The organism is Bacillus sp. EKM208B (assembly GCF_011800725.1).
Taxonomy (GTDB): domain Bacteria; phylum Bacillota; class Bacilli; order Bacillales; family Bacillaceae; genus Bacillus; species Bacillus velezensis.
The window spans coordinates 1-54,466 of the sequence record NZ_JAANHO010000015.1; the positions used below are offsets into that span (position 1 = coordinate 1).

Here is a 54,466-nt window from a genome sequence, read left to right on the forward strand (position 1 = left end):
ACACGGAAGTTAAGCTCTTCAGCGCCGATGGTAGTCGGGGGTTTCCCCCTGTGAGAGTAGGACGCCGCCAAGCTATCATTACGGTAAAGGCAGCTCATCATGAGCTGCCTTTTTTGTGTTTTTTTGCATACGTTATATAATATGAGAAACGTAACGATATGCCTTTTTGCAAAAGCAGGTTTTATGCTTGTGCAAAGTGGAAATAATAGAGATAGAGCGATACAGTTGAAAAATTTTGCGAAACACCTTATAGTAAGATTAAAGTCAAATATAGTCAAAGTCAATAAAGGAGGGGGTTGAGTGGGACATAATATTTCTGACATCATTGAACAGTACTTGAAACAAGTATTAGATCAAAATGGCAAAGAAATTTTAGAGATCAAACGCAGTGAAATCGCTGATAAATTTCAATGTGTTCCTTCCCAAATAAATTATGTCATCAACACCAGATTTACAAGTGAAAGAGGATATATTGTTGAAAGTAAACGGGGAGGCGGCGGTTATATTCGTATTATCAAAATTAAAATGAATAACGAAGTCGTCCTCATCAATAATATTATTTCGCAGATTCATACCCACTTGTCCCAGGCAGCCTCTGATGACATTATTCTCAGACTGTTAGAGGACGGAGTTATTTCGGAAAGAGAAGCTAAAATGATGGTGAGTGTAATGGATCGTTCAGTTCTATATATTGATTTGCCCGAACGGGATGAGCTAAGAGCCAGAATGATGAAAGCAATGCTCACATCTTTAAAACTAAAGTAAGCGGGTGAAAAGATTGATTTGTCAAGAATGCAATGAGAGACCGGCCACTTTTCACTTTACGAAAGTTGTTAATGGAGAAAAACAAGAAGTTCATATTTGTGAACAATGTGCAAAAGAAAATAGCGATTCATACAGTATAAGTGGAAACCAAGGGTTCTCGATTCATAATTTATTATCAGGGCTGCTGAATATGGAGTCTTCATTTCAAAACACCGGTTCTCAAATGTTCGGCTATTCAGAGCAAGGGACAGCTTGTAAGAAATGCGGTATGACGTTTCAGCAGCTGAGAAAAACAGGGCGTTTCGGCTGTGCGGAATGTTACGATACGTTCTACAGCCAAATTACGCCGATCTTGCGAAAAGTTCACAGCGGGAATACGGTGCATGCCGGGAAAATTCCAAAACGAATAGGCGGAAACCTGCATGTAAGACGGCAAATGGAAATGTTAAAAAAAGAACTTGAATCTTTAATACACCACGAAGAGTTTGAAAGAGCAGCGGAGGTCAGGGATCAGATCCGATCGTTAGAGCAAAAATTAAAAAGTAAAGACAGTGAGGGGGAACAAGGGTAATGTCGCTCAAGCATTTTATTCAGGACGCACTAAGCAATTGGATGAAGCAAAAGGGACCTGAAAGTGACATTGTACTCAGCAGCCGTATACGGTTGGCCCGAAACTTTGAAAATATAAAGTTTCCCGCCCGGTATACGAATGAAGAAGCCTCATCCATCATTCAGCAATTCGAAGATCATTTTTCAGGAAAAGAACTGCCTGATATCGGTCAATTTCATTTAATCAGAATGAGTGAAGCTCAGCCTTTGGAAAAACGGGTTCTGATGGAGAAACATCTGATCAGCCCGAATTTAACTGAATCCCCTTTTGGCGGCTGTCTGCTTTCTGAAAATGAAGAAGTCAGCATTATGTTAAATGAAGAAGATCATATCAGAATTCAATGCCTCTTCCCCGGCTTCCAGCTTCTCAACGCCATAAAAGCGGCAAACCAGGTTGATGACTGGATTGAGGAGAAAGTGGATTACGCCTTTGGAGAGAAGAGAGGTTACTTAACAAGCTGTCCTACAAATGTAGGGACGGGACTAAGGGCTTCAGTCATGATGCATTTGCCGGGCCTTGTATTAACTAGGCAAATGAATCGAATTATACCGGCAATTAACCAATTAGGTTTAGTTGTTAGAGGAATTTACGGTGAAGGCAGCGAAGCATTAGGAAATATCTTTCAAATTTCAAATCAAATCACACTCGGAAAATCAGAACAGGACATTGTAGATGATTTAAACAGTGTGGCTGCCCAGCTGATTGAGCAGGAACGTTCAGCCCGAGAAGCGCTTTACCAAACCTCGAAAATTGAATTGGAGGACCGGGTATTCAGATCTTACGGTGTTTTATCCAACTGCCGTATGATTGAATCAAAGGAAACGGCGAAATGCCTTTCTGACGTTCGGCTGGGGATAGACCTTGGAATCATCAAAGGGCTATCAAGCAATATACTTAATGAACTGATGATTTTGACACAGCCGGGTTTTCTCCAGCAATATTCGGGCGGTGCATTACGGCCGAACGAAAGAGACGCGAGAAGAGCGGCTCTTATCAGGGAAAGGCTGCATTTAGAAATGAGTGCAAATAGACAGGAGGATGATTCGATATGATGTTTGGAAGGTTTACAGAGCGAGCTCAAAAGGTATTGGCACTGGCACAGGAAGAAGCACTGCGCTTAGGCCATAACAATATTGGAACTGAACATATCTTATTAGGTCTGGTTCGTGAAGGAGAAGGGATTGCAGCTAAAGCACTCCAAGCACTCGGACTCGGTTCGGATAAAATTCAGAAAGAAGTGGAGAGCTTAATCGGACGGGGACAGGAAATGTCTCAAACGATTCATTATACGCCAAGAGCAAAAAAAGTCATTGAGCTCAGCATGGATGAAGCCAGAAAGCTAGGACATTCTTATGTGGGAACAGAACACATACTTCTCGGACTGATTCGTGAAGGAGAAGGCGTGGCGGCGAGAGTTCTGAATAATCTCGGTGTCAGCTTGAATAAGGCGAGACAGCAGGTGCTGCAGCTTCTGGGAAGCAATGAGACGGGATCTTCTGCATCTGGTACGAACAGCAATGCAAACACGCCGACGCTGGACAGTCTGGCGCGTGATTTAACTGCGATTGCGAAGGAAGACAGTCTTGATCCGGTTATCGGCCGAAGCAAAGAAATTCAGCGTGTTATTGAGGTATTAAGCCGCAGAACGAAAAATAATCCCGTTCTTATCGGAGAACCGGGTGTCGGTAAAACTGCGATTGCTGAAGGCCTCGCACAGCAGATCATCAATAATGAAGTGCCGGAAATTTTACGTGATAAACGTGTAATGACATTAGACATGGGTACGGTTGTAGCCGGTACGAAATACCGCGGAGAATTTGAAGACCGCTTGAAAAAAGTAATGGATGAAATACGTCAGGCCGGCAATATTATTTTATTCATTGACGAACTGCATACACTGATCGGAGCGGGGGGAGCAGAAGGTGCGATTGACGCATCGAATATCTTAAAACCTTCACTGGCCCGCGGAGAGCTTCAATGCATCGGTGCGACAACGCTTGATGAATACCGTAAATATATCGAAAAAGACGCGGCTCTGGAGCGCCGTTTCCAGCCGATTCAGGTGGATCAGCCGTCAGCCGATGAAAGCATTCAAATTTTAAAGGGGCTCCGTGACCGCTATGAAGCGCATCACCGCGTATCCATTACCGATGAAGCGATTGAAGCGGCGGTAAAATTGTCCGACCGTTATATTTCTGACCGCTTCCTTCCGGATAAAGCGATCGATTTAATTGATGAAGCCGGTTCAAAAGTGCGTCTCCGTTCTTTCACAACGCCTCCGAACTTAAAAGAGCTTGAGCAGAAACTCGATGAAGTTCGCAAGGAAAAAGACGCTGCCGTTCAGAGCCAGGAGTTTGAAAAAGCGGCTTCCCTTCGTGATACGGAGCAGCGCCTGAGAGAACAGGTGGAAGACACGAAAAAAACGTGGAAAGAAAAACAAGGCCAGGAGAACTCCGAAGTTTCTGTAGAGGATATTGCGATGGTTGTATCCAGCTGGACCGGGGTGCCCGTATCTAAAATTGCCCAAACGGAGACAGATAAGCTTCTCAATATGGAAAGCATTCTGCACTCCCGCGTCATCGGCCAGGATGAAGCTGTTGTAGCCGTTGCAAAGGCTGTCAGACGTGCAAGAGCCGGTCTGAAGGACCCGAAACGCCCGATTGGTTCATTCATCTTCTTAGGCCCTACAGGCGTTGGGAAGACAGAGCTGGCACGAGCGCTGGCGGAATCCATTTTCGGTGATGAGGAAGCGATGATCAGAGTGGATATGTCCGAATACATGGAGAAACACTCGACTTCACGTCTTGTCGGTTCTCCTCCGGGATATGTCGGCTATGATGAAGGCGGCCAGCTGACAGAAAAAGTGAGAAGAAAACCTTACTCTGTCGTATTGCTTGATGAAATTGAAAAAGCGCACCCTGATGTGTTTAACATTCTCCTGCAAGTGCTTGAAGACGGACGCTTAACTGATTCAAAAGGACGCACTGTGGATTTCCGCAACACGATCCTGATTATGACGTCAAACGTCGGAGCGAGCGAGCTGAAACGCAACAAATATGTGGGCTTCAATGTGCAGGATGAATCACAAAACCATAAAGACATGAAAGACAAAGTCATGGGAGAGCTGAAGCGTGCCTTCAGACCTGAGTTTATCAACCGGATTGACGAAATTATCGTCTTCCACTCCCTTGAGAAAAAACATCTTACAGACATCGTGTCGCTTATGTCTGATCAGTTAACAAAACGTCTGAAAGAACAAGATCTCTCTATCGAGCTGACGGATGCTGCAAAAGCAAAAGTAGCAGAAGAGGGCGTCGATTTGGAATACGGCGCACGTCCGTTAAGAAGAGCGATTCAAAAGCATGTGGAGGACCGGTTATCAGAAGAACTCCTCAGAGGCAATATTGATAAAGGCCAGCACATTGTTCTTGATGTTGAGGACGGCGAATTTGTCGTAAAAACAACTGCTAAAACGAACTAATATAGTGACAAACATGAGGCATACGTAAGCGAGTGTATGCCTCACTTTGTTATATAGAGAAATATTCGATAAGGAAGAGGTCTTACAACATATATGGTTAAATCAAAAACAAAATTCATCTGCCACTCATGCGGTTATGAATCCGCAAAATGGATGGGAAAGTGCCCGGGCTGCGGGGCTTGGAATACAATGGTGGAAGAAACCATAAAAAAAGCGCCGGCGAATCGGCGGGCGGCTTTCTCCCACTCCGTTCAAACCGTCCAGAAACCATCACCCATTACATCAATTGAAACATCGGAAGAACCCCGCGTTCACACAAAGCTCGAAGAATTCAACAGAGTGCTTGGCGGCGGCGTTGTGAAGGGCTCGTTAGTATTAATCGGCGGCGATCCCGGCATCGGAAAATCAACGCTCCTTCTCCAAGTATCCGCACAATTAGCAGATACGGCCGGCAGCGTGCTTTACATTTCAGGGGAAGAATCCGTGAAGCAAACGAAGCTGCGTGCCGACAGACTTGGAATCAACAGCCAAATGTTACATGTTTTATCTGAAACCGATATGGAGTATATTTCGTCTGCTATACAAGAGATGAAACCCGCATTTGTTGTCGTAGACTCCATTCAGACCGTGTACCAAAGTGATATCACCTCGGCTCCCGGCAGTGTATCACAAGTAAGAGAGTGTACGGCCGAATTGATGAAAATCGCGAAAACAAACGGCATACCTATTTTTATCGTCGGACACGTCACAAAAGAAGGATCGATCGCAGGGCCGAGATTGCTTGAGCACATGGTCGATACCGTTCTATACTTTGAAGGAGAGCGGCACCATACATTCCGTATTTTGCGGGCCGTAAAAAACCGTTTCGGCTCCACAAATGAAATGGGCATCTTTGAAATGCGGGAAGAGGGGCTTACGGAGGTGCTGAACCCTTCTGAAATATTCTTGGAAGAGCGTTCTGCCGGGGCATCAGGTTCGAGTATCGTTGCGTCAATGGAAGGAACGAGACCGATCCTGGTTGAAATTCAGGCGCTCATATCACCGACCAGTTTTGGAAACCCGCGCCGCATGGCTACAGGCATTGACCACAACAGGGTGTCGTTAATTATGGCTGTGCTTGAGAAGCGGGTGGGTCTTTTGCTTCAAAATCAAGATGCGTATTTAAAGGTCGCCGGCGGGGTCAAACTGGATGAACCGGCGATTGATTTGGCAGTAGCCGTCAGCATTGCCTCAAGCTTCAGAGATACACCGCCGAATCCCGCAGATTGCTTTATCGGTGAAGTGGGTCTGACAGGAGAAGTCCGCAGGGTGTCAAGAATCGAACAGCGCGTAAAAGAAGCGGCGAAACTCGGCTTCAAGCGCATGATCATACCTGAGGCGAATGCAGACGGGTGGACAATACCAAAAGGGATTGAGGTTGTCGGAGTAGCAAATGTTGCAGAAGCGCTTCGTACTTCATTAGGAGGATCATAATAGATGGAAAAAGAGAAAAAAGGGGCGAAACAAGAGCTTGACCTGTCTGCAATTCTGCAGTTCGTTGCACCGGGCACCCCGCTCAGAGCCGGGATAGAGAATGTACTTCGGGCAAATACAGGCGGCCTGATTGTTGTCGGATACAATGATAAGGTAAAGCAAGTCGTCGATGGCGGTTTTCATATTAATACATCATTTGCGCCCGCTCACTTATACGAGCTGGCCAAAATGGACGGTGCCATTATTTTAAGTGATTCCGGCCAGAAAATTCTTTATGCGAATACGCAGCTTATGCCGGAGGCGACCATTTCTTCTTCAGAAACGGGAATGAGGCACCGTACGGCGGAACGGGTGGCGAAGCAGACCGGCTGTCTCGTCATTGCCATTTCTGAGCGCAGAAATGTCATTACGTTATATCAGGACAGCATGAAGTACACACTAAAGGACATAGGATTTATTTTAACAAAGGCAAATCAGGCCATTCAAACGCTTGAGAAGTATAAAACCATTTTAGACAAAACGATTACGGCTTTAAACGCATTAGAGTTTGAGGAGCTTGTGACATTCAGTGACGTGCTGTCCGTCATGCATCGGTATGAAATGGTGCTCCGAATAAAAAATGAAATCAATATGTATATTAAAGAACTCGGAACGGAAGGCCACTTAATCCGTCTGCAGGTGATTGAACTGATTACGGACATGGAAGAAGAGGCGGCACTTTTCATCAAAGACTATGTCAAAGAAAAAATCAAAGATCCGTTCGTGCTGTTAAAAGAGCTTCAGGATATGTCCAGCTATGATCTGCTTGATGATTCCATTCTGTTTAAGCTGCTTGGATATCCGGCTTCTACGAATCTTGATGATTATGTGCTCCCGAGAGGATACAGGCTGCTGAACAAAATTCCGCGTCTGCCGATGCCGATTGTTGAAAATGTGGTTGAGGCGTTCGGATTTTTGCCAAGCATAACGGAAGCCACTGTGGAAGAGCTTGATGATGTCGAGGGTATCGGAGAAGTGCGCGCCCAAAAAATCAAAAAAGGCTTAAAACGCCTTCAGGAAAAACACTATATAGATAGACAGCTTTAAGAATCGCTTAAACCTGTCGGAATCCGGGTATATTATTGTTAGTTTTTGTTTATTCTGAATTTGTAGGCTCTGACAGTCTGCTGAAAAAATGCTACTTAAAAGGAGGTGGAGGTATGTTAAAACGAATAGTTCAGGCGTTCTTCATTATTGTGGGCGGCGTTGTCGGTATCTTTTTAATACCTGAATTGTTTGTGCTGTCAAATATACAGGACATACCTTTAATAACAAACGCATATACGTCTGCTGCAATTGGTGCTATTATCTTTTTTCTCATCAGTATATGGACGACAGAATATGTGATTAATTGGGTAAAATGGATTGAAGATTCTTTGCTGAGAGCTCCGGTGCCGGATCTGTTATTCGGGAGTCTCGGATTGGTTTTTGGACTTATCATCGCATATCTCATTGTAAACGTGATTCCGCTGGACAATATTCCGTACCGTATATTCAGCACCATCATTCCGGTCTTTCTGGCTTTCTTTCTCGGTTACCTGGGCTTCCAAGTCGGATTTAAGAAAAAGGATGAACTGATCAGTCTTTTCTCCATTTCTGCAAGAATGCAGAAGAAAAAGGGGAGTGCTGATGAGGAGCAGGAGGAACAGGATAAAAGGCTGAAAATCTTGGATACAAGTGTTATTATTGATGGGAGAATTGCAGATATTTGTCAGACGGGCTTTTTAGAAGGCGTCATTGTCATTCCTCAATTTGTGCTGGAGGAATTACAGCATATCGCTGATTCTTCAGATGTTTTAAAACGTAACAGAGGACGCCGCGGACTGGATATCTTGAACCGCATTCAAAAGGAACTGGATATTACGGTTGAAATTTATGAAGGCGACTTCGAGGACATTCAGGAGGTTGACAGCAAGCTTGTCAAACTTGCGAAGCTGACATCCGGTGTCGTTGTGACGAATGATTTTAATTTAAATAAAGTATGTGAGCTTCAGAAGGTTGCGGTACTGAATATTAATGACCTTGCAAACGCGGTGAAGCCGGTTGTGCTTCCGGGCGAAGAGATGAATGTGCAGGTGATTAAGGACGGGAAAGAGCATAATCAAGGTGTGGCTTACTTGGATGACGGGACGATGATTGTTGTGGAAGAAGGCCGCAATTATATAGGGAAGCATATTGATGTGCTCGTAACCAGCGTACTGCAGACAGCGGCGGGACGAATGATTTTTGCCAAGCCCAAGCTGCTTGAGAAAGCTCTTTAAGAGGGAGTTAATATGGAGTATGTTGTCGTTATTCCGGCTGCCGGACAAGGAAAACGGATGAAGGCCGGGAAAAATAAGCTGTTCATCAGCTTAAAAGGTGCGCCTGTTATTATACACACACTGCGGGTTTTTGAAAGCCACGCACCCTGTCAGAAAATAATCCTGGTGATAAACGAGAGTGAACAGGAAGATTTTCGCCAGCTGCTGGCCCAATTTCCGATTCAGACGGAAATTGAGCTTGTTACCGGAGGTGCGGAGCGTCAGCACAGTGTATACGAAGGACTGAAAGTGATTGATAAGGAATCGGTCGTCCTTGTTCATGACGGAGCGCGCCCGTTTGTCACACATCAGCATATCGATAAGCTCGTTGAAACAGCAGAGGAGGCGGGAGCGGCTGTCCTGGCTGTTCCTGTGAAAGACACGATAAAACGGGCGGAAGGCTCCCGGGTTGCGGAGACCTTTGATCGTTCAAGCTTGTGGGCCGTTCAAACGCCGCAGGCTTTTCGTCTTTCTTTATTGAAAAAGGCGCATACGGAAGCGGAAAACAAAGGCTTCTTAGGGACGGATGACGCCAGCCTCGTCGAGCGTCTTGATGGATATCAGGTGAGTATCGTTGAAGGCAGCTATACCAATATTAAGCTGACAACGCCGGATGATCTGATATCCGCGGAAGCAATCATGAAAGCGGAAAGTGGGAATCATAATGTTTAGAATCGGACAAGGATTTGATGTGCATCAATTAACGGAAGGCCGTCCTCTCATCATCGGCGGAATTGAAATTCCTTATGAAAAAGGGCTGCTCGGACATTCAGATGCTGATGTATTGCTGCATACAGTCGCAGACGCGTGTCTCGGAGCGGCAGGTGAAGGAGATATCGGCAAGCATTTCCCGGATACTGATCCGGAATTCAAAGATGCGGATTCTTTTAAGCTGCTTCAGCATGTCTGGAACATTGTAAAAGAAAAAGGATACGTACTCGGAAATATAGACTGCACGATTATTGCGCAAAAGCCGAAAATGGCGCCGCATATTGATGCTATGAGAAAACGGATAGCGGAAGGCCTTGAGGCGGACGTTTCTCAAGTAAACGTAAAAGCAACGACGACAGAAAAGCTCGGGTTTACCGGAAGAGCCGAAGGAATTGCCGCTCAGGCAACCGTTCTGATCCAAAAAGCCTGATCATTGTTTTGATGCCCGGTCTATTTGGTGGTAGAATAGATACATATATTCGGCTAGAGGCTACAGACGAGATGAAAGGAAGTATTTGAACATGGGAAATGAAGTACGCGTTCGTTATGCACCGAGTCCGACCGGACATTTGCATATCGGTAACGCCAGAACGGCGCTTTTTAACTATTTATTTGCCCGCAGCCAAGGCGGAAAGTTTATTATCCGGATTGAGGATACGGACAAAAAGCGAAATATTGAAGGCGGAGAGCAAAGCCAGCTCAACTATTTGAAATGGCTCGGCATGGACTGGGATGAAAGTGTGGATGTCGGCGGAGAATACGGCCCGTACCGCCAGTCTGAGCGTAACGACATTTACAAAGAGTACTATGAAGAGCTTCTTGAAAAAGGGCTAGCTTATAAATGTTTCTGTACGGAAGAAGAACTTGAGAAAGAACGTGAAGAGCAAATCGCCCGCGGGGAAATGCCGCGCTATTCCGGCAAACACAGAAACCTGACTCAAAAAGAGCAGGAGCAGTTTTTAGCCGAAGGCAGACAGCCGAGCATCCGTTTCCGCGTGCCGGAAGGGAAAATCATCGCATTTAACGATATCGTAAAAGGCGAGATTTCTTTTGAATCAGACGGCATCGGCGACTTTGTCATCGTCAAAAAAGACGGAACACCGACGTATAACTTTGCCGTCGCGATTGACGATTACTTAATGAAAATGACGCACGTGCTCCGCGGTGAGGATCACATTTCAAATACACCGAAACAGATCATGATTTTCCAGGCATTCGGCTGGGATGTTCCTGTCTTCGGACATATGACGCTTATCGTGAACGAAAGCCGCAAAAAATTAAGTAAACGTGATGAATCAATTATCCAGTTTATTGAGCAGTATGATGAGCTGGGTTACCTGCCTGAAGCGCTGTTTAACTTTATCGGACTTCTCGGCTGGTCTCCCGTCGGTGAAGAAGAGCTTTTCACAAGAGAACAATTCATTGACATTTTTGATGTAAATCGTTTGTCTAAGTCACCGGCTCTGTTTGATATGCATAAACTGAAATGGGTCAACAACCAATACGTCAAAGCGCTGGATCTTGATCAAGTTGTTGAGCTGACCCTGCCGCACCTGCAAAAAGCAGGTAAAGTCGGCACTGAGCTTTCTGCCGAAGAGCAGGAATGGGTTCGTAAATTAATCTCTCTTTACCATGAGCAATTGAGCTACGGCGCTGAAATTGTCGAGCTGACTGATTTGTTCTTTAAAGATGAGATCGAGTATAATCAAGAGGCAAAAGCCGTTCTGGAAGAAGAACAGGTGCCTGAAGTGCTCAGCGTATTTGCTGCGAAGCTTGAAGAGCTTGAAGAATTTACGCCTGAGCTGATCAAAGCCTCAATCAAGGCTGTTCAGAAAGAAACAGGCCATAAAGGCAAAAAGCTGTTCATGCCGATTCGTGTAGCGGTTACCGGTCAGACACACGGTCCGGAGCTTCCGCAGGCCATTGAGCTGATCGGCAGAGAAACAGCCGTAAGACGCCTGAAAAGCATTTAAATATACGATTGTTGACAGGGAAGAGTATAAAACAATGACCATTACAGAAAGAATCTTCATCGGCTGAGAGAGATTCATGCGTCATGTTTTAGAAGTGCGCCCTTAAGACCTTTGAAGAACATTTCTGCGGAAATCAGTATTTAAAGGCGGCCGCCGCCGTTACCGGCTTTTAAGTTGGGAAAACAGTGACTTGTTTTTCAAACAGAGTGGAACCGCGCGGTAAAAGCGTCTCTGTCATGTTTACATGCAGAGGCGCTTTTTTTATAGGCGGAAAAACAGACTGGAGCGGGGAGAGAATGGGGGGAAGCATGTGTTTTTTAAAATGCTAAAAGAAGACATAGATACAGTGTTCGATCAAGATCCGGCAGCAAGAAGCTATTTCGAAGTTGTTTTAACTTATTCTGGTTTACATGCTATATGGGCGCATCGGATTGCACATGCTTTATATAAACGGAGATTTTTCTTCCTGGCGCGCCTGATATCACAGATTGCCCGTTTCTTTACCGGAATTGAAATCCATCCCGGCGCGACCATCGGGAGAAGGTTTTTCATTGACCACGGTATGGGGGTCGTCATAGGGGAAACATGTGAAATCGGCAATAACGTGACGGTATTCCAAGGTGTCACTCTCGGGGGAACGGGAAAAGAAAAGGGGAAGCGGCATCCGACCATAAAAGATGATGCTTTAATTGCAACCGGAGCGAAGGTGCTCGGCTCTATTACGGTCGGGCAGGGTTCTAAAGTAGGGGCCGGCTCCGTTGTGCTTCGTGATGTTCCCGACTTTTCGACCGTTGTCGGCATACCGGGGAAAGTCGTCATTCGGAACGGAAGAAAAATCAAACGCGATCTCAATCACCAAGACTTGCCCGATCCGGTTGCTGACCGGTTTAGAGCATTGGAGCAGCAGATTTTTGAACTGCAGGCTGAACTGGAAGATAAAAAAGAAAGGATCAACCAAAAATGACCATTACACTTTATAATACATTGACACGGAAAAAGGAAACATTCGTTCCTCTTGAGGAAGGCAAAGTAAAAATGTACGTGTGCGGACCGACTGTATACAACTATATTCATATCGGAAACGCCCGTCCGGCGATTGTGTATGATACCGTACGCAACTATTTGGAGTATAAAGGATACGATGTTCAATACGTATCGAATTTCACCGATGTTGACGACAAACTGATTAAGGCGGCCAACGAGCTCGGCGAGGACGTCCCGACCGTTTCTGAGCGGTTCATTAAAGCGTATTTTGAAGACGTGGGCGCCCTCGGATGCCGGAAAGCGGATCTTCATCCCCGGGTCATGGAAAACATGGACGCCATTATTGAATTTGTCAGCGAGCTGATTAAAAAAGGCTACGCTTATGAATCAGAAGGCGACGTCTATTTCAAAACAAGGGCCTTCGAAGGCTACGGCAAGCTATCTCAGCAATCAATTGATGAACTCAGATCAGGCGCGCGTATCCGTGTCGGCGAGAAGAAAGAGGATGCGCTGGACTTTGCTCTTTGGAAAGCTGCTAAGGACGGAGAAATTTCATGGGATAGCCCTTGGGGAAAAGGCCGCCCGGGCTGGCATATTGAATGCTCCGCAATGGTGAAAAAGTATTTGGGTGACGAAATCGATATTCATGCCGGCGGTCAGGACCTGACATTCCCGCACCATGAAAACGAAATCGCCCAATCTGAAGCATTAACAGGCAAGACATTCGCAAAATACTGGCTTCACAACGGATATATCAATATCGATAATGAGAAAATGTCAAAATCTCTCGGCAACTTTGTTTTGGTGCACGATATCATTAAGCAATATGACCCGCAGCTTTTGAGATTTTTCATGCTGTCCGTTCATTACCGCCACCCGATCAACTATTCGGAAGAGCTGCTTGAGAAAACAAAAAACGCGTTTAACCGCCTGAAGACGGCCTACAGTAATTTAAACCATCGTTTGATTAGCAGCACGAATCTGACTGACAATGATGAGGAATGGCTCGCTAAAATTGAAGAGCACCGCACTGCGTTTGAAGAAGCAATGGATGATGATTTTAATACGGCGAATGCGATTTCCGTTTGGTTTGATCTGGCGAAGCTCGCCAATTACTACATGCAGGAAGACAATACGGCGGATCACGTCATTAAAGCCTTTATCAGCATGTTTGACAGAATCGGATCTGTTCTCGGACTTACGCTCGGCGAAGAAGAGCTTGTCGACGAAGAGATTGAAGAGTTGATTGAGAAGAGAAATGAAGCCCGCCGCAATCGCGATTTTGCTTTGTCAGACCAGATTCGCGATCAGCTGAAAAGCATGAATATCATTCTTGAAGATACGGCCCAGGGAACTCGCTGGAAGCGGGGAGAGTAAGCGGATGCTTCAATTTGAACAAATCAAAGATTCAAAGCAGTTAAACGGTCTTGCGCTTGCTTATATGGGTGATGCCATTTTTGAAATATACGTCCGGCATCACCTGCTTAAGCAGGGCTTTACGAAACCGAATGACCTTCATAAGAAGGCGAGCCGGATTGTATCGGCAAAATCACAGGCAGACATATTGTTCCGCCTTCAGGACGAATCCTTTTTCACGGAGGAAGAGGAAGCCGTGCTGAGAAGAGGCAGAAACGCAAAATCAGGGACGACGCCTAAAAACACAGATGTACAGACGTACCGCCATAGTACAGCTTTTGAGGCTTTACTCGGATACCTTTTTCTTGAGAAAAGAGAAGAAAGACTGAATCAGCTGATTGCTGAGGCTATACAAGTCGGGACGTCAGGGAGGAAAACAAATGAGTCAGCAACATGATTACGTCATAGGAAAAAACGCTGTGATTGAGACGTTAAAGTCAGATCGCAAGCTGTATAAGTTATGGATGGCGGAAAACACAGTAAAAGGACAGGCGCAGCAAGTTATGGAGCTTGCTAAAAAGCGCGGTGTCACCATTCAATTTGTACCGAGGAAAAAACTCGATCAGATGGTGGAGGGGCAGCATCAGGGTGTTGTCGCCCAGGTGGCGGCATATGAATATGCACAATTAGACGAATTATATAAAAGAGCGGAAGAGAGAAACGAACAGCCTTTCTTTCTCATATTGGACGAGCTGGAAGACCCTCATAATCTCGGTTCCATCATGAGAACGGCTGACGCTGTCGGTGCACACGGCATCGTGATTCCGAAACGCAGAGCGGTCGGACTGACTTCGACGGTCGCAAAAGCTTCGACCGGTGCGATTGAACACATTCCCGTCGTGAAGGTGACCAACCTTGCCCGGACACTTGATGAAATGAAGGAGCGGGGGATTTGGGTCGTCGGAACGGATGCATCCGCCCGGGAAGACTACCGCTCTATGGACGGCAAGATGCCTTTGGCGCTCGTTATCGGAAGCGAAGGCAGAGGAATGGGGCGGCTTGTGAAAGAGAAATGTGATTTTCTCATTAAGCTTCCGATGGCCGGAAAAGTCACGTCTCTGAATGCGTCGGTAGCGGCCGGCCTTCTCATGTATGAAGTCTACCGGAAGCGCAATCCTTTAGGGGAATGAAGACAGATGGACATCCTGTTAGTAGACGGATACAACATGATTGGAGCTTGGCCGCAGCTAAAGGATTTAAAAGCGAACAGTTTTGAAGAAGCGAGAGATGTACTGATCCAGAAGATGGCGGAATATCAGTCCTACACGGGAATCAGAGTCATTGTGGTGTTTGACGCACACCTGGTAAAAGGCATAGAGAAAAAACAAACGAATCACAGAGTCGAAGTGATTTTCACACGGGAGAATGAGACGGCGGATGAGCGGATCGAGAAGCTTGCCCAGGCGCTAAACAATATTGCGACACAGATTCATGTCGCAACTTCCGATTATACGGAGCAGTGGGCGATTTTCGGACAAGGGGCTCTCCGCAAATCCGCCCGGGAGCTCCTGAGGGAAGTGGATACGATAGAACGCCGGATTCAAAGGCGGGTTTCAAAGATCACTTCTGAAAAACCACCGGGTAAAATCGAGCTGTCCGAAGAGGTTTTGAAAACGTTTGAAAAGTGGCGCCGAGGCGGTCTGGATTAGGTTGACGCTTTTTCGCCCATTAATGTATAATATTTCTATCTACGTGCGCCGGGGGGATCGCAGTGAATCTACAGAACAGCAAGGGAAAGTTCAACAAAGTGCAATTTTGCCAGTTGGAGGACGAGCAGGTCATTGAAAAGGTTCATGTTGGGGATAGTGATGCGTTAGATTACTTGATTACGAAGTACCGTAATTTTGTACGGGCGAAAGCAAGGTCTTATTTTTTAATAGGGGCCGACAGAGAAGATATTGTACAGGAAGGGATGATAGGCTTATATAAGTCTATCCGAGACTTTAGAGAGGACAAGCTCACTTCATTTAAAGCTTTTGCAGAATTATGCATTACCCGCCAGATTATTACCGCAATAAAGACAGCTACCCGTCAGAAACACATTCCTTTAAATTCCTATGTTTCTTTAGACAAACCTATTTTTGATGAAGAATCTGACAGAACACTGCTTGATGTCATTTCAGGCGCTAAAACGTTAAATCCTGAAGAGATGATTATTAATCAGGAAGAATTTGATGATATCGAAATGAAAATGGGAGAACTGCTGAGCGATCTGGAGAGAAAGGTGCTTGTTCTGTACTTGGACGGAAGAAGTTACCAAGAGATTTCAGATGACTTAAACCGACACGTAAAATCAATCGATAATGCCCTGCAGCGCGTGAAGCGCAAGCTTGAAAAGTATTTAGAAATAAGAGAGATCAGCCTGTAGCAGGTTTCTGTGTCATATTGACAGAATTTTTCTGACTGTGCTATTTTATTAAGATAAATGAATGTTTAGGAAAAGGTGTAACGACATGAGAAAAAAGATTACGCTGGCATGCAAAACATGCGGAAATCGTAATTATACGACAATGAAAAGCTCTGCATCAGCGGCTGAGCGGTTAGAAGTTAAGAAGTACTGCAGCACTTGCAATTCACATACAGCTCATTTAGAAACAAAATAGTGTTCGCTTTTTAAATTGTGGAGGTCTTTTACATGCGCATGATGAGTTTCTTTAAAGATGTTGGGAAAGAAATGAAAAAGGTTAGCTGGCCTAAAGGCAAAGAGTTAACGCGCTATACGATCACGGTGATTTCAACGGTTATCTTTTTTGTTATCTTTTTTGCCCTCCTTGATACAGGAATTTCTCAATTAATTCGTTTAATAGTTGAATAATGATCAGCAATACGTGCTATAATAGATCATAATATCGTTTGCCAAAACCCGTTCAGCGGGTTTTTTATTGTGTTGTTGAAAAAAGGATTCATAGGCCCTGAGCCTATTTTTTGTTTTACACTTCATTTTTAAATGCGGGGAGGGAAGGACTGCAGAGTCCTGATAGAATGGAAAAGAATTGGTATGTTGTTCATACGTATTCCGGTTATGAAAACAAAGTAAAAGCGAACCTTGAAAAACGTGTGGAATCAATGGGAATGCAGGATAAAATTTTCCGCGTTGTCGTCCCTGAAGAAGAAGAGACTGATATTAAGAACGGCAAGAAAAAAGTAGTCAAAAAGAAAGTGTTCCCGGGTTATGTGCTTGTTGAAATCGTCATGACTGATGATTCCTGGTATGTGGTCCGCAACACGCCGGGCGTTACCGGATTCGTCGGATCAGCCGGTTCAGGCTCAAAGCCGACTCCGCTTCTTCCTGGCGAAGCGGAAACCATCTTAAAACGCATGGGCATGGATGAGCGGAAAACCGACATTGATTTTGAATTGAATGAGACAGTCAAAGTCATAGACGGACCTTTCGCCAACTTTACAGGATCAATTGAAGAGATTGATTATGATAAGAGCAAAGTGAAAGTATTCGTTAACATGTTCGGCCGTGAAACGCCGGTTGAACTGGAATTTACCCAGATCGACAAATTGTAATGTGAAAAAACTTGAAATTGCTATATATTAATGATAATATAGCAAAGGTACGTCTTGGACTAATCCAAGGCAGCTAGCTTGATATTTCGTCATTCATATAAAGAATGAAACCTTGAGTGGGAGGGTTTACCCTATTACCACATCACGGACTTAAGGAGGTGTGTCTCGTGGCTAAAAAAGTAGTAAAAGTTGTAAAATTGCAAATTCCTGCTGGAAAAGCTAACCCAGCGCCGCCAGTTGGACCTGCACTAGGTCAAGCCGGTGTAAATATCATGGGATTCTGTAAGGAGTTTAATGCTCGTACAGCTGACCAAGCTGGTTTAATCATTCCTGTTGAAATTTCGGTTTACGAAGACCGTTCATTTACATTTATTACAAAAACTCCGCCTGCTGCAGTATTGCTTAAAAAAGCAGCTGGAATTGAGTCTGGTTCTGGTGAACCAAACCGTAATAAAGTGGCAACCGTTAAGCGCGATAAGGTTCGCGAAATCGCTGAAACGAAAATGCCTGACTTAAACGCAGCAGACGTTGAAGCGGCAATGCGCATGGTTGAAGGTACTGCCCGCAGTATGGGTATCGTTATCGAGGATTAATTTGTTTCTTGTCGGGTTGCGAGTTTTCACAAGTTCGCAACCCTTATTCGTGGGAGGTTATTCCGCTATAACCACATAAGGAGGAAATTTTAAAATGGCTAAAAAAGGTAAAAAGTACGTTGAAGCTGCGAAGCTTGTAGACCGTGCGAAAGCTTACGACGTCGCTGAAGCAGTGGCGCTTACTAAAAAAACAAACACAGCTAAATTCGACGCTACAGTTGAAGTTGCTTTTCGTTTAGGGGTTGACCCTCGTAAAAACGATCAGCAAATCCGCGGTGCAGTTGTACTTCCTAACGGAACTGGTAAAACTCAGCGCGTGCTTGTATTCGCTAAAGGCGAAAAAGCAAAAGAAGCTGAAGCTGCCGGTGCAGACTACGTTGGCGATTCTGATTACATCGCGAAAATCCAGCAAGGCTGGTTCGAATTCGATGTAATCGTTGCGACTCCTGACATGATGGGTGAAGTCGGTAAAATCGGCCGTGTGCTTGGACCAAAAGGTCTTATGCCAAACCCTAAAACAGGAACTGTTACATTCGAAGTAGAAAAAGCAATCGGCGAAATCAAAGCTGGTAAAGTAGAATACCGCGTTGACAAAGCTGGTAACATCCATGTTCCGATCGGAAAAGTTTCTTTCGAGGATGAAAAACTTGTTGAGAACTTCACAACAATGTATGATACAATCCTGAAAGCAAAACCGGCTGCGGCTAAAGGTGTTTACGTGAAAAACGTTGCCGTTACTTCTACTATGGGCCCTGGTGTCAAAGTAGACGCTTCTACTTTCAACGTAAAATAATATTTGACTTTAGATCAGCATTCTGATATGATTCAAAATGTTGTAAAATATAATATGTCATTTATACCGTAGACAGCAGGGGCCGTTGAGGCTTAATATCCTGCCGAGGTGTATATATATCACAGCTATTACGTTACGTATGCTTGTATATACAGCCTCCATGTCCACATGGAGGCTTTTTATATGAAATCGTCGTCACAGTCGTGATCACCTAGCGGTATAAGTGTTACACAAAATCTACAGGAGGTGTAACCATGAGCAGCGCAATTGATACAAAAAAAGTTGTTGTTGAAGAGATTGCTTCTAAACTGAAAGAAAGCAAATCAACGATCATCGTTGACTACCGCGGACTTAACGTTTCTGAAGTAACTGAACTCCGTAAACAGCTTCGCGAAGCTAACGTAGAGTTCAAAGTGTACAAAAACACAATGACTCGCCGTGCGGTTGAACAAGCTGAACTTGATGGTTTGAATGATGTCTTAACTGGACCGAATGCGATCGCATTCAGTACTGAAGATGTTGTCGCTCCGGCAAAAGTTCTTAACGAGTTCGCGAAGAATCACGAAGCTCTGGAAATCAAAGCGGGCGTTATCGAAGGAAAAGTATCTTCTGTTGAAGAAGTGAAAGCTCTTGCTGAACTTCCTTCACGCGATGGCTTACTTTCTATGTTGCTTAGCGTACTTCAAGCTCCAGTTCGCAACCTTGCACTTGCAGCTAAAGCAGTTGCAGAACAAAAGGAAGAACAAGGCGCTTAATCTGATTTTACCCTAAAATAAAACAAATGGAGGAATTTCAAATGGCTTTAAATATCGAAGAAATCATTGCTTCCGTTAAAGAAGCAACTGTACTTGAATTGAACGACCTAGTAAAAGCAATCGAAGAAGAATTTGGCGTAACTGCTGCTGCTCCTGTAGCTGTAGCTGGCGGAGCTGCTGCTGGCGGAGCTGCTGAAGAGCAAAGCGAATTCGACCTTATCCTTGCTGGTGCAGGTTCTCAGAAAATCAAAGTTATCAAAGTTGTTCGTGAAATCACTGGTCTTGGCTTGAAAGAAGCTAAAGAACTTGTTGACAACACTCCAAAACCACTTAAAGAAGGTATTGCGAAAGAAGAAGCTGAAGAGCTTAAAGCTAAACTTGAAGAAGTTGGCGCTTCTGTAGAAGTTAAGTAATCTTCACTTGCCTGTAGGGGAAGCTCGCTTTTATGAGGCGGGCTTTTTCTTTGCTTTTCTTTAAGTGCCATTATAAAAGGAGGTTCTAATAATGAGTGAACACTATTATTCAGAAAAACCTTCAGTTAAAAGCGATAAACAGACATGGTCATTTACACTGCGGAACAGATCTTATACATTCACAAGTGACAGCGGCGTTTTCTCGAAAAAGGAAGTTGATTTCGGTTCGCGTGTCTTAATTGAAGCGTTTGAAGAGCCGGAGATCGATGGTGACTTCCTGGATGCAGGCTGCGGTTACGGCCCGATCGGTTTGTCACTCGCCGGTGCATTTACAGACCGCACCGTGCACATGATTGACGTGAATGAAAGAGCCGTAGAGCTGTCAAATGAAAATGCAGAAAAAAACGGAATAAAAAACGTTCGGATTTATCAGAGTGATTTATTTTCAAATATTGATTCTGCTCAAACATTTGCTTCTATTATTACAAACCCCCCAATCCGCGCCGGAAAAAAAGTTGTCCATGCCATTTTTGAAAAAAGCGCTGAGCATTTAAGGGCTTCAGGTGAATTGTGGATCGTTATACAGAAAAAACAGGGCGGGCCTTCTGCCATTGAAAAACTGAAGGAGCTTTTTGACGAAGTTTCTGTGGTTCAAAAAAAGAAAGGCTATTATATCATAAAAGCAAAAAAAGTTTGACTTGAATTTTCAGCTATGTTAATATTGTAAAATGCCAATGTATATATTTTGCATGATATGCTGAAATAATCATAGTGCATGTATAAATTATACAAACATGGAAATGCTAATAAAATCGGTATTTGTTTTTGGATGTGGTTTTCTTAATTAGAAACCCTTTTTTCTTTTGTCTTGTAAAAGTATTTCTTTATCGTAAGAGATGCTTATTACACATATAATACGCATGATTTGAGGGGTGAATCAGTTGACAGGTCAACTAGTTCAGTATGGACGACACCGCCAGCGCAGAAGCTATGCTCGCATTAGCGAAGTGTTAGAATTACCAAATCTCATTGAAATTCAAACCTCTTCTTATCAGTGGTTTCTTGATGAGGGTCTTAGAGAGATGTTTCAAGACATATCACCAATTGAGGATTTCACTGGTAACCTCTCTCTTGAGTTCATTGACTACAGTTTAGGAGATCCTAAGTATCCCGTTGAAGAGTCAAAAGAACGTGATGTGACTTACTCAGCTCCGCTGAGAGTGAAGGTTCGTTTAATTAACAAAGAAACTGGAGAGGTAAAAGACCAGGATGTCTTCATGGGTGATTTCCCTATTATGACAGATACCGGTACTTTTATCATCAACGGTGCAGAACGTGTTATCGTATCTCAGCTTGTTCGGTCTCCAAGTGTATATTTCAGTGGTAAAGTAGACAAAAACGGTAAAAAAGGTTTTACCGCGACTGTCATTCCAAACCGTGGCGCATGGTTAGAATACGAAACTGATGCGAAAGATGTTGTGTATGTCCGCATTGATCGCACACGTAAGTTGCCGGTTACGGTTCTTTTGCGTGCTCTCGGCTTCGGTTCCGACCAAGAGATTCTCGATCTCATTGGTGAGAACGAATATCTCCGCAATACACTGGATAAGGACAACACTGAAAACAGTGACAAAGCGCTTCTTGAAATCTATGAGCGCCTTCGTCCCGGAGAGCCGCCTACAGTAGAAAACGCAAAAAGCTTGCTGGATTCCCGTTTCTTCGATCCGAAGCGATACGACCTTGCGAATGTAGGACGCTATAAAATTAATAAAAAGCTTCATATCAAGAACCGCCTGTTTAACCAGCGACTTGCAGAAACACTGGTGAATCCGGAAACCGGTGAAATTCTCGCTGAAAAAGGGCAGATTCTTGACAGAAGAACACTTGATAAAGTACTGCCATACTTAGAAAATGGAATCGGCTTCAGAAAACTTTATCCTAACGGCGGCGTCGTCGAGGATGAAGTGATGCTTCAATCCATTAAAATCTATGCTCCTACCGATGCAGAAGGAGAGCAGACGATCAATGTGATCGGCAATGCTTACATCGAAGAGGCGATTAAAAACATTACGCCTGCTGATATTATTTCTTCTATCAGCTACTTCTTCAACCTCCTGCACGGAGTGGGCGACACTGATGATATCGACCATCTCGGAAACCGCCGTCTGCGTTCTGTAGGTGAGCTCCTGCAAAACCAATTCCGTATCGGTTTAAGCCGGATGGAACGTGTCGTACGTGAAAGAATGTCTATTCAAGACACAAATACAATCACGCCGCAGCAGCTGATTAACATCAGACCTGTTATTGCGTCTATTAAAGAGTTCTTCGGAAGCTCACAGCTTTCTCAATTCATGGATCAGACGAACCCGCTTGCTGAATTGACGCACAAACGCCGTCTGTCAGCTCTCGGACCGGGCGGTTTGACACGTGAGCGCGCAGGTATGGAAGTACGTGACGTTCACTACTCTCACTATGGCCGTATGTGTCCGATTGAAACGCCTGAGGGCCCGAACATCGGTTTGATCAACTCATTGTCATCATTTGCGAAAGTAAACCGCTTTGGTTTCATTGAGACGCCATACCGCCGCGTTGATCCTGAAACAGGAAAAGTAACGCCTAGAATCGACTACCTGACTGCTGATGAAGAGGATAACTATGTCGTAGCCCAAGCGAATGCTAAGCTGAGCGATGACGGTTCTTTCTTGGATGACAGCATCGTAGCGCGTTTCAGAGGGGAAAACACCGTTGTAGCCCGCAACCGCGTGGATTACATGGACGTATCTCCTAAACAGGTTGTTTCTGCTGCGACAGCATGTATTCCGTTCTTGGAAAACGATGACTCGAACCGCGCCCTCATGGGAGCGAACATGCAGCGTCAGGCTGTGCCTTTGATGCAGCCGGAAGCTCCGATCGTCGGAACGGGTATGGAATATGTATCCGGTAAAGACTCCGGTGCAGCCGTTATTTGTAAACACCCTGGTATCGTTGAACGGGTCGAAGCGAAAAACGTATGGGTGCGCCGCTATGAAGAAATTGACGGCCAAAAAGTAAAAGGCAACCTGGATAAGTACAGCTTGCTGAAATTTGTCCGCTCCAACCAAGGTACGTGCTACAACCAGCGTCCGATCGTCAGTGTAGGCGATGAAGTAGTCAAAGGAGAAATCCTTGCTGACGGACCTTCAATGGAGCTTGGTGAACTTGCTCTCGGCCGCAACGTAATGGTCGGCTTCATGACATGGGATGGTTACAACTATGAGGATGCCATCATCATGAGTGAACGCCTTGTGAAAGATGATGTATACACATCTATTCACATTGAAGAATATGAATCAGAAGCACGTGATACAAAGCTTGGGCCGGAAGAGATCACCCGCGATATTCCAAACGTAGGGGAAGACGCGCTTCGCAATCTTGATGACCGCGGAATTATCCGTATCGGTGCGGAAGTCAACGACGGAGACCTTCTCGTAGGTAAAGTAACGCCTAAAGGTGTAACTGAGCTTACGGCTGAAGAACGCCTTCTGCATGCGATCTTTGGAGAAAAAGCGCGTGAAGTCCGTGATACTTCTCTCCGTGTGCCTCACGGCGGCGGCGGAATTATCCACGATGTAAAAGTCTTCAACCGTGAAGACGGCGACGAACTTCCTCCGGGAGTGAACCAGCTTGTACGCGTATATATCGTTCAGAAACGTAAGATTTCTGAAGGTGATAAAATGGCCGGACGTCACGGAAACAAAGGGGTTATCTCGAAGATTCTTCCTGAAGAAGATATGCCTTACCTTCCTGACGGCACGCCGATCGATATCATGCTTAACCCGCTGGGTGTACCATCACGTATGAATATCGGTCAGGTATTAGAACTTCACATGGGTATGGCTGCCCGCTACCTCGGCATTCACATCGCGTCACCTGTATTTGACGGCGCGCGTGAAGAAGATGTGTGGGAAACACTTGAAGAAGCAGGCATGTCAAGAGACGCTAAAACAGTTCTTTATGACGGCCGTACGGGAGAACCGTTCGACAACCGTGTATCAGTCGGAATCATGTACATGATCAAACTGGCGCACATGGTTGATGATAAACTTCATGCCCGTTCTACAGGTCCTTACTCACTTGTTACGCAGCAGCCTCTCGGCGGTAAAGCCCAATTCGGCGGACAGCGTTTCGGTGAGATGGAGGTTTGGGCGCTTGAAGCTTACGGCGCAGCTTACACGCTTCAAGAAATCCTGACTGTGAAGTCCGATGACGTGGTCGGACGTGTGAAAACATATGAAGCCATCGTCAAAGGCGACAATGTTCCAGAGCCTGGTGTTCCGGAATCATTCAAAGTATTGATCAAAGAGCTTCAAAGCTTAGGTATGGACGTAAAAATCCTTTCAGGCGATGAAGAAGAAATAGAAATGAGAGATCTAGAAGACGAGGAAGATGCGAAACAGGCTGACGGCCTTGCATTATCAGGTGATGAAGCGCCGGAAGAAACAGCATCTCCAGACGTTGAACGTGACGCAGTAACGAAAGAATAGTCTCTGATTGATAAAGGCAAGTGACATCGGTTAATCCGAAGATAAAAAGGGAGGTAGGCCCCTTGCTAGATGTGAACAATTTTGAGTATATGAACATCGGTCTTGCTTCACCGGATAAAATCCGTTCATGGTCTTTTGGTGAAGTGAAAAAGCCTGAAACGATAAACTATCGTACATTGAAACCTGAAAAGGACGGCCTGTTCTGCGAACGCATTTTCGGACCGACTAAGGACTGGGAATGTCATTGCGGCAAGTACAAGCGGGTTCGTTATAAAGGCGTAGTTTGTGACCGTTGCGGAGTTGAAGTAACGCGGGCTAAAGTCCGTCGTGAGAGAATGGGGCATATTGAACTGGCTGCCCCGGTTTCTCACATTTGGTATTTCAAAGGTATTCCGAGCCGTATGGGTCTTGTATTGGATATGTCACCGCGTGCGCTGGAAGAAGTTATTTACTTTGCTTCTTACGTCGTAACTGACCCGGCCAATACACCGCTCGAAAAGAAACAGCTTTTATCTGAAAAGGAATACCGTGCGTATCTGGATAAGTACGGAAACAAATTCCAAGCCTCTATGGGTGCGGAAGCCATTAATAAACTTCTGCAGGACATCGACCTTGTCAAAGAAGTTGATATGTTAAAAGAAGAGCTGAAGACTTCTCAAGGACAGCGCCGTACACGTGCGATCAAACGCCTTGAAGTGCTTGAAGCCTTCCGTAATTCAGGAAACAAGCCGTCTTGGATGATCCTCGACGTGCTTCCGGTTATTCCGCCTGAATTAAGACCGATGGTTCAGCTTGACGGCGGACGTTTCGCAACGTCTGACCTGAACGACCTTTACCGTCGTGTCATCAACCGTAATAACCGTTTAAAACGTCTGTTAGACCTCGGCGCGCCAAGCATCATCGTTCAGAACGAAAAACGTATGCTTCAGGAAGCAGTCGATGCTCTGATTGACAACGGACGCCGCGGCCGTCCGGTTACCGGACCGGGTAACCGTCCGCTTAAATCTCTTTCTCACATGCTGAAAGGGAAACAAGGGCGTTTCCGTCAGAACCTTCTCGGTAAACGTGTAGACTACTCAGGACGTTCCGTTATCGTCGTAGGTCCGCATCTGAAAATGTATCAGTGCGGTTTGCCGAAGGAAATGGCGCTTGAGCTCTTCAAGCCTTTCGTCATGAAAGAGCTTGTTGAAAAAGGCCTTGCTCACAATATCAAGAGCGCAAAACGCAAAATCGAACGCGTGCAGCCTGAAGTATGGGATGTGCTTGAATCTGTCATTAAGGAGCATCCGGTCTTACTGAACCGTGCCCCTACTCTTCACAGATTAGGTATCCAGGCTTTCGAACCGACGCTTGTTGAAGGACGCGCCATCCGTCTTCACCCGTTAGTATGTACAGCTTATAACGCTGACTTTGACGGTGACCAAATGGCGGTTCACGTACCTTTATCAGCTGAGGCTCAAGCTGAAGCACGTATTCTGATGCTTGCAGCCCAAAACATCTTGAACCCTAAAGATGGTAAACCGGTTGTTACGCCGTCTCAGGATATGGTATTAGGAAACTACTACCTGACGCTTGAGCGCGCCGGAGCAGTCGGCGAGGGTATGGTCTTCAAGAATACGGACGAAGCGCTTCTTGCTTATCAAAACGGTTATGTTCACCTTCATACGAGAGTAGCTGTTGCAGCGAACTCCCTTAAGAATGTGACATTTACTGAAGAACAGCGTTCAAAATTGTTAATTACAACTGTCGGTAAGCTCGTCTTCAATGAAATTCTTCCGGAATCATTCCCTTACATGAATGAACCAACGAAGAGCAACATTGAAGAGAAGACACCTGACCGTTTCTTCTTAGATAAAGGTGCTGACGTAAAAGCTGTGATTGCTGAGCAGCCGATCAACGCACCGTTTAAAAAAGGTATTCTCGGTAAAATCATCGCGGAAATCTTTAAACGATTCCATATCACGGAAACGTCTAAAATGCTTGACCGCATGAAAAACCTCGGTTTCAGATATTCAACGAAAGCCGGCATCACAGTAGGGGTTTCTGATATCGTCGTTCTCGATGACAAACAGGAAATCCTTGAAGAAGCACAAAGCAAAGTTGATAATGTCCTGAAACAGTTCAGACGCGGTTTAATCACCGAAGAAGAACGTTATGAAAGAGTCATTTCAATTTGGAGTTCAGCGAAAGATGTTATCCAAGGCAAACTGATGAAATCATTAGACGAAGTCAACCCGATCTACATGATGAGTGACTCAGGAGCCCGTGGTAACGCATCTAACTTTACACAGCTTGCGGGTATGCGCGGTCTGATGGCCAACCCGGCTGGACGAATCATTGAATTGCCGATTAAATCAAGTTTCCGTGAAGGTCTGACAGTATTGGAGTACTTTATCTCCACTCACGGTGCGCGTAAAGGTCTTGCCGATACCGCCCTGAAAACAGCTGACTCAGGTTACCTTACACGCCGTCTTGTTGATGTTGCGCAGGATGTTATCATTCGTGAAACAGATTGCGGAACAGACCGCGGTATTCTTGCAAAACCGCTCAAAGAAGGCACGGAAATCATCGAGCGTCTGGAAGAGCGTCTGATCGGACGTTTCGCCAGAAAACAGATCAAACATCCTGAAACGGGTGCTGTGCTCATTAACGAAAATGAATTGATCGATGAAGATAAAGCGCTGGAAATCGTTGAATCCGGAATCGAAGAAGTGTGGATCCGTTCCGCGTTCACATGTAACACTCCTCATGGTGTATGTAAACGATGCTACGGACGTAACCTTGCAACCGGAACTGATGTTGAAGTCGGCGAAGCAGTAGGTATTATCGCCGCTCAATCTATCGGTGAGCCTGGAACACAGTTAACGATGCGTACGTTCCACACAGGCGGGGTTGCCGGAGACGATATCACACAAGGTCTTCCGCGTATCCAGGAGCTTTTCGAAGCGCGTAATCCGAAAGGTCAAGCGACGATTTCTGAAATTGACGGTACAATTGCCGAAATCAATGAAGTACGCGACAAACAGCAGGAGATTGTTGTTCAGGGCGCTGTTGAGACTCGTTCATACACGGCACCTTACAACTCACGCCTGAAAGTGGCTGAGGGTGATCAGATTACCCGCGGTCAAGTGCTGACAGAAGGTTCAATCGATCCGAAAGAACTTCTTAAAGTCACTGACCTGACAACGGTTCAGGAATATCTTCTGCATGAGGTTCAGAAGGTTTACCGTATGCAGGGCGTTGAAATCGGCGATAAACACGTAGAAGTAATGGTTCGCCAGATGCTTCGCAAAGTCCGTGTGATCGATGCCGGAGATACTGATGTTCTCCCTGGCACATTGCTTGATATTCACCAATTCACAGAAGCGAACAAAAAAGTGCTGCTTGAAGGCAATCGACCTGCTACAGGCCGTCCTGTCCTTCTCGGTATCACGAAAGCTTCACTCGAGACGGATTCATTCTTGTCTGCCGCATCATTCCAAGAAACAACACGTGTTCTTACTGATGCTGCGATTAAAGGCAAGCGCGATGAACTTCTCGGCCTGAAAGAGAATGTTATCATCGGTAAACTGGTTCCGGCCGGTACCGGTATGATGAATTACAGAAAAGTAAAACCTGTTTCAAACGTTCAGCCTTCGGAAGATATGGTTCCGGCTGAATAACAGAAACTGCTGCAGGAAAGGCTGTTTCGACAGCTTTTCCTCAGTATTACAATTATTCTGGCGGGGGACTGCACTAAAAAATGTCATACGTTGTTGACATCCGTCCCGCAGAGTGATAATATAACCAAGGTGCTCGAAATAAAACCTGTTACTTTGGAGGATATGTTTATGTCTTATGATAAAGTATCACAGGCCAAATCAATTATTATTGGTACGAAGCAAACAGTGAAAGCTCTAAAACGAGGTTCAGTGAAGGAAGTCGTCGTGGCAAAAGACGCGGATTCAGTTCTTACGGCTGGCGTTATCCAGCTTGCAAAGAACCAAAATACCGCTGTCTGTATGGTGGATTCCATGAAAAAGCTCGGCAAAGCCTGCGGAATTGAAGTGGGAGCAGCAGCTGTTGCCATTATGTTATAGCGTACTTTTTGTTTTTATATAAGATATCAATCTTGTGTAAAGACATTGTTTTTTGCCTAATGATGAACCACCTGGGTATGTGGGTTATAAAACGTAATGAAGGGAGGAACACAACATGCCTACAATTAATCAGCTAATTCGCAAGGGACGCGTGAGCAAAGTTGAAAACTCTAAGTCACCTGCACTAAACAAAGGATACAACAGCTTTAAAAAAGAGCACACTAACGTATCTTCTCCACAAAAACGCGGGGTATGTACTCGTGTGGGTACAATGACACCGAAAAAACCGAACTCAGCACTTCGTAAATATGCTCGTGTTCGTTTGACTAACGGAATCGAGGTTACTGCCTACATTCCTGGTATCGGTCACAACCTGCAAGAGCACAGCGTTGTACTGATCCGCGGCGGACGTGTAAAAGACTTACCGGGGGTACGCTACCACATCGTTCGTGGCGCGCTTGATACTGCCGGAGTTGAAAACCGTGCGCAAGGCCGTTCTAAATACGGTACGAAACGTCCTAAAGCAAAGTAATCAAATAAATCATTAAAACTATGAAGGGAGGATATTCAGATGCCACGTAAAGGTCCTGTAGCAAAAAGAGATGTTTTACCTGATCCGCTTTACAACTCTAAGCTGGTATCCCGCCTGATCAACAAAATGATGATCGACGGTAAAAAAGGTAAATCTCAAACAATCCTATACAAGTCATTCGATATCATTAAAGAACGCACTGGCAATGATGCAATGGAGGTTTTCGAACAAGCATTGAAAAACATCATGCCTGTACTTGAAGTAAAAGCACGCCGTGTAGGTGGAGCTAACTACCAAGTGCCTGTAGAAGTTCGTCCTGAACGCCGTACAACTCTTGGTCTTCGCTGGTTGGTTAACTATGCGCGTCTTCGCGGAGAAAAAACAATGGAAGAGCGCCTGGCTAACGAAATTCTTGATGCAGCTAACAACACTGGTGCTGCCGTTAAGAAACGTGAAGACACTCACAAGATGGCAGAAGCGAACAAAGCATTTGCTCACTACCGCTGGTAGGATTCATATAATCAAAATAATAATTCCCTAATAAGGAAGGAGAAATTACCCAATGGCAAGAGAGTTCTCCTTAGAAAAAACTCGTAATATCGGGATCATGGCTCACATCGATGCCGGTAAAACGACTACTACAGAACGGATCTTGTTCTACACAGGCCGTATCCACAAAATTGGCGAAACTCACGAAGGTGCTTCGCAAATGGACTGGATGGAGCAGGAACAAGAACGCGGTATCACAATCACTTCTGCAGCAACGACTGCACAGTGGAAAGGTTACCGTGTAAACATCATCGATACACCGGGACACGTAGACTTCACAGTTGAAGTTGAACGTTCACTCCGTGTACTTGATGGTGCGGTTGCCGTACTTGATGCTCAATCAGGTGTTGAGCCTCAGACAGAAACAGTATGGCGCCAAGCAACAACTTACGGAGTACCGCGTGTTGTATTTGTCAACAAAATGGACAAAATCGGCGCAGACTTCCTTTACTCTGTAGGCACTTTAAGAGACCGTCTTCAAGCTAACGCTCACGCAATTCAATTGCCGATCGGTGCTGAAGACAACTTCGAAGGTATCATCGACTTAGTAGAAAACGTTGCGTATTTCTACGAAGATGACCTTGGAACTCGTTCAGATGCGAAAGAAATCCCTGAAGAGTACAAAGAGCAAGCTGAAGAGCTTCGCAGCAGCCTGATTGAAGCTGTAGCTGAGCTTGATGAAGAGCTTATGGAAAAGTACCTTGAAGGTGAAGAAATCACTATCCCTGAACTGAAAGCTGCTATCCGTAAAGGTACACTGAATGTTGAATTCTACCCTGTACTTGTTGGTTCTGCTTTCAAAAACAAAGGTGTTCAGCTTGTACTTGATGCTGTTCTTGACTACCTTCCTGCGCCAACTGATGTTGCTGCAATCAAAGGTGTACGTCCTGATACAGATGAAGAGATCGTTCGTCATTCTTCTGATGAAGAGCCGTTCTCTGCACTTGCATTTAAAGTTATGACTGACCCTTATGTCGGTAAGCTGACATTCTTCCGCGTATATTCCGGTACACTTGATTCCGGTTCATATGTAAAGAACTCTACAAAAGGCAAGCGTGAGCGCGTAGGACGTATCCTTCAAATGCACGCTAACAGCCGTGAAGAGATCTCTACTGTTTACGCTGGAGACATCGCAGCTGCTGTAGGTCTAAAAGATACTTCTACTGGAGATACTCTATGTGATGAGAAGGATCTTGTAATCCTTGAATCAATGGAATTCCCAGAGCCTGTTATCGACGTAGCGATTGAGCCTAAATCAAAAGCTGACCAAGATAAAATGGGTATCGCTTTAGCGAAACTTGCTGAAGAAGATCCTACATTCCGTACACAAACAAACCCTGAAACGGGTCAAACAATCATCTCTGGTATGGGTGAGCTTCACCTTGATATCATTGTTGATCGTATGAAGCGTGAGTTCAAAGTTGAAGCTAACGTTGGTGCTCCTCAAGTTGCGTACCGTGAGACATTCCGTACCGGTGCAAAAGTTGAAGGTAAATTCGTACGTCAATCAGGCGGACGCGGTCAGTTCGGTCACGTTTGGATCGAATTTGAACCGAACGAAGAAGGCGCTGGCTTTGAATTCGAAAACGCAATCGTCGGTGGTGTTGTTCCTCGTGAATACATCCCAGCCGTACAAGCAGGTCTTGAAGACTCTCTTGAAAATGGTGTCCTAGCCGGATTCCCGCTAATCGACATCAAGGCGAAACTTTTTGATGGATCTTACCATGATGTTGACTCAAATGAAATGGCGTTTAAAGTCGCTGCTTCTATGGCATTGAAAAATGCAGTCAGCAAATGTAACCCAGTTCTTCTTGAACCAATCATGAAAGTTGAAGTTGTTATTCCTGAAGAATACATGGGAGACATCATGGGTGATGTTACTTCTCGTCGCGGACGCGTAGAAGGTATGGAAGCTCGCGGTAACGCTCAAGTTGTGCGTGCGATGGTACCTCTTGCTGAAATGTTCGGTTACGCTACTGCCCTTCGTTCTAACACGCAAGGACGCGGTACGTTCACAATGTTCATGGATCACTACGAAGAAGTGCCGAAGAGCATCGCTGAAGAAATTATCAAAAAAAATAAAGGCGAATAATTGATTTTGCCACTTAACTCAAGTATAACTACTATTGTAAGATGAGGGAGTGAAAGCTTGCTTTCACTTTCTATCACTCTATACATTACTAATTAAAAGCTCTTAAGGAGGATTTTAGAATGGCTAAAGAAAAATTCGACCGTTCCAAATCACATGCCAATATCGGTACAATTGGACACGTTGACCATGGTAAAACAACATTAACTGCTGCTATCTCAACAGTACTTCATAAGAAATCTGGTAAAGGTACAGCTATGGCGTACGATCAAATTGATGGTGCTCCAGAAGAACGTGAGCGCGGTATCACAATCTCTACTGCACACGTTGAGTACGAAACTGACACTCGTCACTATGCACACGTTGACTGCCCAGGACACGCTGACTATGTTAAAAACATGATCACTGGTGCTGCGCAAATGGACGGAGCTATCCTTGTAGTATCTGCTGCTGATGGCCCAATGCCACAAACTCGTGAGCACATCCTTCTTTCTAAAAACGTTGGTGTACCATACATCGTAGTATTCCTTAACAAATGCGACATGGTAGACGACGAAGAGCTTCTTGAGCTTGTTGAAATGGAAGTTCGCGATCTTCTTAGCGAATACGACTTCCCTGGTGATGATGTACCAGTTGTTAAAGGTTCTGCTCTTAAAGCTCTTGAAGGCGATGCTGAGTACGAAGAAAAAATTCTTGAACTTATGGCTGCAGTTGATGAGTACATCCCAACTCCAGAACGTGACACTGACAAACCATTCATGATGCCAGTTGAGGACGTATTCTCAATCACTGGTCGTGGTACAGTTGCTACTGGCCGTGTAGAACGCGGACAAGTTAAAGTCGGTGACGAAGTTGAAATCATCGGTCTTCAAGAAGAAAACAGCAAAACAACTGTTACAGGTGTTGAAATGTTCCGTAAGCTTCTTGACTACGCTGAAGCTGGAGACAACATCGGTGCACTTCTTCGCGGTGTAGCTCGTGAAGACATCCAACGTGGACAAGTACTTGCTAAACCAGGTACAATCACTCCACACAGCAAATTCAAAGCTGAAGTTTACGTTCTTTCTAAAGAAGAGGGTGGACGTCATACTCCATTCTTCTCTAACTACCGTCCTCAGTTCTACTTCCGTACAACTGACGTAACTGGTATCATCAATCTTCCAGAAGGCGTAGAAATGGTTATGCCTGGAGATAACACTGAAATGATCGTTGAACTTATCTCTACAATCGCTATCGAAGAAGGAACTCGTTTCTCTATTCGTGAAGGCGGACGTACAGTTGGTTCAGGCGTTGTTTCTACAATCACTGAGTAATCGACTCGTTCATTAATGCGGGGTCCCTTATGGGGCCTCGTTTTTTTGTTTCCCCGCTGATTCCATGTATAATAGAACGTATACAAATTTTAGGAGCAGAGCGATGATCGATAACTTCAAGAAAACCAATCGTATTTCAATGCTTCAGCAATTGCTGATTAATGGCAGTGAACAAACCATTATGATTAATGGTGATGACAGGAGTAATCCGCTGCTTTTGTTTTTGCACGGCGGTCCCGGCACGCCTCAAATCGGCTATGCGAGAAAATACCAGAATAAGCTGGAAAAGCATTTCACCGTTGTGAACTGGGATCAGAGAGGGGCGGGTCTCTCTTATTCAAAGGAAATTCCGGGTTCATCTATGACTTTGGATCAGCTGACAGCCGATACCATTCATTTGACCGAACGCTTATGCAAGCAATTCAGCAGGCAAAAAATATATATCGCCGGCTATTCGTGGGGTTCAGTTCTGGCGCTTCATGTTCTTCAAGAAAGGCCTGATTTGTATTATGGGTATATCGGTATCAGTCAGGTGGTTAATATTCAAAAGGAAGAAACGGAAGCTTACCGGCTGATGATGGAATGGAGCAGGCAACGCAAACATTTCCTGCTGGAAAAGACGCTGAGTTTTATCGGAGCGCCTCCATGGGAGAAACAGCTGCAGCGATCGTTGTTTCTGCTTTGTATCGAGATGAGGGGAGGGGGCTTTACCCATCATCCGATCGGCGCTCTTAAAGCAGGGGGGCGAATGCTGTTTGGTGAACCGTACGGTGTGAGAGGGAGCTTCTTAGCCGCGCGGGGTCAAATGTTCAGCCTGAAACACCTGTGGGAGGATCTCATTTTCTTTGATGCCGGGGAATCAGTTTCTTCTATTATAATACCGTGCTGTTTTATGTCAGGGAGATACGATTTGACGGTCCCGGGGACGACGTCTTATGAATATTATCAGAAGGTTGATGCGCCGTATAAAGAATGGCATTGGTTTGAGAACTCAGCCCATTCGCCTCACTTGGAGGAACCGGATCGCTTTGCCGAAGTTGTCAGCCGGTTCGCATCGTTCCATCTCTGAAAGAAAACAGGCATATCCTTGATTAATCATGGTATCACCTGTATAATAATCAAAGTGTGAAAACCACAAGGTTCTTTAAATAAACCTTGCAACATACGTCTATTTTCTGTATAATAGTGTATGTTGGTCTTTGACTGCGATGAAGTGAGAGGTTGCTGACACACCCGGCCGCTTTGCCATGGCAAGGTGATCAGGTTTTTCTCACGGAGAACTGTCTAACGTGATGTAGGCGAAAAGGAGGGAAAATAATGGCAAAACAAAAAATTCGTATTCGTTTAAAAGCATATGATCATAGAATCCTTGATCAATCTGCAGAGAAGATTGTTGAAACGGCAAAACGTTCTGGTGCCAGCGTATCTGGTCCGATTCCGTTGCCAACTGAAAAATCAGTTTATACAATCCTTCGTGCGGTGCACAAATACAAAGATTCTCGTGAGCAATTTGAAATGCGTACACATAAACGTTTAATCGACATTGTGAACCCAACACCACAAACTGTTGATGCTCTCATGCGATTAGACTTACCATCTGGTGTCGATATCGAAATCAAACTTTAATTCTAAAATATAGAATGATCTTAATAGGAGGTGTGACGAATGACCAAAGGAATCTTAGGAAGAAAAATTGGTATGACGCAAGTATTCGCAGAGAACGGTGATCTTATTCCGGTAACTGTTATTGAAGCAGCTCCAAACGTTGTTCTTCAAAAGAAAACAGCTGAAAATGATGGCTATGAAGCGATCCAGCTTGGTTTTGACGATAAGCGTGAAAAGCTTTCAAACAAACCGGAAAAAGGACACGTTGCAAAAGCGGAAACTGCTCCTAAGCGCTTCGTTAAAGAATTACGCGGCGTGGATATGGATGCGTATGAAATTGGTCAGGAAGTCAAGGTTGAAATTTTCTCTGCAGGAGAAATCGTAGATGTAACAGGAGTATCTAAAGGTAAAGGTTTCCAAGGTGCAATCAAGCGCCACGGACAATCTCGCGGACCTATGTCTCACGGTTCACGCTACCACCGTCGTCCTGGTTCAATGGGACCTGTAGATCCTAACCGTGTATTCAAAGGTAAACTATTACCTGGACGCATGGGCGGAGATCAAATCACTGTCCAAAACCTTGAAATCGTAAAAGTAGATGCTGAGCGCAATCTTCTTTTGATTAAAGGTAACGTACCTGGTGCGAGAAAAACTTTAATCACTGTTAAAAGTGCTGTTAAATCTAAATAAGTCTCTTAGGAAAGGAGGAAATTGATCATGCCAAAAGTAGCATTATACAACCAAAACGGTTCTACTGCTGGTGATATCGAATTAAACGCGTCTGTATTTGGAATTGAGCCAAATGAGAGCGTAGTATTCGACGCTATTCTTATGCAAAGAGCTTCCTTACGTCAAGGATCTCACAAAGTAAAAAATCGTTCTGAAGTACGCGGCGGAGGTCGCAAACCATGGCGTCAAAAAGGTACAGGTCGTGCCCGTCAAGGTTCAATCCGTTCACCGCAATGGCGCGGAGGTGGTGTCGTATTCGGCCCAACACCACGCAGCTATTCTTACAAATTACCTAAAAAAGTTCGCCGCTTGGCAATCAAATCAGTATTGTCTTCTAAAGTGAACGACAACAACATTATTGTTCTTGAAGATCTTACTCTTGATACGGTTAAAACAAAAGAAATGGCAGCTATCCTTAAAGGATTAACTGTTGAGAAAAAAGCTTTAATCGTAACTGCGGATGCAAACGAAGCAGTATCTCTTTCTGCACGCAACATCCCTGGAGTTACAGTTGTTCAAGCTAACGGAATCAACGTGTTAGACGTTGTCAACCACGAGAAGCTTCTGATTACAAAAGCTGCGGTTGAAAAAGTAGAGGAGGTGCTTGCATAATGAAAGATCCTCGTGATGTTCTTAAGCGCCCCGTCATTACTGAACGTTCTGCTGATTTAATGACTGAAAAAAAATATACTTTTGAAGTTGATGTAAGAGCTAATAAAACAGAAGTGAAAGATGCAGTTGAAAGTATCTTTGGAGTGAAAGTTGACAAAGTCAACATCATGAACTACAAAGGGAAATCAAAACGTGTCGGCCGCTACACTGGTATGACTAGCCGTCGCAGAAAAGCGATCGTAAAACTTACTGCAGACAGCAAAGAAATCGAAATTTTTGAAGCTTAATTATCTGTAAAAAGAAGGAGGGAAATTCAAAATGGCGATTAAAAAGTATAAACCGACCTCTAACGGACGTCGTGGCATGACAACTTCAGATTTTGCTGAAATCACGACTGACCAGCCGGAAAAATCCTTGCTTGCGCCCCTTCACAAAAAAGGCGGACGTAACAACCAAGGTAAATTGACTGTACGTCACCAAGGTGGCGGACACAAACGCCAATACCGTGTTATCGACTTCAAACGCGATAAAGATGGTATACCTGGACGCGTTGCTACAGTTGAGTACGATCCAAACCGTTCAGCTAACATTGCACTAATCAACTATGTAGACGGAGAAAAACGTTACATTCTTGCACCAAAAGGAATTCAAGTAGGTACTGAAATCATGTCCGGCCCTGAAGCTGACATCAAAGTAGGTAACGCACTTCCGCTTATCAACATCCCAGTTGGTACAGTTGTGCATAACATTGAATTAAAACCTGGTAAAGGCGGACAGCTTGTACGTTCAGCTGGTACATCTGCTCAGGTTCTTGGTAAAGAAGGCAAATACGTTCTTGTACGTCTTAACTCTGGTGAAGTTCGCATGATCCTTTCTGCTTGCCGCGCTTCTATCGGTCAAGTAGGTAACGAGCAGCACGAACTGATCAACGTTGGTAAAGCAGGACGCTCTCGCTGGAAAGGCATCCGCCCTACAGTCCGCGGTTCTGTAATGAACCCTAACGATCACCCGCACGGTGGTGGTGAAGGTCGCGCGCCAATCGGACGTAAATCACCAATGTCTCCTTGGGGCAAACCGACTCTTGGATTCAAGACACGTAAGAAAAAGAACAAATCTGATAAATTTATCGTACGTCGTCGTAAAAATAAATAACGGGGTTGTCTACGGTTCATTTCGGACCGTAGTGCAATCACGAAGGGAGGTTCCAAAATGGCTCGCAGCTTGAAAAAAGGACCATTTGTCGATGGACACTTGATGACAAAAATCGAGAAATTAAATGAAACGGACAAGAAACAAGTTGTAAAAACTTGGTCTCGCCGTTCAACTATTTTCCCACAATTTATCGGTCACACTATCGCAGTATATGACGGACGTAAACACGTGCCTGTATTCATTTCTGAAGACATGGTAGGCCACAAGTTGGGCGAATTCGCACCGACTCGTACTTACAAAGGCCACGCCAGTGACGATAAAAAAACAAGACGCTAAGAGAGGAGGCTTTTAAATGCAAGCTAAAGCTGTTGCAAGAACAGTCCGTATTGCTCCTCGTAAAGCACGTCTAGTAATGGACCTGATTCGAGGTAAGCAAGTAGGCGAAGCAGTATCTATCCTGAACTTAACTCCGAGAGCTGCTTCTCCGATCATCGAAAAAGTTTTAAAATCTGCTATCGCAAATGCTGAGCACAACTACGAGATGGACGCTAACAATCTGGTTATTTCTCAGGCATTTGTTGACGAAGGCCCAACGTTAAAAAGATTCCGCCCGCGTGCTATGGGACGTGCGAGCCAAATCAACAAACGTACGAGCCACATTACAATCGTTGTATCAGAAAAGAAGGAGGGATAAGTAGTGGGTCAAAAGGTAAATCCAGTCGGTCTTCGTATCGGAGTCATTCGTGATTGGGAATCTAAGTGGTACGCTGGTAAAGATTACGCTGACTTCCTGCACGAAGATTTAAAAATTCGTGAATTCATTAGCAAACGCCTTTCTGACGCTTCTGTTTCTAAAGTAGAAATCGAGCGCGCAGCAAACCGCGTTAACATTACGATCCACACTGCTAAGCCTGGTATGGTAATCGGTAAAGGCGGATCTGAAGTTGAAGCACTTCGTAAAGCCCTTAACAGCCTTACTGGCAAGCGTGTACACATTAACATTCTTGAAATCAAAAGAGCAGATCTTGATGCTCAGCTTGTAGCTGACAACATCGCTCGTCAACTAGAAAACCGTATTTCTTTCCGCCGTGCGCAGAAACAACAAATCCAACGCACTATGCGTGCTGGAGCACAAGGTGTGAAAACAATGGTTTCCGGCCGTCTTGGCGGAGCTGACATTGCTCGTTCTGAATACTACAGTGAAGGAACTGTTCCATTGCACACTTTACGTGCTGACATCGACTATGCAACATCTGAAGCTGACACAACTTACGGTAAGCTTGGTGTAAAAGTCTGGATCTATCGTGGAGAGGTTCTTCCTACTAAGAAGAAAACTGAGGAAGGAGGAAAATAATATGTTATTACCAAAACGCGTTAAATATCGCAGAGAGCATCGCGGAAAAATGCGCGGTCGCGCTAAAGGCGGTACTGAAGTACATTTTGGTGAGTACGGTATCCAGGCTCTTGAAGCTTCTTGGATCACGAACCGCCAAATCGAAGCTGCACGTATTGCGATGACTCGTTACATGAAACGTGGCGGTAAAGTTTGGATTAAAATTTTCCCTTCAAAACCTTACACTGCTAAACCGCTTGAGGTACGGATGGGTTCCGGTAAAGGGGCTCCTGAAGGCTGGGTAGCTGTTGTAAAACCGGGCAAAGTTTTATTTGAAATTTCTGGTGTGTCTGAAGAGGTAGCTCGTGAAGCTCTTCGTCTTGCATCTCACAAATTGCCAATTAAAACGAAGTTCGTAAAACGTGAAGAAATTGGTGGTGAATCAAATGAAAGCTAATGAAATTCGTGACCTTACCACTGCTGAAATTGAACAAAAAGTAAAGTCTCTTAAAGAAGAACTTTTCAATCTTCGCTTTCAATTAGCGACAGGACAACTTGAAAATACTGCTCGCATTCGTGAAGTGCGCAAAGCTATCGCGCGCATGAAAACTGTGATTCGTGAAAGAGAAATTGCTGCCAACAAATAATCACTGAGGGGAGGTCGTGAGCATGAGCGAACGTAACCAACGCAAAGTTTACCAAGGCCGTGTTGTTTCTGACAAAATGGATAAAACCATCACTGTTGTTGTTGAAACATACAAAAAGGATCCTATTTACGGTAAACGCGTAAAATACTCAAAGAAATTCAAAGCACATGATGAAAATAACCAAGCTAAAATCGGAGACATCGTAAAGATCATGGAAACTCGTCCATTATCTGCAACTAAGCGTTTTCGTCTAGTAGAAGTTGTCGAAGAAGCTGTTATTATCTAATAAAGTTCGGAATTCTTTTTCCGAAGGGAGGTAACAAATAATGATTCAACAAGAGACTCGTTTAAAAGTTGCTGACAACTCCGGTGCGCGTGAGGTACTTACTATTAAAGTTCTTGGCGGTTCTGGACGTAAAACGGCTAACATTGGTGATGTAATTGTTTGCACGGTTAAACAAGCAACACCAGGAGGCGTTGTCAAAAAAGGTGAAGTCGTAAGAGCTGTTATCGTTCGCACAAAAAGCGGAGCACGCAGAACTGACGGATCATACATCAGCTTCGATGAGAATGCATGTGTTATCATCCGTGACGACAAGAGCCCGCGTGGAACTCGTATCTTCGGACCGGTTGCCCGTGAATTACGTGAAAACAACTTCATGAAAATTGTTTCTCTGGCTCCAGAAGTTATCTAATGAAATAAATGCCTTACTCAAGGAGGTGCGATCAGGATGCATGTGAAAAAAGGCGATAAAGTAATGGTTATCTCTGGTAAAGATAAAGGCAAACAAGGTACGATCCTTGCTGCTTTCCCTAAAAAGGACCGCGTTCTAGTTGAGGGCGTAAACATGGTGAAGAAGCACTCTAAACCAACTCAAGCAAACCCTCAAGGCGGTATTTCTAATCAAGAGGCGCCAATTCATGTATCAAACGTTATGCCGCTCGATCCTAAAACAGGTGAAGTGACTCGCGTAGGATACAAAGTGGAAGATGGCAAAAAAGTTCGTGTTGCAAAAAAATCTGGGCAAGTCTTAGATAAATAGTATTTAAAGGAAGGGAGGTCTATCTCATGAACCGCCTTAAAGAAAAGTACAATAAAGAAATTTCACCTGCTTTAATGACGAAGTTCAACTACGACTCTGTTATGCAGGTGCCAAAAATCGAAAAAATCGTAATCAACATGGGTGTTGGTGATGCTGTTCAAAACGCGAAAGCAATCGACAGTGCTGTTGAAGAATTAACGTTTATCGCAGGTCAAAAACCTGTCGTTACTCGTGCGAAGAAATCAATTGCTGGATTCCGTCTTCGTGAGGGAATGCCTATCGGTGCGAAAGTAACTCTTCGCGGAGAGCGCATGTATGATTTCCTTGATAAACTTATTTCTGTATCTTTACCGCGTGTACGTGACTTCCGCGGGATTTCTAAGAAATCTTTCGACGGTCGCGGAAACTACACTCTTGGTATTAAAGAACAGTTAATCTTCCCTGAAATTGACTACGATAAAGTAACAAAGGTTCGCGGAATGGACATCGTTATCGTAACGACTGCTAACTCTGACGAAGAGGCTCGTGAGCTATTAACTCAAGTAGGTATGCCGTTCCAGAAATAATCAATGAAAGGGAGGCGAAATCGTGGCTAAAAAGTCAATGATTGCGAAACAACAACGTACACCAAAGTTTAAAGTGCAAGAGTACACTCGCTGTGAACGCTGCGGACGTCCGCACTCAGTCATTCGTAAATTTAAACTTTGCCGTATTTGTTTCCGTGAGCTTGCATATAAAGGACAAATTCCTGGCGTGAAAAAAGCCAGCTGGTAATCCCCAAGAATGGGAAGGAGGTAATTATATAATGGTTATGACAGATCCAATTGCAGATATGCTGACTCGTATTCGCAATGCAAACATGGTACGTCATGAGAAGCTTGAAATTCCTGCTTCTAAATTGAAAAGAGAAATTGCTGACATTTTAAAGCGTGAAGGTTTCATTCGTGACGTTGAGTTCGTAGAAGACAGCAAACAAGGTATCATCCGCGTTTTCTTGAAATACGGACAAAACAACGAGCGCGTTATCACTGGTCTTAAAAGAATCAGCAAACCAGGTTTGCGTGTATACGCTAAATCAAATGAAGTACCTCGCGTACTTAACGGTCTTGGAATCGCGATTATTTCTACATCACAAGGTGTTTTAACGGACAAAGAAGCCCGTGCAAAACAAGCTGGTGGAGAAGTACTAGCATACGTTTGGTAAGAAGTTTAACAAGAATGGAGGTGTTTTAGTATGTCTCGTGTAGGTAAAAAACTGCTTGAGATCCCTTCTGGAGTTACAGTAACGCTGAACGAAGGCAACACTGTAGCTGTAAAAGGACCAAAAGGAGAATTAACTCGTACTTTCCATCCTGATATGGAAATCAAAATTGAGGACAACGTGCTTACAGTTACTCGTCCTTCTGATCACAAAGAGCACCGTGCGCTGCATGGTACGACTCGCAGTCTGCTTGGAAACATGGTTGAAGGCGTATCTAAAGGATTTGAAAGAGGTTTGGAATTAGTCGGTGTCGGTTATCGTGCGGCTAAATCCGGAAACAAACTTGTTTTAAACGTTGGATACTCTCACCCTGTTGAGATCGTTCCTGAAGAGGGCATCGAAATCGAAGTTCCTTCTCAAACTAAAGTAGTTGTAAAAGGTACAGACAAAGAGCGTGTAGGAGCTATCGCTGCTAACATCCGCGCTGTACGTTCTCCAGAGCCTTACAAAGGTAAAGGAATCCGCTACGAAGGTGAAGTTGTTCGCCGTAAAGAAGGTAAATCTGCTAAGTAAGACCGCTTAAAGTGAAGAAAGGAGTGACCTAAGGATGATTACGAAAACTAGCAAAAATGCTGCTCGTCAAAAAAGACATGCCCGTGTTCGTGCTAAACTTTCAGGCACAGCTGAAAGACCTCGTCTGAATGTGTTCCGTTCAAACAAACACATTTATGCTCAAATCATCGATGATGTAAATGGCGTTACACTTGCTAGTGCCTCTACTCTCGATAAAGATTTGAACGTGGAAAGCACTGGTGACAGCGCTGCTGCTGCTAAAGTCGGTGAACTCGTTGCGAAACGCGCTTCTGAGAAAGGTGTTTCTGACGTAGTATTTGACCGCGGCGGATACTTATACCATGGACGTGTAAAAGCTCTGGCCGATGCAGCTCGTGAAGCCGGACTGAAATTTTAATAAAAAAAGGAGGGACACATGATTATGCGTCGTATTGACCCAAGCAAATTAGAGTTAGAAGAACGCTTAGTTACGGTTAACCGCGTAGCGAAAGTTGTTAAAGGTGGTCGTCGTTTCCGTTTCGCAGCTCTAGTCGTTGTCGGTGACAAAAACGGTCACGTAGGTTTCGGTACTGGTAAAGCACAAGAAGTACCTGAAGCAATCCGCAAAGCTGTTGAAGATGCGAAAAAGAATTTGATTGAAGTACCAATGGTTGGAACTACGATTCCACACGAAATCATCGGACGTTTCGGTGCAGGCAATATCTTGTTGAAACCTGCTTCTGAAGGTACTGGAGTTATCGCTGGAGGCCCTGTACGTGCGGTACTTGAGCTTGCTGGCGTTGCTGATATCCTTTCTAAGTCTTTAGGTTCTAACACACCGATCAACATGATCCGTGCAACACTTCAAGGTTTAAGTGAGCTTAAACGTGCCGAAGACGTTGCGAAGCTTCGTGGAAAATCTGTAGAAGAACTGTTAGGATAAGGAGGGAACATTAATGGCTAAATTAGAAATTACCCTCAAACGCAGTGTAATCGGTCGCCCGGAAGATCAGCGCGTTACTGTAAGAACACTTGGTTTAAAGAAAACAAACCAAACTGTCGTTCATGAAGATAACGCTGCGATCCGCGGTATGATTAATAAAGTATCTCATCTAGTTTCTGTTAAAGAACAATAAAAATAAATTATAGGCTAAGGAGGTGTCCTAATGAAACTTCATGAATTAAAGCCTTCAGAAGGTTCACGTAAAGTACGCAATCGCGTAGGTCGTGGTATTGGTTCTGGTAACGGTAAAACAGCTGGTAAAGGTCACAAAGGTCAAAACGCTCGTTCTGGCGGCGGTGTACGCCCTGGATTCGAGGGGGGACAAATGCCTTTATTCCAACGTCTTCCTAAGCGCGGTTTTACAAACATCAACCGTAAGGAATACGCTATTGTGAACGTAGACAAATTGAACGGTTTTGCGGAAGGAACGGAAGTCACTCCTGAACTTCTTCTTGAGACTGGTGTTATTAGCAAACTTAATGCAGGAGTAAAGATTCTTGGCAACGGTAAATTAGAGAAAAAATTAACTGTAAAAGCCAATAAATTCTCTGCTTCTGCGAAAGAAGCTGTTGAAGCTGCTGGCGGTACAGCTGAGGTGATCTAACTTGTTTAAGACAATCTCCAACTTTATGCGTGTGAGTGATATTCGGAATAAAATCATTTTTACATTACTCATGCTTATCGTCTTTCGCATAGGTGCGTTTATCCCTGTGCCATATGTAAATGCTCAGGCGTTGCAGACACAAAGTTCGATGGGGGTTTTTGATCTCCTTAACACATTTGGCGGCGGTGCGCTTTATCAGTTTTCCATTTTTGCGATGGGAATTACGCCTTACATCACTGCTTCGATCATCATTCAGCTGCTTCAGATGGATGTTGTGCCGAAGTTTACCGAGTGGTCTAAGCAAGGTGAAGTCGGCCGCCGTAAATTAGCTCAGTTCACGAGATATTTTACGATTGTGCTTGGTTTTATCCAGGCATTAGGTATGTCTTACGGGTTTAACAACCTGGCAAACGGTATGCTGATTGAAAAATCCGGCATATCGACATATCTGATTATTGCTTTAGTACTCACTGGAGGAACTGCTTTTTTAATGTGGCTGGGAGAACAAATTACTTCCAATGGAGTAGGTAACGGAATTTCGATCATCATCTTCGCGGGGATTGTGGCTAGTATTCCGAAAACTGTTGGGCAGATTTATGAGACTCAATTTGTCGGCAGCAGCGATCAGCTGTTTATTCATATTGTGAAAATCGCCTTACTGGCGATTGCGATTTTGGCCGTTATTGTTGGTGTTATTTTCATTCAGCAGGCCGTACGCAAAATCGCGATTCAATATGCAAAAGGGCAAGGTCGTTCACCTGTTGGCGGAGGCCAGTCAACTCACCTTCCGCTTAAAGTGAATCCGGCAGGGGTTATTCCGGTAATCTTTGCGGTTGCGTTTCTTATTACGCCGCGTACTATCGCGTCATTTTTCGGAGAAAACAATGTGACAAAGTGGATTCAAGCCAACTTTGACAATACACATCCGGTGGGCATGGCGGTTTATGTCGCATTAATTATCGCCTTTACGTACTTCTATGCTTTTGTGCAGGTAAACCCTGAACAAATGGCTGATAACCTAAAAAAACAGGGTGGCTATATCCCGGGGGTTCGTCCAGGGAAAATGACTCAAGATAGAATTACGAGCATTTTGTATCGACTTACGTTTGTGGGTTCTATATTCTTAGCCGTGATTTCCATTCTTCCTATCTTTTTCATTCAATTCGCTGGATTGCCTCAAAGTGCACAGATTGGCGGAACATCATTGTTAATTGTCGTCGGGGTAGCCTTGGAGACAATGAAGCAGCTGGAGAGCCAGTTAGTGAAACGTAATTACCGAGGATTTATGAAAAATTAGAGGACTGGTTTTAACCATTCCTCTAAATAAGAGAGGACGGGGGAAATCCGAATGAACTTAGTCTTAATGGGACTTCCTGGAGCCGGTAAAGGCACACAGGGAGAACGAATTGTTGAGGATTATGGGATACCTCATATCTCAACGGGAGATATGTTCCGTGCTGCTATGAAAGAAGAAACACCACTCGGACTCGAAGCAAAGTCTTATATTGATAAAGGCGAGCTCGTACCGGACGAAGTCACAATCGGCATTGTCAAAGAAAGACTCGGCAAAAATGATTGTGAAAGAGGTTTTCTTCTGGACGGATTTCCGCGAACAGTCGCTCAGGCTGAAGCTCTTGAAAACATTCTTGAGGAATACGGCAAGCCGATTGATTATGTCATTAACATTAAAGTAGACAAAGACTCTTTAATGGAACGTTTGACTGGACGCAGAATTTGCAGTGTTTGCGGCACAACCTATCATTTGGTTTTCAATCCGCCGAAAACGCCGGGTGTTTGTGATAAAGACGGAGGAGACCTTTATCAACGGGCAGATGATAATGAGGAAACCGTCTCAAAACGGCTTGAGGTCAACATGAAGCAGACTCAGCCTTTACTCGATTTTTATTCTGAGAAAGGGTATCTTGTCAACGTCAATGGCCAGCAGGACATTAACGACGTGTACAAAGATGTGAAAGAGCTTCTTGGAGGATTGAGCAAATGATTATCTGTAAGACCCCTCGTGAGCTTGGCATCATGCGGGAAGCAGGGCGAATCGTGGCTTTGACTCATGAAGAGATGAAAAAGCACATTAAACCAGGAATCTCGACAAAAGAATTGGATCAAATTGCCGAACGTTTTATTGAGAAGCAGGGTGCAATCCCATCTTTTAAGGGGTATAATGGGTTTCGCGGGAGCATTTGTGTATCAGTTAATGAAGAACTCGTTCACGGAATTCCCGGTAAAAGGGTTTTGCGTGACGGTGACATTATCAGCATTGATATCGGTGCTAAATTAAATGGTTATCATGGTGACTCTGCTTGGACATATCCGGTAGGAAACATCAGTGATGATGATAAACGACTGCTGGAAGTGACAGAGGAGTCTTTATATAAAGGCTTGAAGGAAGCAAAACCAGGTGAACGTTTGTCGAATATTTCCCACGCAATACAAACGTATGTCGAAAATGAGCAGTTTTCAGTTGTTAGGGAGTATGTCGGACATGGTGTTGGTCAAGACTTGCATGAGGATCCGCAAATTCCTCATTACGGTCCGCCAAACAAAGGACCTAGGCTGAAGCCTGGTATGGTTCTCGCTATAGAACCGATGGTTAACGCTGGCAGCCGATATGTGAAAACATTGGCTGATAACTGGACGGTTGTAACGGTAGATGGGAAAAAGTGTGCTCATTTTGAACATACGATTGCGATTACGGAAACGGGTTTTGATATACTGACAAAAGTCTAGATGATGAAATGAATTCCATGACACATGTTTTTCATTCCGCACCTGGGCAGATTGTAGGTTTACAATTGGTCGGAAGAAAAACCGGCTAGCTGCTGTCATCGGAATGAAGATTCATCATCGTGTACTAAAGCAGACGGAGAAAAGCGTACATTTCATTCTCCTTAGAAAAAGAATATCAATCATTCACCCTTTATGATTGCGTATCTCCGGAAGTTCAGAACAGTATAAACGAAACAGGGCGTGTGACAAACGGATAACTGAGATTTTCTCTTTTGAAATTTGTCAGAGAGCAAGTTACTGATTTGAAGAAGGGAGAACACTTGAATGGCGAAAGACGATGTAATTGAAGTGGAAGGTACGATTGTCGAAACACTGCCAAACGCGATGTTCAAAGTTGAACTCGAAAATGGCCATACGGTTTTGGCTCACGTATCTGGTAAAATCCGCATGCACTTCATTCGCATTTTACCTGGAGACAAAGTTACGGTAGAATTATCTCCATATGACTTAACTCGTGGCAGGATTACGTACCGTTACAAATAAAGCACTCCGGAAACTGAAGGAGGTTGGAAACACATGAAAGTGAGACCATCAGTTAAACCAATCTGCGAGAAATGTAAAGTTATTCGCAGAAAAGGAAAAGTAATGGTGATCTGTGAAAATCCAAAGCATAAACAAAAACAAGGATAATTAATAAGGAGGTGCCCAGAGAATGGCTCGTATTGCTGGTGTAGATATCCCACGTGACAAACGTGTTGTTATTTCTTTAACATATGTCTTCGGAATTGGCCGCACAACGGCTCAGCAAGTCTTGAAAGAGGCTGGTGTTTCTGAAGATACTCGTGTGCGTGATCTTACTGAAGAAGAACTTGGTAAAATCCGTGATGTTATTGACAAACTGAAAGTAGAAGGTGACCTTCGCCGTGAAGTTTCTCTTAACATCAAGCGTCTGATCGAAATCGGAAGCTACCGCGGAATCCGCCATCGCAGAGGTTTGCCTGTTCGCGGACAAAACTCTAAAAACAATGCGCGTACTCGTAAAGGTCCGCGTCGTACTGTAGCTAACAAGAAAAAATAAGTAAGGGAGGTACCTAAACAATGGCTGCTGCTCGTAAACAAAACACGCGTAAACGTCGCGTGAAAAAGAATATTGAGTCAGGAATCGCTCATATTCGTTCAACTTTCAACAACACGATCGTTACGATCACTGATACTCATGGTAATGCTCTTTCTTGGTCTAGTGCCGGAGCTCTAGGATTCAGAGGTTCTCGTAAATCTACTCCTTTTGCTGCGCAAATGGCTGCTGAAACAGCTGCTAAAGGTTCAATCGAACACGGACTTAAAACTCTTGAAGTAACTGTTAAAGGACCAGGTTCTGGCCGTGAAGCTGCAATCCGTGCTTTACAAGCTGCCGGACTTGAAGTTACAGCTATCAGAGACGTAACTCCTGTTCCTCATAATGGATGCCGTCCACCAAAACGTCGCCGCGTGTAATTTGTTTGTATAGATTTTGTGTCCCTGTCAATAATGGGTTATGATACAGTTATTTATGAAACGAATGCACCGACTCGTTGCCTGAGCACATACGGGACTAAACAATGGGGAATTTCGGATGGAATCTCATATGATTCTATTCGAGGTTTCGACGTTTTGAAGGAGGGTTTTAAGTAATGATCGAGATTGAAAAACCAAAAATCGAAACGGTTGAAATCAGCGACGATGCCAAATTTGGTAAGTTTGTCGTAGAGCCGCTTGAGCGTGGATATGGTACAACTCTGGGTAACTCCTTACGTCGTATCCTCTTATCCTCACTCCCTGGTGCCGCTGTAACATCGATCCAGATAGATGGTGTACTGCACGAATTCTCGACAATCGAAGGCGTTGTGGAAGATGTTACAACGATAATCTTGCACATTAAAAAGCTTGCATTGAAAATCTACTCTGATGAAGAGAAGACGCTTGAAATTGATGTACAGGGCGAAGGAACTGTCACAGCAGCTGATATTACACACGACAGCGATGTTGAAATCCTTAATCCGGATCTTCATATCGCGACTCTTGGTGAGAATGCGAGTTTCCGAGTTCGCCTTACTGCACAAAGAGGACGTGGGTATACACCTGCTGATTCGAACAAAAGAGACGATCAGCCTATCGGCGTGATTCCGATCGATTCAATCTTTACGCCAGTTTCTCGTTTATCTTATCAGGTAGAAAACACTCGTGTAGGCCAGGTTGCAAACTATGACAAACTTACACTTGATGTTTGGACTGACGGAAGCACTGGACCGAAGGAAGCAATTGCTCTCGGTTCAAAGATTTTAACTGAACACCTTAATATATTCGTCGGTTTAACTGACGAAGCTCAGCATGCTGAAATCATGGTTGAAAAAGAAGAGGACCAAAAAGAAAAAGTTCTTGAAATGACGATTGAGGAACTTGACCTTTCTGTCCGTTCTTACAACTGCTTGAAGCGTGCGGGCATTAACACGGTTCAAGAACTTGCGAACAAGACGGAAGAAGATATGATGAAAGTTCGCAACCTGGGACGCAAATCACTTGAAGAAGTGAAAGCGAAACTAGAAGAACTTGGACTCGGCCTTCGCAAAGACGATTGATCTAGTTTCCATGTGAACTAGGATTTTCGTGTGTTTTTTATTTAGAAACAGCATTCCATTAAAGGAGGGGACATCACATGTCATACAGAAAACTAGGACGTACGAGTTCACAGCGTAAAGCTATGCTTCGTGATCTTACAACAGATTTGATCATCAACGAAAGAATTGAAACAACTGAAACACGTGCGAAAGAACTTCGCTCTGTTGTTGAAAAGATGATCACTCTTGGTAAGCGCGGTGACTTGCATGCTCGTCGTCAAGCTGCTGCATACATTCGCAACGAGGTTGCTAATGAAGAAAATAACCAAGATGCACTTCAAAAATTATTCTCTGACATTGCAACTCGTTACGAGGAGCGCCAAGGCGGATACACACGTATTATGAAGCTTGGTCCTCGCCGTGGTGACGGTGCACCAATGGCAATCATCGAATTGGTTTAATCACATATTTTTGTGTATCTAAAGAAGGGCGGGACAGTTTCTAACTGGATCTATGCCCTTTTTTTAGATATCAGAACTTTTTATCATGAGACAGAAAAGCAGAGCTATAGCTGAGAGGAGGTCAGGCGCCCGTGGATCAAAAACAGCTTATATCCGTAAAAGACATTCTATTCCGATACCGCAAAGATGCAGAAAGACCGGCGCTGGATGGTGTGAGTCTGGAGGTGTACGAAGGAGAATGGCTTGCTATCGTAGGCCACAACGGTTCAGGGAAGTCGACTTTGGCCAGAGCGTTGAACGGGCTGATTTTGCCTGAGGCCGGAGAAATTGAAGTCGGCGGCATCAAGCTGACTGAGGATACCGTGTGGGATGTGCGAAAAAAAATAGGGATGGTCTTTCAGAATCCCGATAACCAATTTGTCGGAACGACTGTTCGCGATGATGTGGCTTTTGGTTTAGAAAACAATGGTGTTCCGCGCGAAGAAATGATTGAGAGAGTAGATTGGGCTGTCACACAAGTGAATATGCAGGATTTTCTTGATCAAGAGCCGCACCATCTCTCCGGAGGTCAAAAACAAAGAGTGGCGATCGCGGGAATTATTGCCGCGCGTCCTGATATTATGATTTTGGATGAAGCGACATCCATGCTTGACCCGATTGGGAGAGAAGAAGTCCTTGATACTGTCAGACGCTTAAAAGATCAGGGCATGGCCACCGTCATTTCGATAACACATGACCTGGAAGAAGCCGCAAGGGCGGACAGGATCATTGTGATGAACGGCGGCAGGAAATATGCAGAGGGCACGCCTGAAGAGATTTTTAAATTAAACGAAGACTTGGTTCGCATCGGTCTTGATTTGCCTTTCTCATTCCAGCTCAGCCTGCTTTTGAAAGAAAGCGGACTGGCGTTAACGAAAAACCATCTGACTCAGGAAGGGCTGGTGAATGAGCTGTGGACATTAAAATCAAAGATGTAGAACACCGCTATCAAATGAAAACACCGTTTGAACGGTTGGCTCTGTATGATATCAATGCCGTGATAAAAGAGGGCAGCTACGTTGCCGTCATCGGGCATACAGGGTCGGGCAAATCGACGCTCCTGCAGCATTTAAACGGTTTGCTGAAACCGACTAAAGGACAGCTTGAACTCGGGAGCTCGATTCTGGCAGCCGGTAAAAAGAATAAAGACCTTAAGACTTTGCGAAAAAAAGTCGGAATCGTTTTCCAATTTCCCGAACATCAGCTGTTTGAAGAGACTGTGCTGAAGGACATCGCATTCGGACCGATGAATTTCGGTGTAAAAAAAGAAGACGCTGAACGGAAAGCAAAAGAAATGCTGGGGCTTGTGGGCCTTCCGGAAGACATTTTGGATCGTTCACCATTTGAGCTCAGCGGCGGCCAGATGCGCAGAGTGGCGATTGCCGGCGTTCTCGCGATGGAGCCGGAAGTGCTGGTTTTGGATGAACCGACGGCCGGTCTTGATCCGAGAGGGCGCCAGGACATTATGGACATGTTCTATGCGCTTCATCAGCGGGGAAACCTGACTACCATTCTCGTCACCCACAGCATGGAGGACGCCGCCCGCTATGCTGACGAAATGATCGTCATGCACAAAGGAACCATTAAAGCGACGGGGAGTCCGCGTGACTTGTTTGTAAAAGGTGAAGAGATGGCCGAAATGGGACTGGATCTTCCTGAATCGGTAAAGTTTCAGAGACGGCTTGAGAAGGCTCTCGGAGTCAAGTATGAGAAACCCATGCTGACCCTGCAGGATGCCGCCAGTGAAATTAAGGCTTTCTTTCAGGAGGAAAAGGACCAATGATGGACAGCATGATTATCGGAAAGTATGTTCCCGGATCATCGCTTATTCACCGATTGGACCCGCGAACAAAACTTGTCAGCATCTTTCTTTTTGTATGTATCGTTTTTTTGGCAAACAACGTACAGACGTACGCTTTGCTCGGTTTGTTTACATTCGGGGTGATTGCCTTAACACGCGTGCCGTTCAGCTTTTTGCTGAAGGGGCTTAAGCCGATTATCTGGATTGTGGCGTTTACCTTTTTATTACACATTTTCATGACACATGAAGGATCTGTCATTTTTCAGCTTGGCTGGTTTAAAGTGTATGAGGGCGGACTTATACAGGGGATTTTTATCTCCCTCCGTTTCGTTTACCTTATCTTTATGACGACGCTGCTGACGCTGACAACAACGCCGATTGAAATAACGGATGGAATGGAGCAGCTCCTGAATCCTTTTAAAAAGGTGAAGCTGCCCGTACACGAACTCGCATTGATGATGTCGATATCGTTGCGATTTATCCCGACATTGATGGAAGAGACAGATAAAATCATGAAGGCGCAAATGGCAAGGGGTGCGGACTTTACAAGCGGTCCGGTGAAAGACAGAATCAAAGCGGTTGTTCCGCTGCTTGTCCCGCTGTTTGTCAGCGCCTTTAAACGCGCGGAAGAGCTCGCGGTCGCTATGGAGGCGAGAGGCTACCAGGGCGGTGAGGGGAGAACGAAATACAGAAAGCTCGTCTGGACCGGAAAGGATACCGGAGCTATTCTGCTCATCATCGTATTAGCCGTGTTATTGTTTTTCTTAAGAAGTTAGAGGTGCTGCTGAATGAGAGTGAAATGTACCATTGCTTATGACGGGCATTTATTTAACGGATATCAGGTTCAGCCTGGAAAGCGGACCGTTCAAAGTGAATTGGAAAAAGCGCTGGCCGTCATCCATAAAACGGACGGCAGAGTGCCTGTTTACTCATCCGGCCGCACGGACAGCGATGTTCATGCTGCCGGACAGGTCATTCATTTTGATACGCCGCTGTCCATCCCGGCTGAGAAATGGCCGTTTGCGCTCAATGCCCTGCTGCCTGATGATATTGCCGTCAAAACAGCAGAGATTGCGGATGATGGGTTCCATGCACGATTTAGCGCGGTCCAAAAGGAATATCGCTACATTGTATATACGGAGAAACACCCGGACGTATTTAAACGACATTACGCTTACCATTTTGCATATCAGCTTAATGTGCAGAAAATGAGGGAAGCTTCAAGGCACCTCATCGGGACACATGATTTCACAAGCTTTTGCGCGGCTGATACCGCGGTTCAGGATAAGGTCAGAACGATTTACGAGCTGGATTGGACTGAGACCGGGGACGGCCTGCAGATGCGGATCACCGGAAACGGTTTTCTCTATAATATGGTCAGAATCATTGCCGGAACGTTATTGGATACAGGAGCTGGAAAATTTTCTCCCGATGATGTAAAAGCAATGCTCGAAGCGAAAGATCGCGAAGCCGCGGGGCGCACCGCACCGGGGCACGGGCTGTATTTATGGAGCGTTTGCTATGACAACTAAACCAGGTGTAACATTTTCTTGACAGAGTCTGCATAAAGTTATAAGATATCATATGGTATGTATTTCAACCCCACGATAAGCCCCGGAACTTATTGTGTTGTGAAATAGAACGTAATCGAAGATTATTGAAAATGACAGATCATTTAGGAGGGAAATTCAATGCGTACAACACCTATGGCTAACGCAAGTACTATTGAACGCAAGTGGTTAGTTGTTGATGCTGCTGGCAAGACTCTAGGACGTCTTTCTACAGAAGTTGCATCTATCCTTCGCGGGAAACACAAACCGACTTACACACCGCACGTTGATACTGGAGATCATGTGATCATCATCAACGCTGAAAAAATCGAGTTAACTGGTAAAAAGTTAACTGATAAAATCTACTACCGTCACACTCAACATCCAGGCGGATTAAAATCAAGAACAGCTCTTGAAATGCGTACAAACTACCCTGAGAAAATGCTTGAGCTTGCTATCAAAGGCATGCTTCCAAAAGGTTCTCTAGGTCGTCAAATGTTCAAAAAATTGAACGTATACCGTGGTTCTGAGCATCCACATGAAGCACAAAAACCTGAAGTTTACGAACTTCGCGGTTAATTAAAAAGGAGGTTACCAATTTGGCACAGGTTCAATATTACGGTACTGGCCGTCGTAAAAGTTCTGTAGCGCGTGTGCGCTTAGTTCCAGGAGAAGGTCGTATCGTCGTTAATAATCGTGAAATCAGCGAGCACATTCCATCTCCAGCTCTAATCGAAGATATCAAACAACCATTAACTTTAACTGAAACAGCTGGTACTTATGATGTTTTAGTAAACGTACATGGAGGCGGCTTATCTGGTCAAGCTGGAGCAATCCGTCATGGTATCGCTCGTGCTTTGCTTGAAGCAGATCCAGAATACCGTGCAACACTTAAACGTGCTGGTCTTCTGACTCGTGACGCTCGTATGAAAGAACGTAAAAAATACGGTCTTAAAGGCGCTCGTCGTGCACCTCAGTTCTCAAAACGTTAATCGTTTTGGATTGCAAAAACCACAACTTCTTGGTTGTGGTTTTTTTGTATTTTTTTCTCATATTCAAGAGGTTATCCGATGTTTTTCTAGAATTGTTTGTTATACTCTATTCATTACCAATAAGGAGCGCAGTTATAATGAATAAGTTAGTCATACATAACAGCAAGGCATGGGATAAAAAAGTCGAAACAGGCAATGAATGGACGGTTGCGGTTGATTCTCATACGATTGGTGAAGCGAAAAAAGGCAATTGGAGCATCAGGATGACCCCCGGAAAAGATGTGCCGGCGGATTGGTTTCCGCCCATAGACGGTCTGAAGGTTCTTTGTCTCGCTTCAGGAGGAGGACAGCAAGGCCCGGTCCTGGCTGCTGCAGGAGCGGATGTCACCATCTTTGACAATTCGGAAAAACAGCTTGCGCAAGACAGAATGGTTGCCGAGCGGGACGATCTTACGCTTCGGACTGTCAAAGGCAGCATGAATGATCTGAGCTGTTTTGATGATGAGTCATTTGATTTTATCGTGCACCCGGTATCGAATTGCTTTGTTGATACGGTTCTTCCTGTATGGAAAGAAGCTCATCGCGTATTGAAAAAAGGCGGGTCTTTAGTCTCCGGTTTTGTAAATCCCGTCGTGTTCTTATTTGATATGGATTTAGAGCAGGAAGGCGTCCTAAAAGTAAAGTATTCCATTCCGTTTTCGGATGAAAAAGATCTGAGTAAGAAAAAGGTAAAGGAACTTATTGATAATCATGAAGCGCTTGAATTCGGCCATACGCTGGAGGATCAAATTAAAGGTCAGATTGACGCAGGCTTTATGGTTGCCGGTTTTTACGAGGACAAAGGCGGCCTCGTGCTGGATGAATACATTAATACATACTCCGTAACAAGAAGCATT

Annotated in this window: 69 protein-coding genes, 1 rRNA gene, 1 pseudogene and 2 other annotated features (1 of these 73 cut by a window edge); all 71 genes and pseudogenes read left to right on the top strand. The window is 44.6% G+C overall.

Annotated features, from left to right (window positions below; translation table 11 throughout):
- Positions 1-73 (top strand): 5S ribosomal RNA (gene rrf / locus G9F75_RS20360); the annotation flags it as partial.
- A 227-nt stretch (positions 74-300) separates the two neighbouring features.
- Positions 301-765 (top strand): transcriptional regulator CtsR, encoded by a 465-nt coding sequence (gene ctsR, locus G9F75_RS18545; protein WP_003156396.1) that lies wholly within the window; start codon positions 301-303, stop codon positions 763-765.
- A 13-nt stretch (positions 766-778) separates the two neighbouring features.
- Entirely contained in the window at positions 779-1,336 is a 558-nt protein-coding gene (gene mcsA, locus G9F75_RS18550; RefSeq protein ID WP_007410387.1) for a protein-arginine kinase activator protein McsA, read from the top strand.
- Complete coding sequence (gene mcsB, locus G9F75_RS18555) at positions 1,336-2,427, top strand: protein-arginine kinase McsB (protein WP_003156398.1); 1,092 nt, start codon at positions 1,336-1,338, stop codon at positions 2,425-2,427. Before mcsA ends, mcsB begins: the two co-directional genes overlap by 1 nt.
- Positions 2,424-4,856: an ATP-dependent protease ATP-binding subunit ClpC gene (gene clpC / locus G9F75_RS18560; protein ID WP_007410388.1), complete on the top strand. Its 2,433-nt coding sequence runs from the start codon at positions 2,424-2,426 to the stop codon at positions 4,854-4,856. Before mcsB ends, clpC begins: the two co-directional genes overlap by 4 nt.
- A 93-nt stretch (positions 4,857-4,949) precedes the next feature.
- Entirely contained in the window at positions 4,950-6,329 is a 1,380-nt protein-coding gene (radA, locus tag G9F75_RS18565) for a DNA repair protein RadA (RefSeq protein WP_017419468.1), read from the top strand.
- A gap of 3 nt (positions 6,330-6,332) precedes the next feature.
- Positions 6,333-7,415 carry a DNA integrity scanning diadenylate cyclase DisA gene (gene disA, locus G9F75_RS18570; protein WP_003156401.1) on the top strand — a complete coding sequence of 361 codons (1,083 nt, stop codon included), beginning with the start codon at positions 6,333-6,335 and terminating at the stop codon, positions 7,413-7,415.
- A gap of 113 nt (positions 7,416-7,528) precedes the next feature.
- Positions 7,529-8,629: a PIN/TRAM domain-containing protein gene (locus G9F75_RS18575; protein WP_003156403.1), complete on the top strand. Its 1,101-nt coding sequence runs from the start codon at positions 7,529-7,531 to the stop codon at positions 8,627-8,629.
- A 12-nt stretch (positions 8,630-8,641) separates the two neighbouring features.
- Positions 8,642-9,340, top strand: coding sequence for a 2-C-methyl-D-erythritol 4-phosphate cytidylyltransferase (ispD, locus tag G9F75_RS18580; protein ID WP_021494150.1), 699 nt, complete (start codon positions 8,642-8,644; stop codon positions 9,338-9,340).
- Positions 9,333-9,809: a 2-C-methyl-D-erythritol 2,4-cyclodiphosphate synthase gene (gene ispF / locus G9F75_RS18585; RefSeq protein WP_003156407.1), complete on the top strand. Its 477-nt coding sequence runs from the start codon at positions 9,333-9,335 to the stop codon at positions 9,807-9,809. Before ispD ends, ispF begins: the two co-directional genes overlap by 8 nt.
- A 91-nt stretch (positions 9,810-9,900) precedes the next feature.
- Complete coding sequence (gltX, locus tag G9F75_RS18590) at positions 9,901-11,352, top strand: glutamate--tRNA ligase (RefSeq protein ID WP_017419470.1); 1,452 nt, start codon at positions 9,901-9,903, stop codon at positions 11,350-11,352.
- 2 nt (positions 11,353-11,354) lie between these two features.
- Positions 11,355-11,588, top strand: a binding site (T-box leader).
- Positions 11,589-11,662: 74 nt separating this feature from the next.
- Positions 11,663-12,316: a serine O-acetyltransferase gene (gene cysE, locus G9F75_RS18595; protein ID WP_014416745.1), complete on the top strand. Its 654-nt coding sequence runs from the start codon at positions 11,663-11,665 to the stop codon at positions 12,314-12,316.
- A complete protein-coding gene (gene cysS / locus G9F75_RS18600; protein WP_003156411.1) occupies positions 12,313-13,713 on the top strand; it encodes a cysteine--tRNA ligase in 1,401 nt (466 codons plus the stop codon). Before cysE ends, cysS begins: the two co-directional genes overlap by 4 nt.
- A 4-nt stretch (positions 13,714-13,717) precedes the next feature.
- Complete coding sequence (locus G9F75_RS18605) at positions 13,718-14,149, top strand: Mini-ribonuclease 3 (RefSeq protein ID WP_003156412.1); 432 nt, start codon at positions 13,718-13,720, stop codon at positions 14,147-14,149.
- Positions 14,133-14,882, top strand: coding sequence for a 23S rRNA (guanosine(2251)-2'-O)-methyltransferase RlmB (rlmB, locus tag G9F75_RS18610; RefSeq protein WP_003156413.1), 750 nt, complete (start codon positions 14,133-14,135; stop codon positions 14,880-14,882). The genes G9F75_RS18605 and rlmB overlap by 17 nt, the downstream gene beginning before the upstream one ends.
- A 6-nt stretch (positions 14,883-14,888) precedes the next feature.
- Entirely contained in the window at positions 14,889-15,401 is a 513-nt protein-coding gene (gene rae1 / locus G9F75_RS18615) for a ribosome-dependent mRNA decay endonuclease Rae1/YacP (protein WP_003156414.1), read from the top strand.
- 62 nt (positions 15,402-15,463) lie between these two features.
- The gene (gene sigH / locus G9F75_RS18620) at positions 15,464-16,120 is read left to right on the top strand and encodes an RNA polymerase sporulation sigma factor SigH (protein WP_003156415.1); all 657 of its coding nucleotides are present in this window, start codon (positions 15,464-15,466) and stop codon (positions 16,118-16,120) included.
- 85 nt (positions 16,121-16,205) lie between these two features.
- Entirely contained in the window at positions 16,206-16,355 is a 150-nt protein-coding gene (gene rpmG / locus G9F75_RS18625) for a 50S ribosomal protein L33 (protein WP_003156421.1), read from the top strand.
- Between the two features lie 32 nt (positions 16,356-16,387).
- Entirely contained in the window at positions 16,388-16,567 is a 180-nt protein-coding gene (secE, locus tag G9F75_RS18630) for a preprotein translocase subunit SecE (protein WP_003156422.1), read from the top strand.
- A gap of 167 nt (positions 16,568-16,734) precedes the next feature.
- Complete coding sequence (nusG, locus tag G9F75_RS18635; RefSeq protein WP_003156423.1) at positions 16,735-17,268, top strand: transcription termination/antitermination protein NusG; 534 nt, start codon at positions 16,735-16,737, stop codon at positions 17,266-17,268.
- A 167-nt stretch (positions 17,269-17,435) separates the two neighbouring features.
- Positions 17,436-17,861, top strand: a complete 426-nt coding sequence (gene rplK / locus G9F75_RS18640) for a 50S ribosomal protein L11 (RefSeq protein ID WP_003156430.1) — start codon at positions 17,436-17,438, stop codon at positions 17,859-17,861.
- Between the two features lie 94 nt (positions 17,862-17,955).
- A complete protein-coding gene (rplA, locus tag G9F75_RS18645; RefSeq protein ID WP_003156431.1) occupies positions 17,956-18,654 on the top strand; it encodes a 50S ribosomal protein L1 in 699 nt (232 codons plus the stop codon).
- 48 nt (positions 18,655-18,702) lie between these two features.
- Positions 18,703-18,845, top strand: a sequence feature (ribosomal protein L10 leader region).
- A 63-nt stretch (positions 18,846-18,908) separates the two neighbouring features.
- Complete coding sequence (rplJ, locus tag G9F75_RS18650; RefSeq protein ID WP_014416746.1) at positions 18,909-19,409, top strand: 50S ribosomal protein L10; 501 nt, start codon at positions 18,909-18,911, stop codon at positions 19,407-19,409.
- Between the two features lie 41 nt (positions 19,410-19,450).
- Complete coding sequence (rplL, locus tag G9F75_RS18655) at positions 19,451-19,822, top strand: 50S ribosomal protein L7/L12 (protein ID WP_003156436.1); 372 nt, start codon at positions 19,451-19,453, stop codon at positions 19,820-19,822.
- A 91-nt stretch (positions 19,823-19,913) separates the two neighbouring features.
- Positions 19,914-20,519: a class I SAM-dependent methyltransferase gene (locus tag G9F75_RS18660; RefSeq protein WP_015388780.1), complete on the top strand. Its 606-nt coding sequence runs from the start codon at positions 19,914-19,916 to the stop codon at positions 20,517-20,519.
- A gap of 244 nt (positions 20,520-20,763) precedes the next feature.
- On the top strand, positions 20,764-24,345 hold the full coding sequence (gene rpoB / locus G9F75_RS18665) for a DNA-directed RNA polymerase subunit beta (protein WP_167409305.1): 3,582 nt from the start codon (positions 20,764-20,766) through the stop codon (positions 24,343-24,345).
- Between the two features lie 62 nt (positions 24,346-24,407).
- Positions 24,408-28,007 carry a DNA-directed RNA polymerase subunit beta' gene (rpoC, locus tag G9F75_RS18670; RefSeq protein ID WP_022552485.1) on the top strand — a complete coding sequence of 1,200 codons (3,600 nt, stop codon included), beginning with the start codon at positions 24,408-24,410 and terminating at the stop codon, positions 28,005-28,007.
- Positions 28,008-28,175: 168 nt separating this feature from the next.
- Entirely contained in the window at positions 28,176-28,424 is a 249-nt protein-coding gene (locus G9F75_RS18675; protein WP_003156443.1) for a 50S ribosomal protein L7ae-like protein, read from the top strand.
- Between the two features lie 115 nt (positions 28,425-28,539).
- Entirely contained in the window at positions 28,540-28,956 is a 417-nt protein-coding gene (gene rpsL / locus G9F75_RS18680) for a 30S ribosomal protein S12 (protein WP_003156445.1), read from the top strand.
- A gap of 39 nt (positions 28,957-28,995) precedes the next feature.
- The gene (gene rpsG / locus G9F75_RS18685) at positions 28,996-29,466 is read left to right on the top strand and encodes a 30S ribosomal protein S7 (RefSeq protein ID WP_003156447.1); all 471 of its coding nucleotides are present in this window, start codon (positions 28,996-28,998) and stop codon (positions 29,464-29,466) included.
- 52 nt (positions 29,467-29,518) lie between these two features.
- Positions 29,519-31,597, top strand: a complete 2,079-nt coding sequence (fusA, locus tag G9F75_RS18690) for an elongation factor G (protein ID WP_007410399.1) — start codon at positions 29,519-29,521, stop codon at positions 31,595-31,597.
- A gap of 119 nt (positions 31,598-31,716) precedes the next feature.
- A complete protein-coding gene (gene tuf, locus G9F75_RS18695; RefSeq protein WP_007410400.1) occupies positions 31,717-32,907 on the top strand; it encodes an elongation factor Tu in 1,191 nt (396 codons plus the stop codon).
- Between the two features lie 103 nt (positions 32,908-33,010).
- Complete coding sequence (locus tag G9F75_RS18700) at positions 33,011-33,976, top strand: alpha/beta fold hydrolase (RefSeq protein ID WP_094296501.1); 966 nt, start codon at positions 33,011-33,013, stop codon at positions 33,974-33,976.
- A gap of 248 nt (positions 33,977-34,224) precedes the next feature.
- Entirely contained in the window at positions 34,225-34,533 is a 309-nt protein-coding gene (gene rpsJ / locus G9F75_RS18705; RefSeq protein ID WP_003156464.1) for a 30S ribosomal protein S10, read from the top strand.
- A 39-nt stretch (positions 34,534-34,572) separates the two neighbouring features.
- Positions 34,573-35,202: a 50S ribosomal protein L3 gene (gene rplC / locus G9F75_RS18710; protein WP_007410402.1), complete on the top strand. Its 630-nt coding sequence runs from the start codon at positions 34,573-34,575 to the stop codon at positions 35,200-35,202.
- A gap of 27 nt (positions 35,203-35,229) precedes the next feature.
- Positions 35,230-35,853: a 50S ribosomal protein L4 gene (gene rplD / locus G9F75_RS18715; RefSeq protein WP_167409306.1), complete on the top strand. Its 624-nt coding sequence runs from the start codon at positions 35,230-35,232 to the stop codon at positions 35,851-35,853.
- Positions 35,853-36,140 carry a 50S ribosomal protein L23 gene (rplW, locus tag G9F75_RS18720; RefSeq protein ID WP_003156467.1) on the top strand — a complete coding sequence of 96 codons (288 nt, stop codon included), beginning with the start codon at positions 35,853-35,855 and terminating at the stop codon, positions 36,138-36,140. Before rplD ends, rplW begins: the two co-directional genes overlap by 1 nt.
- A 31-nt stretch (positions 36,141-36,171) precedes the next feature.
- The gene (rplB, locus tag G9F75_RS18725) at positions 36,172-37,005 is read left to right on the top strand and encodes a 50S ribosomal protein L2 (RefSeq protein WP_003156470.1); all 834 of its coding nucleotides are present in this window, start codon (positions 36,172-36,174) and stop codon (positions 37,003-37,005) included.
- A gap of 57 nt (positions 37,006-37,062) precedes the next feature.
- Positions 37,063-37,341, top strand: a complete 279-nt coding sequence (rpsS, locus tag G9F75_RS18730) for a 30S ribosomal protein S19 (RefSeq protein ID WP_003156472.1) — start codon at positions 37,063-37,065, stop codon at positions 37,339-37,341.
- Between the two features lie 16 nt (positions 37,342-37,357).
- Complete coding sequence (gene rplV / locus G9F75_RS18735) at positions 37,358-37,699, top strand: 50S ribosomal protein L22 (RefSeq protein ID WP_003156475.1); 342 nt, start codon at positions 37,358-37,360, stop codon at positions 37,697-37,699.
- A gap of 3 nt (positions 37,700-37,702) precedes the next feature.
- Positions 37,703-38,359 carry a 30S ribosomal protein S3 gene (rpsC, locus tag G9F75_RS18740; protein WP_003156476.1) on the top strand — a complete coding sequence of 219 codons (657 nt, stop codon included), beginning with the start codon at positions 37,703-37,705 and terminating at the stop codon, positions 38,357-38,359.
- A gap of 1 nt (position 38,360) precedes the next feature.
- Positions 38,361-38,795, top strand: coding sequence for a 50S ribosomal protein L16 (gene rplP / locus G9F75_RS18745; RefSeq protein WP_003156478.1), 435 nt, complete (start codon positions 38,361-38,363; stop codon positions 38,793-38,795).
- Positions 38,785-38,985 carry a 50S ribosomal protein L29 gene (gene rpmC / locus G9F75_RS18750; protein WP_003156482.1) on the top strand — a complete coding sequence of 67 codons (201 nt, stop codon included), beginning with the start codon at positions 38,785-38,787 and terminating at the stop codon, positions 38,983-38,985. The genes rplP and rpmC overlap by 11 nt, the downstream gene beginning before the upstream one ends.
- Positions 38,986-39,007: 22 nt before the next feature.
- The gene (rpsQ, locus tag G9F75_RS18755) at positions 39,008-39,271 is read left to right on the top strand and encodes a 30S ribosomal protein S17 (protein ID WP_003156484.1); all 264 of its coding nucleotides are present in this window, start codon (positions 39,008-39,010) and stop codon (positions 39,269-39,271) included.
- 40 nt (positions 39,272-39,311) lie between these two features.
- The gene (rplN, locus tag G9F75_RS18760; RefSeq protein WP_007410404.1) at positions 39,312-39,680 is read left to right on the top strand and encodes a 50S ribosomal protein L14; all 369 of its coding nucleotides are present in this window, start codon (positions 39,312-39,314) and stop codon (positions 39,678-39,680) included.
- A gap of 36 nt (positions 39,681-39,716) precedes the next feature.
- A complete protein-coding gene (rplX, locus tag G9F75_RS18765; RefSeq protein WP_003156486.1) occupies positions 39,717-40,028 on the top strand; it encodes a 50S ribosomal protein L24 in 312 nt (103 codons plus the stop codon).
- A gap of 26 nt (positions 40,029-40,054) precedes the next feature.
- Positions 40,055-40,594, top strand: a complete 540-nt coding sequence (rplE, locus tag G9F75_RS18770) for a 50S ribosomal protein L5 (RefSeq protein WP_003156487.1) — start codon at positions 40,055-40,057, stop codon at positions 40,592-40,594.
- A gap of 22 nt (positions 40,595-40,616) precedes the next feature.
- Entirely contained in the window at positions 40,617-40,802 is a 186-nt protein-coding gene (gene rpsN, locus G9F75_RS18775) for a 30S ribosomal protein S14 (protein ID WP_003156488.1), read from the top strand.
- A gap of 31 nt (positions 40,803-40,833) precedes the next feature.
- Positions 40,834-41,232 carry a 30S ribosomal protein S8 gene (gene rpsH, locus G9F75_RS18780; RefSeq protein WP_003156489.1) on the top strand — a complete coding sequence of 133 codons (399 nt, stop codon included), beginning with the start codon at positions 40,834-40,836 and terminating at the stop codon, positions 41,230-41,232.
- Positions 41,233-41,262: 30 nt separating this feature from the next.
- Positions 41,263-41,802 (top strand): 50S ribosomal protein L6, encoded by a 540-nt coding sequence (gene rplF / locus G9F75_RS18785; protein WP_003156490.1) that lies wholly within the window; start codon positions 41,263-41,265, stop codon positions 41,800-41,802.
- A 34-nt stretch (positions 41,803-41,836) separates the two neighbouring features.
- On the top strand, positions 41,837-42,199 hold the full coding sequence (rplR, locus tag G9F75_RS18790; RefSeq protein WP_003156492.1) for a 50S ribosomal protein L18: 363 nt from the start codon (positions 41,837-41,839) through the stop codon (positions 42,197-42,199).
- A gap of 24 nt (positions 42,200-42,223) precedes the next feature.
- Positions 42,224-42,724, top strand: a complete 501-nt coding sequence (gene rpsE / locus G9F75_RS18795) for a 30S ribosomal protein S5 (protein ID WP_003328273.1) — start codon at positions 42,224-42,226, stop codon at positions 42,722-42,724.
- Between the two features lie 13 nt (positions 42,725-42,737).
- Positions 42,738-42,917 carry a 50S ribosomal protein L30 gene (gene rpmD / locus G9F75_RS18800; RefSeq protein WP_003156497.1) on the top strand — a complete coding sequence of 60 codons (180 nt, stop codon included), beginning with the start codon at positions 42,738-42,740 and terminating at the stop codon, positions 42,915-42,917.
- Between the two features lie 30 nt (positions 42,918-42,947).
- The gene (gene rplO, locus G9F75_RS18805; RefSeq protein WP_003156499.1) at positions 42,948-43,388 is read left to right on the top strand and encodes a 50S ribosomal protein L15; all 441 of its coding nucleotides are present in this window, start codon (positions 42,948-42,950) and stop codon (positions 43,386-43,388) included.
- Between the two features lies 1 nt (position 43,389).
- Positions 43,390-44,685 (top strand): preprotein translocase subunit SecY, encoded by a 1,296-nt coding sequence (gene secY / locus G9F75_RS18810; RefSeq protein ID WP_014416751.1) that lies wholly within the window; start codon positions 43,390-43,392, stop codon positions 44,683-44,685.
- A 51-nt stretch (positions 44,686-44,736) separates the two neighbouring features.
- A complete protein-coding gene (locus G9F75_RS18815) occupies positions 44,737-45,390 on the top strand; it encodes an adenylate kinase (protein WP_021494146.1) in 654 nt (217 codons plus the stop codon).
- Entirely contained in the window at positions 45,387-46,133 is a 747-nt protein-coding gene (map, locus tag G9F75_RS18820) for a type I methionyl aminopeptidase (protein ID WP_007410408.1), read from the top strand. The genes G9F75_RS18815 and map overlap by 4 nt, the downstream gene beginning before the upstream one ends.
- Positions 46,134-46,197: 64 nt before the next feature.
- Positions 46,198-46,480 (top strand): annotated as a pseudogene (locus tag G9F75_RS20195) (KOW domain-containing RNA-binding protein).
- Positions 46,458-46,676 (top strand): translation initiation factor IF-1, encoded by a 219-nt coding sequence (infA, locus tag G9F75_RS18825; RefSeq protein WP_003156508.1) that lies wholly within the window; start codon positions 46,458-46,460, stop codon positions 46,674-46,676. The pseudogene G9F75_RS20195 and the gene infA overlap by 23 nt, the downstream one beginning before the upstream one ends.
- A gap of 33 nt (positions 46,677-46,709) precedes the next feature.
- Entirely contained in the window at positions 46,710-46,823 is a 114-nt protein-coding gene (gene rpmJ / locus G9F75_RS18830; RefSeq protein ID WP_003156543.1) for a 50S ribosomal protein L36, read from the top strand.
- Between the two features lie 22 nt (positions 46,824-46,845).
- Positions 46,846-47,211 (top strand): 30S ribosomal protein S13, encoded by a 366-nt coding sequence (rpsM, locus tag G9F75_RS18835; RefSeq protein ID WP_003156545.1) that lies wholly within the window; start codon positions 46,846-46,848, stop codon positions 47,209-47,211.
- A 20-nt stretch (positions 47,212-47,231) separates the two neighbouring features.
- A complete protein-coding gene (gene rpsK / locus G9F75_RS18840; RefSeq protein WP_007410409.1) occupies positions 47,232-47,627 on the top strand; it encodes a 30S ribosomal protein S11 in 396 nt (131 codons plus the stop codon).
- A 176-nt stretch (positions 47,628-47,803) separates the two neighbouring features.
- Positions 47,804-48,748: a DNA-directed RNA polymerase subunit alpha gene (locus tag G9F75_RS18845; RefSeq protein ID WP_003156549.1), complete on the top strand. Its 945-nt coding sequence runs from the start codon at positions 47,804-47,806 to the stop codon at positions 48,746-48,748.
- 77 nt (positions 48,749-48,825) lie between these two features.
- A complete protein-coding gene (gene rplQ / locus G9F75_RS18850; protein WP_003156550.1) occupies positions 48,826-49,188 on the top strand; it encodes a 50S ribosomal protein L17 in 363 nt (120 codons plus the stop codon).
- A 131-nt stretch (positions 49,189-49,319) separates the two neighbouring features.
- On the top strand, positions 49,320-50,165 hold the full coding sequence (locus tag G9F75_RS18855) for an energy-coupling factor ABC transporter ATP-binding protein (protein ID WP_007615256.1): 846 nt from the start codon (positions 49,320-49,322) through the stop codon (positions 50,163-50,165).
- Positions 50,141-51,010 (top strand): energy-coupling factor ABC transporter ATP-binding protein, encoded by an 870-nt coding sequence (locus G9F75_RS18860; RefSeq protein WP_167409307.1) that lies wholly within the window; start codon positions 50,141-50,143, stop codon positions 51,008-51,010. Before G9F75_RS18855 ends, G9F75_RS18860 begins: the two co-directional genes overlap by 25 nt.
- Complete coding sequence (locus G9F75_RS18865; protein ID WP_014304219.1) at positions 51,007-51,804, top strand: energy-coupling factor transporter transmembrane component T family protein; 798 nt, start codon at positions 51,007-51,009, stop codon at positions 51,802-51,804. Before G9F75_RS18860 ends, G9F75_RS18865 begins: the two co-directional genes overlap by 4 nt.
- A gap of 12 nt (positions 51,805-51,816) precedes the next feature.
- A complete protein-coding gene (truA, locus tag G9F75_RS18870; protein WP_017419475.1) occupies positions 51,817-52,560 on the top strand; it encodes a tRNA pseudouridine(38-40) synthase TruA in 744 nt (247 codons plus the stop codon).
- A 159-nt stretch (positions 52,561-52,719) separates the two neighbouring features.
- Positions 52,720-53,157 carry a 50S ribosomal protein L13 gene (rplM, locus tag G9F75_RS18875; protein WP_003225844.1) on the top strand — a complete coding sequence of 146 codons (438 nt, stop codon included), beginning with the start codon at positions 52,720-52,722 and terminating at the stop codon, positions 53,155-53,157.
- A gap of 20 nt (positions 53,158-53,177) precedes the next feature.
- Positions 53,178-53,570, top strand: a complete 393-nt coding sequence (gene rpsI, locus G9F75_RS18880) for a 30S ribosomal protein S9 (protein ID WP_003225846.1) — start codon at positions 53,178-53,180, stop codon at positions 53,568-53,570.
- Positions 53,571-53,707: 137 nt separating this feature from the next.
- Positions 53,708-54,466: the 5' portion of a class I SAM-dependent methyltransferase gene (locus tag G9F75_RS18885; RefSeq protein WP_007410414.1), read on the top strand. Its footprint extends 9 nt past the window's final position; only the first 759 of its 768 coding nucleotides appear in the window; its start codon is at positions 53,708-53,710; its stop codon lies beyond the right edge, outside the window.

What these genes read in the sequence shown, in the direction of transcription:
- mcsB (WP_003156398.1), top strand. Translation starts at nt 1,336, where the DNA reads ATGTCGCTCAAGCATTTTATTCAGGACGCACTAAGCAATTGGATGAAG.
- clpC (WP_007410388.1), top strand. Translation starts at nt 2,424, where the DNA reads ATGATGTTTGGAAGGTTTACAGAGCGAGCTCAAAAGGTATTGGCACTG.
- radA (WP_017419468.1), top strand. Translation starts at nt 4,950, where the DNA reads ATGGTTAAATCAAAAACAAAATTCATCTGCCACTCATGCGGTTATGAA.
- disA (WP_003156401.1), top strand. Translation starts at nt 6,333, where the DNA reads ATGGAAAAAGAGAAAAAAGGGGCGAAACAAGAGCTTGACCTGTCTGCA.
- G9F75_RS18575 (WP_003156403.1), top strand. Translation starts at nt 7,529, where the DNA reads ATGTTAAAACGAATAGTTCAGGCGTTCTTCATTATTGTGGGCGGCGTT.
- ispD (WP_021494150.1), top strand. Translation starts at nt 8,642, where the DNA reads ATGGAGTATGTTGTCGTTATTCCGGCTGCCGGACAAGGAAAACGGATG.
- ispF (WP_003156407.1), top strand. Translation starts at nt 9,333, where the DNA reads ATGTTTAGAATCGGACAAGGATTTGATGTGCATCAATTAACGGAAGGC.
- gltX (WP_017419470.1), top strand. Translation starts at nt 9,901, where the DNA reads ATGGGAAATGAAGTACGCGTTCGTTATGCACCGAGTCCGACCGGACAT.
- cysS (WP_003156411.1), top strand. Translation starts at nt 12,313, where the DNA reads ATGACCATTACACTTTATAATACATTGACACGGAAAAAGGAAACATTC.
- G9F75_RS18605 (WP_003156412.1), top strand. Translation starts at nt 13,718, where the DNA reads ATGCTTCAATTTGAACAAATCAAAGATTCAAAGCAGTTAAACGGTCTT.
- rlmB (WP_003156413.1), top strand. Translation starts at nt 14,133, where the DNA reads ATGAGTCAGCAACATGATTACGTCATAGGAAAAAACGCTGTGATTGAG.
- rae1 (WP_003156414.1), top strand. Translation starts at nt 14,889, where the DNA reads ATGGACATCCTGTTAGTAGACGGATACAACATGATTGGAGCTTGGCCG.
- rpmG (WP_003156421.1), top strand. Translation starts at nt 16,206, where the DNA reads ATGAGAAAAAAGATTACGCTGGCATGCAAAACATGCGGAAATCGTAAT.
- secE (WP_003156422.1), top strand. Translation starts at nt 16,388, where the DNA reads ATGCGCATGATGAGTTTCTTTAAAGATGTTGGGAAAGAAATGAAAAAG.
- nusG (WP_003156423.1), top strand. Translation starts at nt 16,735, where the DNA reads ATGGAAAAGAATTGGTATGTTGTTCATACGTATTCCGGTTATGAAAAC.
- rplA (WP_003156431.1), top strand. Translation starts at nt 17,956, where the DNA reads ATGGCTAAAAAAGGTAAAAAGTACGTTGAAGCTGCGAAGCTTGTAGAC.
- rplJ (WP_014416746.1), top strand. Translation starts at nt 18,909, where the DNA reads ATGAGCAGCGCAATTGATACAAAAAAAGTTGTTGTTGAAGAGATTGCT.
- rplL (WP_003156436.1), top strand. Translation starts at nt 19,451, where the DNA reads ATGGCTTTAAATATCGAAGAAATCATTGCTTCCGTTAAAGAAGCAACT.
- G9F75_RS18660 (WP_015388780.1), top strand. Translation starts at nt 19,914, where the DNA reads ATGAGTGAACACTATTATTCAGAAAAACCTTCAGTTAAAAGCGATAAA.
- G9F75_RS18675 (WP_003156443.1), top strand. Translation starts at nt 28,176, where the DNA reads ATGTCTTATGATAAAGTATCACAGGCCAAATCAATTATTATTGGTACG.
- rpsL (WP_003156445.1), top strand. Translation starts at nt 28,540, where the DNA reads ATGCCTACAATTAATCAGCTAATTCGCAAGGGACGCGTGAGCAAAGTT.
- rpsG (WP_003156447.1), top strand. Translation starts at nt 28,996, where the DNA reads ATGCCACGTAAAGGTCCTGTAGCAAAAAGAGATGTTTTACCTGATCCG.
- fusA (WP_007410399.1), top strand. Translation starts at nt 29,519, where the DNA reads ATGGCAAGAGAGTTCTCCTTAGAAAAAACTCGTAATATCGGGATCATG.
- tuf (WP_007410400.1), top strand. Translation starts at nt 31,717, where the DNA reads ATGGCTAAAGAAAAATTCGACCGTTCCAAATCACATGCCAATATCGGT.
- G9F75_RS18700 (WP_094296501.1), top strand. Translation starts at nt 33,011, where the DNA reads ATGATCGATAACTTCAAGAAAACCAATCGTATTTCAATGCTTCAGCAA.
- rpsJ (WP_003156464.1), top strand. Translation starts at nt 34,225, where the DNA reads ATGGCAAAACAAAAAATTCGTATTCGTTTAAAAGCATATGATCATAGA.
- rplC (WP_007410402.1), top strand. Translation starts at nt 34,573, where the DNA reads ATGACCAAAGGAATCTTAGGAAGAAAAATTGGTATGACGCAAGTATTC.
- rplD (WP_167409306.1), top strand. Translation starts at nt 35,230, where the DNA reads ATGCCAAAAGTAGCATTATACAACCAAAACGGTTCTACTGCTGGTGAT.
- rplW (WP_003156467.1), top strand. Translation starts at nt 35,853, where the DNA reads ATGAAAGATCCTCGTGATGTTCTTAAGCGCCCCGTCATTACTGAACGT.
- rplB (WP_003156470.1), top strand. Translation starts at nt 36,172, where the DNA reads ATGGCGATTAAAAAGTATAAACCGACCTCTAACGGACGTCGTGGCATG.
- rpsS (WP_003156472.1), top strand. Translation starts at nt 37,063, where the DNA reads ATGGCTCGCAGCTTGAAAAAAGGACCATTTGTCGATGGACACTTGATG.
- rplV (WP_003156475.1), top strand. Translation starts at nt 37,358, where the DNA reads ATGCAAGCTAAAGCTGTTGCAAGAACAGTCCGTATTGCTCCTCGTAAA.
- rplP (WP_003156478.1), top strand. Translation starts at nt 38,361, where the DNA reads ATGTTATTACCAAAACGCGTTAAATATCGCAGAGAGCATCGCGGAAAA.
- rpmC (WP_003156482.1), top strand. Translation starts at nt 38,785, where the DNA reads ATGAAAGCTAATGAAATTCGTGACCTTACCACTGCTGAAATTGAACAA.
- rpsQ (WP_003156484.1), top strand. Translation starts at nt 39,008, where the DNA reads ATGAGCGAACGTAACCAACGCAAAGTTTACCAAGGCCGTGTTGTTTCT.
- rplN (WP_007410404.1), top strand. Translation starts at nt 39,312, where the DNA reads ATGATTCAACAAGAGACTCGTTTAAAAGTTGCTGACAACTCCGGTGCG.
- rplX (WP_003156486.1), top strand. Translation starts at nt 39,717, where the DNA reads ATGCATGTGAAAAAAGGCGATAAAGTAATGGTTATCTCTGGTAAAGAT.
- rplE (WP_003156487.1), top strand. Translation starts at nt 40,055, where the DNA reads ATGAACCGCCTTAAAGAAAAGTACAATAAAGAAATTTCACCTGCTTTA.
- rpsH (WP_003156489.1), top strand. Translation starts at nt 40,834, where the DNA reads ATGGTTATGACAGATCCAATTGCAGATATGCTGACTCGTATTCGCAAT.
- rplF (WP_003156490.1), top strand. Translation starts at nt 41,263, where the DNA reads ATGTCTCGTGTAGGTAAAAAACTGCTTGAGATCCCTTCTGGAGTTACA.
- rplR (WP_003156492.1), top strand. Translation starts at nt 41,837, where the DNA reads ATGATTACGAAAACTAGCAAAAATGCTGCTCGTCAAAAAAGACATGCC.
- rpsE (WP_003328273.1), top strand. Translation starts at nt 42,224, where the DNA reads ATGCGTCGTATTGACCCAAGCAAATTAGAGTTAGAAGAACGCTTAGTT.
- rpmD (WP_003156497.1), top strand. Translation starts at nt 42,738, where the DNA reads ATGGCTAAATTAGAAATTACCCTCAAACGCAGTGTAATCGGTCGCCCG.
- rplO (WP_003156499.1), top strand. Translation starts at nt 42,948, where the DNA reads ATGAAACTTCATGAATTAAAGCCTTCAGAAGGTTCACGTAAAGTACGC.
- G9F75_RS18815 (WP_021494146.1), top strand. Translation starts at nt 44,737, where the DNA reads ATGAACTTAGTCTTAATGGGACTTCCTGGAGCCGGTAAAGGCACACAG.
- map (WP_007410408.1), top strand. Translation starts at nt 45,387, where the DNA reads ATGATTATCTGTAAGACCCCTCGTGAGCTTGGCATCATGCGGGAAGCA.
- infA (WP_003156508.1), top strand. Translation starts at nt 46,458, where the DNA reads ATGGCGAAAGACGATGTAATTGAAGTGGAAGGTACGATTGTCGAAACA.
- rpmJ (WP_003156543.1), top strand. Translation starts at nt 46,710, where the DNA reads ATGAAAGTGAGACCATCAGTTAAACCAATCTGCGAGAAATGTAAAGTT.
- rpsM (WP_003156545.1), top strand. Translation starts at nt 46,846, where the DNA reads ATGGCTCGTATTGCTGGTGTAGATATCCCACGTGACAAACGTGTTGTT.
- rpsK (WP_007410409.1), top strand. Translation starts at nt 47,232, where the DNA reads ATGGCTGCTGCTCGTAAACAAAACACGCGTAAACGTCGCGTGAAAAAG.
- G9F75_RS18845 (WP_003156549.1), top strand. Translation starts at nt 47,804, where the DNA reads ATGATCGAGATTGAAAAACCAAAAATCGAAACGGTTGAAATCAGCGAC.
- rplQ (WP_003156550.1), top strand. Translation starts at nt 48,826, where the DNA reads ATGTCATACAGAAAACTAGGACGTACGAGTTCACAGCGTAAAGCTATG.
- G9F75_RS18865 (WP_014304219.1), top strand. Translation starts at nt 51,007, where the DNA reads ATGATGGACAGCATGATTATCGGAAAGTATGTTCCCGGATCATCGCTT.
- truA (WP_017419475.1), top strand. Translation starts at nt 51,817, where the DNA reads ATGAGAGTGAAATGTACCATTGCTTATGACGGGCATTTATTTAACGGA.
- rplM (WP_003225844.1), top strand. Translation starts at nt 52,720, where the DNA reads ATGCGTACAACACCTATGGCTAACGCAAGTACTATTGAACGCAAGTGG.